Genomic DNA, 56962 nt, shown 5'->3' with positions numbered 1-56962 from the left:
ACGGGGGTGGCCGGCGTCGACGCGCTGGTGCGGGCAGTCGTGCTGTTCCCGGTCATGGCGGTGGGCGCCTGGGCAGGGGGACGGCTATTCCATGGCCTTGCCAGCGAGCGGCTCTACCGCAACGTGGCACTGGCCATCTTGTTCGCGACCGGCCTCTTTGGGCTCCTGCGGCAGTGGCTGGTCGGCTGAAATACCGGAGCAGTCCGTGTATGATGCAGGCCTTCCTTTGGAGACTCCCATGCGCGTGATCGCCTCAGTATCCGGTGTTGCCCTCGCCGCGGGCTTGACGATGAGCCTGTCGACCGTTGCTCGCGCCGACGATCTCATGCGCGAATGCATGGTCACGGCCTCCCAGAAAACCTGTGAGTGCATCATTGCGCGCATCCCGGCAGATCAGCGGGAGAACGCGATCCTGGGCTTGCGCAAGTCGAACCAGTCGGTGAGCGTCAGCGGCAACCTGCTGAACCCCTCGCAACTGTCGCCTCAGGAAATGCAGGGCCTCAACGCCGTCGTCGCGGCCCAGGCCTACTGCATGTAGGCTGGACGATCCGTTCGCCGGCCGGCGTTTTCCGCGGGCTGCATGAACGAAAACGGCGCGCATCGCTGCGCGCCGTTCGTCTCGCCACAACGCCGGTCTCCCGGCGTTTTATTGGTCGGAGTGAGAGGATTCGAACCTCCGGCCCCTAGCTCCCGAAGCTAGTGCTCTACCAGGCTGAGCTACACTCCGTCAGAAACGGAGACACCCCGCGCGGCGAGGGCGGGTTTATAGCCGCCGCCCCCTGCGGTCGCAAGGGCCGTGCCGGGCCGCTATAGTCGCGCAGGCCGACGCCGGCTGGGGGAGAAAGATGGCAAAGAACAAACAGTTGAAGATCGCCCTGATCGGCTATGGCGCCATCGGCCAGATGCTGTTCGACGTGTTTCGCGAAAAGAAGCCGCCCATCGACATCGTCGGCGTGCTGGTCCGGCCGGGCCGGGTCAAGGCGACGCAGAAGGCCGTCGGCAAGAAGGTCGCCGTCGTCGATACGCTGAAGGCGCTCCTGAAACTGAAGCCGGACGTCGTGGTCGAGGCCGCCAGCCAGCAGGCGGTGCGCGACTGGGGCGAGGAGATCCTGAAGAAGGGGATCGATTTCATGGTGATCGCGACCGGCGCCTATGGCGATCCGGTTCTGTGGCGCAAGCACGTGAAGGCCGCGGAAAAGAGCGGTGCCCGGCTGCGTCTGCCGTCGGGGGCCATTGCGGGCCTGGACGGCCTGCTGGCCATGCGGCTCGGCAAGCTGGAGCGTGTGAAGTACACCTCGATCAAGCCGCCGCATGCCTGGAACGGCACGCCCGCGGAAAAGGAGTTCGATCTGCCGGCGATCAAGGAGCCGACGGTGATCTTCCGCGGCAAGCCTGCGGATGCCGGCCGCCTCTACCCGAAGAACGCCAATCTCGCGGTCACGGTGGCGCTCTGCGGCGCCGGGCTCGACCGTACCGAAATCGAGCTGGTGGCCGATCCCACCCTGCCGCCCGGCACCAACGCAAGCCGCCTCGAGGTCGTCTCTGATTCCGGCGAGCTGAAGCTGGAGCGTCTGGGCCGCGCCATGCCGGACAATCCCAAGACCGGCGTGCTCACGGCGCTGACCATGGCCGACGATTTGATGAAGATGGTGCGTTCCAGCGACTGGTAGCGAACGCCGTCACGTCGCCGCCGCTTCGGCCGCGGCCTCGGCGGCGAGAAAGGCGCGGAAGGCCGCAAGCCTGGGATCACTGGCGCGCGCCTGGGGATAGACGAGGTGAAACTCGCGCTTGCTGCGATGGGTGAAGGAGAGTGGCCGCACGAGCCGCCCCAGCGCCAGGTCTTCCGCTACCAGGCAGCCCACGCCCATCGCCACGCCGACGCCTTCAATGGCGGCCTGGAAGGCGAGACTCATCGTCTCGAAGCGGGGGCCGCGCGCGCCGTTCACGCCGGTAGCGCCTGCAGCCTGCAGCCAGCGCGGCCAGTCGTCGGGCCTCGGGTCGGAGTGGATCAGGACGTGATGGCGAAGGTCGGCGGCGTCGCGCAGCCGCGCGGCAAGGGCCGGACTGCAGACAGGAAAGACCTCGACGGCCGCCAGCCAGACCGCGCCATGGCCTGGCCAATTGCCGTCGCCGATGCGGACGGCTGCATCGAAGCCGTCGCGGGCGATATCGACCGGCGCGAGGGAGGTCGTGAGCTGCAGGTCGATGGCCGGGTGCATGTCGTGGAACCGCCGCCAGCGCGGCATCAGCCAGCGCATGGCGAAAGTCGGATAGGCGCAGATGGCCAGCGGTCCGTGCGGGTCGCGGCCGCGCAACTGCTCGGTCGCGAGGCCCAGCCGGTCGAAGGCCTCCTGCACCTGCCTTGCATAGACCTGGCCGCGCGCCGTCAGTTCGACCGCGCGGTTGCCGCGCGTGAACAGGCGGACACCGAGCGACGCTTCCAGCGCCTGGATCTGTCGGCTCACAGCGCCGGGCGTGACCGCGAGATCGGCTGCGGCACGGGCGAAGTTCAGGCGCCGGGCCGCGGCATCGAAGGCGCGCAGGGCGTTGAGGGGCGGGAGGCGGGGGATCATCGGCAGGTTTGAGTTGAGGAATAGTCAACTCCAGATTACCGATAACTCGATTTGTGAACCACTGTTTATGGCGCAAGTTCCTCCGGAATTTTCTCAAGGGGACGTGCATGAACACCCTGACAAAGATGACCTTCGAGCGGCCGATGTCGCGCTCCGACCTCATTGCTCCGGATTGCCGTGGCCTCAACTTCTGGTCGATCGATCGCTCGGTGCAGGATCTGCTGTCGCTGCACCTCGATCCTGCTGCCTTGGCGCACTTCACGCCGCATTTCGAGCGGTTGGGCGAAGTGGCCGGCAATCGGCTCGACGAGCTGGCGCTGCAGGCCGACAAGCGCACCCCAATCCTGCATTTCCGCGACCGCTTCGGGCGCGACGAGGACTGGGTCGAGTATCACCCAGCCTATCGCGAGATGGAGCAGATCGGCTTCGGCGAGTTCGGCCTGCATGCCATGTCGCACAAGCCGGTGCTGGGCTGGCACGAGCCCGTGACACCGCTGGTGAAGTACGCCTTCCAGTACATCTTCGCGCAGGCGGAGTTCGCGCTGCTCTGCCCGCTCTCGGTCACCGACACCTCGACCATGCTGATCCAGAAGTACGGCGACGAGGCGACCAAGAAGCGCTTCGTCGACCGCATGATTACGCAGGACATGAGCCAGCTCCTCAAGGGCGCGCAGTTCATGACCGAGAAGGCCGGCGGCTCGGATGTCTCGGGCAATGCGCTCACCGCACGCCAGGTCGGCGATCACTGGGAGCTGTGGGGCGACAAGTGGTTCTGCTCCTGCGTCGATCACGACGTGATCCTGCTGCTGGCGCGCTGCGAAGGCGCACCCGCCGGCAATGCCGGCCTCTCGATCTTCGCCATGCCGCGCCGCCTCGATGACGGCAGCCGCAACCGCTACCGGGTCGTGCGGCTCAAGGACAAGATGGGCTCACGCTCCATGGCCGCCGGCGAGACCATCATGGAAGGCGCCGTCGCCTACCTGATGGGCGAGCAGGGCCGCGGCCTGAAGCACATGATGGATCAGGTGAACCTGTCGCGGCTCAGCCATGGCTTCCGCGCTGCCGGCATGATGCGCCGCTGCCTCAACGAGGCCCTGCAGGTCGCCCGCCACCGCACCACGTTCGGCCGCACGCTGATCGACCATCCGATGGCACGGCGCCAGCTGCTGAAGCTGATGCTGCCGACCGAGCAGGCGCTGTCTGTAGGCCTCGCCGCGGCCGTGGCGATGACGCAAGGCAACGAAGCCGAGCTGCGCATCCTGACGCCGATGCTGAAATATCGCGCCAGCCGCGACAACGTCGCGGTGGCGACCGGCGCGATGGAAATGCGCGGCGGCAACGGTTTCATCGAGGATTGGGGCAATGCCAAGCTGGTGCGCGACGCCCATCTCGGCCTCCTGTGGGAGGGCACGTCGAGCGTCAACGCGCTCGACATCGTGCGCCGTGCCGTCGGCAAGGACCGTGCCCACGAGGCGTTGGCCGCAGCCCTGCACAAGGATATCGGAACTGCACCGATTCCCGGCCAGTTCCGCGGCCGCGTTGCCCAGCTTGTCGATCGCGCCGTCGACTTCGCGGAGAAGGTGTCGAAGCAGCCGGAAGCCGAGGCCTCGTGCCGCAAGGCCGCGAGCGGCCTCTATCACGCGACCAGCGCTGCGCTGATGGCGGCGGAGGGCGCACGGCTCGGCGAAAAGGGGGGCGACGCCCGCCGCCTGCTGCTGTCCCGCCTGGTCATCGATCATCGGCTGGGCAATGCCGATCCGTTCGGCCTGCCGGACCATCGCGCCGAAGACGCGATGACGGCGGCGCTGCTCGACGATCGCGTCGTGACCATGGACCGCGCCATGGAACTCCTCGGCGGCTGAATTCAGGAAGGATTGGAAGAAATGACTCACACTTTTCGCCGGCGCTGGCTGCTTGGCGCTGCTGCTGCCTCGTTCGCCACGCCGTTCCTCGCTCCGGCTGCTTTTGCGCAGGACAAGTACCCCAAGGGACCCATCAAACTGGTGCTGGGTTTCGCGCCCGGTGGCATCACCGACATCCTGGCGCGGCTCACGGCCGCCCGGCTTGAGGCGGCTCTCAAGACCCAGGTGATCGTGGACAACCGACCCGGCGCGGGCGGCAATATCGGCGCGGCGACCGTCGCCCGGTCGACCCCGGATGGCTACACGCTGTTCTTCGGCGCGCTGGGAACTGCCGTCACCAACCAGTTCATCTATGCCAACATGCCGTTCGACACGGCCAACGACTTCGTGCCCGTCGCGCTGGTCGCCAGCGTCCCCAACGTCTTGCTGGTTCACAAGGACGTGCCGGCCAAGACGATCCAGGAGCTGGTTGCCTTGGTGAAGTCCAAGCCCGGCGAGATGACCTATGGTGCGGCCGGCCTCGGCAGCTCCACGCATCTTGCCATGGAGCTGCTCAAGACCGAGACCGGCATGCAGATCGAGAACGTGCCCTACAAGGGAAGTGCGCTCCTGCAGCAGGACCTGCTGGCGGGCCGTATCCCGGTCGCCATGGACAGCATTTCGATCCATCTGCCGCACATCCGCAGCGGCGCGGTGCGGGCTCTGGGCGTGACTTCGCCGACGCGCGCGCCCGACCTGCCCGACGTGCCGACGATCGCCGAGGCGGCCGTGCCGGGCTACGACGCGGTGGTCTGGCTCTATGTCGCGGCGCCGGCCAAGACGCCGCCGGAGATCGTCAAGCTCCTGAGCAATGAGATCGTCGGCGCCGTGAAATCCGACGAAATGCAGACGAAGATGCGTTCGGTCGGCGCGATCCCGATGCCGGGCTCGTCCGAAGAACTCGCCCGGCACATCAGCGCCGAAACCGTGCGCTGGAAGAAGATCGTCGACGCGGCCGGCCTCAAGCCGGAATAGGCGACGCCTAGTTGCGGTGATGGCCGCGCATGCCGGCCATCATCCCGCGCGGACGGTCGAACACGGCCTTCTGGTCGGCCGTGAGGGTATTGTAGAGCGCCGTGAGCGAAGGCTTCACGGCCTCGATGGTGGCGATGCGGGCCTTCATCGCCTCTTCCTCCATCGTCAGGCGCTGGAGGTAGTCCGGCCGCTCCTTCATCTCGGTCGGCAGGGTGGCGCAGCGCGCCATCGACTTGGAGCTGGCCTCGTCGGCTGCCTTCTCGAAAGCGTTCCAGGCGGCCATCTGCTCGGGCTTCAGGTCGAGCCGGGCCTTGATATAGGCGCGATCGCCGATCCGGCGGGCGACCATGTCCTGGCACATGGCGCGCGGCGAGGCCATGCGTTCGCCGCGCATCATCCGGTCGGCGCCAGGCGCTCCCGGCGTGGCCCCCGGTGCGCCGTGGGCGTGTGGCGCAGGCGGGGCGGCCTGCGCCAGTTGCATCGAACCGTCGGTGTCGAGCGCCAGGGCAGGGCCGGCAAAGGCCAGGCCCGCAGCAAGGACGACGGCAGCCGAAGCACCGAGAAGGAGAGGACGGAAGGTCATCGGAAACCTCATGCGGCAGAAGAGGATGTTCCGATGATACGAGCCGACGGCGCCGGACGTCCCCGGTCGCAGGGTTAATTTATGTAAAGTTCGGCCGCTGCTCGTCCATCCAGCGTGCGAATTCCGTCCGCTGGGCCTCGGTCATGTGCAGGCCTTCCTTGGTCCGGCGCCACAGCACGTCCTCGGCCTCGACCGCCCATTCGTCGCGCACCAGGTGGCGGACTTCGGCCTCGTAGAGGTGGCCGCCGAAGTGGCGGCCGAGGTCGGCGACGCTCTTCACGCCTTCCAGAAGGTCGTCCAGGCCCGAGCCGTGGCGGCGGGCCAGCACATGGACGAGATCCTTCGGCAGGCCGGGATAGGTGGCGCTGGCGCCGGCAACGAACAGCTCGAAAGCCTTCTCGAAGGTCGGGGCATCGGCCATCTCGCCATCGTAGACCGCGCGCGAATCGGTCCACGGCCCGCCCATCCGTGGGAAGTAGGGCTCCAGGTCCTTGAGCGCGTGCTCGGCCAGCCGCCGGTAGGTCGTGATCTTGCCGCCGAACACCGAGAGCAGCGGCGCCGTTCCGACCGCGCCATCGACTTCGAGATGGTAGTCGCGCGTCACCGCCGAGGGATTGTCGTCGCCGTCGTCGAACAGCGGGCGCACGCCGGAATAGGTCCACACCACGTCTTCCGGCCGTACCGGCTTCTGCATGTAGTGGCCGGCGATGTCGCAGAGATAGGTGATCTCCTCGGGGGAGCAGACGGGGGCTTCACCCGAATCGACGGCGATGTCGGTCGTGCCGATCAGCGAGAAGGAACGCTCGTAGGGGATGACGAAGACAATGCGGTTGTCGCTGTTCTGCAGGATGAAGGCGTGATCGCCTTCGTACAGGCGCGGCACGATGATGTGGCTGCCCTTGATGAGGCGAACGCGCTTGTTCGTCTTCACCTCGGTCTGTTCGTCGAGGAAATGCTTCACCCACGGGCCCGCCGCGTTCACCAGGCCGCGCGCCTGCAGGTGGACCGGGACGCCGCCAGGCCCTTCGAGCGTGATGTTCCACAGCTTGCCGTCGGCACTGCGCCGCGCCGAGACGCAGCGGTGGCGGGCAAAGATCCTGGCGCCCATCTCGCGGGCCGATTTCAGGTTGCAGATGACCAGCCGGGCATCGTCCACCCAGGCGTCGGAGTAGACGAAGCCCTTCTGGAAGGAGGGCTTCAGGCCGACGCCGAACTTGGAGGTCGGCAGGTCGACGGCGATCGACTTGGGCAGGGTCATGTGCCAGTCGAGATGGTCGTAGAGGAAGAGGCCGAGCCGCAGCATCCAGCGTGGGCGCAGATGCGGTTCGTGAGGAAGGACGAAGCGCAGCGGCCAGGAGAGGTGCGGCGCCTTGGCCAGCAGGACTTCGCGCTCCTGAAGCGCCTCGCGCACCAGGCGGAATTCGTACTGTTCCAGGTAGCGCAGGCCGCCATGGATGAGCTTGGTCGCCTTGGAAGAGGTGGCGCTTGCGAAATCGTTCATTTCGCAGAGGCCGACCTTGAGCGCCCGTCCCGCCGCGTCGCAGGCGATACCCGCGCCGTTAATGCCGCCGCCGACCACGAACAGGTCGAGCGGGCGGTCCCCCGTTTCATTCATCGGATACATATAGCCCGCTTGACCGAATTTCGCAGGAACCGCAAAAGGCCGCATGGGTCTCCTACTCAAGATCATCCTGTTTGGCGTGGCGCTGTACGGCCTGTGGAAGACGTTCCGGCACTGGAAAGGCCTGTTCGACCGCTTCGTCGGCAAGCCGGAAGTGCCGCCGCAGCGGCCTCCGGCGCCGCCGCCAGCCGCCGCCAACCCTCCGGCTCCTGCAGCCCCGGCGCGGAAAGTGGTGGTGGAGGATACGGTCCAGTGTGCCGGCTGCGGTGCCTATATTTCGACCGCTGCTGAAAAATGCGGCCATTGCGGTCGTCCGCGGCCATAAGGCCGCATCACGGCTCCATCCGGGAGCTATGCTTGACCGGGGTAGGGGTCGCACCTATTTTGCCGCACCGCAAAAACAGCCTTAAGTCGCGGAAAGACAAGGCCTTCTGAGCTTCGGGGAATACTGGTGTCCGACCCCTCACCAGCGCGTGCCAAGCCAACGTGCTTCCAGGAACTGATCCTGACTCTGCAGGAGTATTGGGCCCGCCAAGGTTGCCTGATCCTGCAGCCCTTCGACATGGAAATGGGCGCCGGCACCTTCCATACGGCGACCACCTTGCGCGCCCTGGGGCCGAAGCCCTGGTATGCGGCCTATGTGCAGCCCTCGCGCCGGCCGGGCGACGGTCGCTATGGCGAGAATCCCATGCGGCTGCAGCACTACTATCAGTTCCAGGCGATCCTGAAGCCGTCGCCGCCCGACATTCTGGAGCGCTACCTCGGCTCGCTGGAAGCGATCGGCATCGACACCTCCCTGCACGATATCCGTTTCGTCGAGGATGACTGGGAGAGCCCGACTTTGGGCGCCTGGGGCCTGGGCTGGGAAGTCTGGTGCGACGGCATGGAGATCACCCAGTTCACCTATTTCCAGCAGGTCGGCGGCATCGAGGTCGATCTGGTGGCCGGCGAGATCACCTACGGCCTCGAACGTCTGGCCATGTACCTGTTCGACAAGAAGTCGGTCTACGAGCTGCCCTACAATCGCGCCGACTCCGACGTGCCGCTGACCTATGGCGACGTGTTCCTGCAGAACGAGCGGGAACAATCGGCCTACAATTTCGAGCACGCCGATACAGAGATGCTGTTCCGCCACTTCGCGGATGCCGAGAAGGAATGCGGCAGGCTGATCGAGAAGAAGCTGCCGCTGCCGGCCTACGAGCAGTGCATCAAGGCTTCGCACAGCTTCAACCTGCTCGATGCCCGCGGCGTGATCAGCGTGGCCGAGCGGCAGAGCTATATCCTGCGCGTGCGCGATCTCGCTAAGGCCTGCTGCGAAGCGTGGCTGGCCACGCAGAAGAAGCCCGCTCCGAGCACGGCCGAAGGGGCTGCCTGAAGATGGCCGAGCTTCTTCTCGAACTGCTCTCCGAAGAGATTCCCGCGCGCATGCAGACGCGCGCTGCCGATGACCTCAAGCGTCTGGTCTGTGATGGGCTTAAGGGCGCAGGCATCGGCTTCGAGCAGGCGCGGGCCTTCGCGACGCCGCGGCGCCTGACCCTGGTCATCGACGGCATCCCGGCCTCGCGCGACGATGTCAGCGAGGAAAAGCGCGGACCGCGCGTCGGCGCGCCGGATCAGGCCGTCCAGGGCTTCCTGAAGGGCGCCGGTCTTGCGTCGCTCGACCAGGCCGAAAAGCGCGACACGGGCAAGGGTGAGTTCTGGTTTGCCGTGGTCACCAAGAAGGGTGGCCCGACCGCGGAGGCCTTGCCGGGGGTGATCGATGCGGCGATGAAGGCGCTGCCCTGGCCCAAGTCGATGAAGTGGGGCAGCAGCACCATGCAGTGGGTGCGTCCGCTGCAGTCCATCGTCGCCCTGTTCGACGGCAAGGTGCTGAAGGGCGAAGTCTCGCCCGGCGGCCAGATGGCGCCCATCGTCTTCGGCGCCACGACGCGCGGCCACCGCTTCCTGTCCAAGGGCACGGTCGAGGTCTCGAACTTCGCCGACTACACAGCCAAGCTGCGGGGCGCGCATGTCGTCCTGGATGCCGCCGAGCGCAAGGCGATCATTCTCGAGGGCGCGCGCAAGCTCTGCCTCGAGTCGCAGGTCAAGCTGAACGAGGACGAGAGCCTGCTCGAAGAAGTGGCCGGCCTCACCGAATGGCCGGTGCCGATGCTCGGCGCCATCGATGCGCAGTTCATGGACGTGCCGCCGGAAGTGCTGATCGTCTCGATGAAGGTGCATCTGCGTTTCTTCACGACGGCCAAGGCCGACGGGACGCTGGCCAATCGCTTCGTCGTGGTCGCCAACAACGTGGCGCGCGATGGCGGCAAGACGATCGTCGCCGGCAACGAGCGCGTGCTTAGGGGACGGCTGGCGGATGCCAAGTTCTTCTGGGACCAGGACCGCAAACAGACACTCGACTCTCGTCTCCCTGCGCTGGAGAAGGTCGTGTTCCACGCCAAGCTCGGCACGCAGGCCGAGCGCGTCGAGCGCATCGTCAAGCTGGCCGGCGAAATTGCCAGGTCGGTGCCGGGCACTGACGCCAATGACGTCGCGAAAGCGGCGCGGCTCTGCAAGGCCGATCTGGTGAGCGGCATGGTGGGCGAGTTCCCCGAACTGCAGGGCGTGATGGGTCGCTACTACGCGCTGGGCGAGAAGCTGTCGCCAGCGGTGGCCGATGCCATCGGCGATCACTATGCGCCGGCGGGTCCGAACGACCGCTGCCCCAGCGCGCCGGTGTCGATCGCCGTGGCGCTGGCCGACAAGCTCGATGCGCTGGTGTCCTTCTGGTCGATCGGCGAGAAGCCCACGGGGTCGCGCGATCCGTTTGCGCTCCGTCGCGCGGCGCTGGGTGTCATCCGCATCGTGATCGAGAACAAGCTGCGCCTGCCGTTGCGGCCCTTCGTGAAGGCGGACGATCTGCTCGCCTTCTTCGCCGAGCGCCTGAAAGTGCAGATGCGCGAGAAGGGCGTACGTCACGACATCGTGGACGCCGTGCTGGCGCTGGGCAGCGAAGACGATCTGGTCCGCCTGCTCGCCCGGGTCGAGGCGTTGCAATCCTTCCTGGGCACGGAAGCCGGCAAGAATTTGCTTACCGCTTATGGTCGCGCCGCCAACATCGTTCGCGCCGAAGAAAAGAAGGACAAGGGACTCGCGGCGAAGATCGCCGGTACGCCCGACGCCGCTCTGCTGGAACAAGCGGAGGAGAAAAACGTTGCTTCGGCTTTGGCCGAAGTCGAGCGTATCGTCAGGCCCGCGCTGGCTGCCGAGGACTTCGCTGGCGCCATGAAGGCGTTCGCGGGCCTGCGCGCGCCGATCGACGCTTTGTTCGACAAGGTCACAGTCAACGTCACGGATAAGCCTGAATTGCGATTGAACAGGCTGAAACTGCTCAACCAGATTCGCGCCACCATGGACACGGTGGCCGACTTCTCGAAGATCGAGGGCTAAGCATGGCCAAGTGGGTCTACAGTTTCGGAGATGGCAAGGCCGAGGGCCGCGCCGAGATGCGTAATTTGCTGGGCGGCAAGGGTGCCAACCTGGCCGAGATGTCGAGCTTGGGGCTGCCCGTGCCACCGGGCTTCACCATCACCACCGAGGTCTGCACCCACTTCTACGACAACAAGAACACCTATCCGAAAGAGCTGAAGGACGAGGTCGAGAAGGCGCTGGCTGGGGTCGAGAAGATCGTCGGCGCCAAGTTCGGCGAAGCCAACAATCCGCTACTGGTCTCGGTGCGTTCCGGCGCGCGCGCCTCGATGCCGGGCATGATGGATACGGTCCTGAACCTCGGCCTCAACGACAAGACCGTGCTGGGGCTGGCCAAGTCGTCGGGCGACGAGCGGTTCGCCTGGGACAGCTACCGTCGCTTCATCCAGATGTATTCCAACGTCGTGCTCGACGTCGGCCATCATTACTTCGAAGAAGCGCTGGAATTGCGCAAGGAAGACCTCGGCGTCCAGATGGATACCGACCTCAAGGCCGAGGACTGGCGCGCCGTCGTCGCGGAGTACAAGAAGCTCGTCGAGAAGCGCACCGGCAAGCCGTTCCCGCAGGAGCCGCGGGAGCAGCTCTGGGGTGCCGTCGGCGCCGTGTTCGAATCCTGGATGAACCAGCGCGCCATCACCTATCGCCGCCTGCACTCGATCCCCGAGAGCTGGGGCACGGCCGTCAACGTGCAGGCGATGGTGTTCGGCAACATGGGTGAGGACTGTGCCACCGGCGTCGCCTTCACGCGCGATCCCTCGACCGGCACCAACCTGTTCTACGGCGAATACCTCGTGAACGCCCAGGGCGAGGATGTGGTGGCGGGCATCCGCACGCCGCAGCACCTCACCGTGCAGGGCAAGGAGGCGCAGAAGTCCGACGCGCCGGCAATGGAAGAGGTGATGCCCGAGGTCTTCCAGCAGCTCGACAGCGTGCGCAAGAAGCTCGAGACGCACTACTGCGACATGCAGGACATCGAGTTTACCGTGCAGCGCGGCAAGCTCTACATGTTGCAGACGCGCAACGGAAAGCGCACCGCCAAGGCCGCGCTCAAGATCGCCGTCGACATGGTGCGCGAGGGACTGATCGACAAGAAGCAGGCCGTCGAGCGCATCGTGCCGGCCTCGCTCGACCAGCTCCTGCATCCCACGCTCGATCCCAAGGCCGAGCGCAAGGTGATCGCCAAGGGGTTGCCCGCATCGCCGGGCGCGGCGTCGGGCAAGATCGTCTTCACTGCCGACGAGGCGGAGAAGCAGGCGCGCGGCGGCGAGAAGGTCATCCTGGTCCGCCGTGAGACCAGCCCGGAGGACATCCATGGCATGCATGCCGCCGAGGGCATCCTGACCTCGACCGGCGGCATGACCAGCCACGCCGCCGTGGTCGCCCGCGGCATGGGCAAGCCTTGCGTGGCCGGCGCGGGCGAAGTGCGGATCGACGGCAAGGCCGGCACGCTCTCGGTGCGCGGCACGGTGGTGAAGGCCGGCGAGCACATCACGCTCGACGGCGGCACCGGCGAGATCATGCTGGGCGTCGTGCCGACGGTGCAGCCCGAACTCAGCGGCGATTTCGCCGAGCTGATGACCTGGGCCGACGAGTTCCGCAAGCTCGGCATCCGCACCAACGCCGAGACGCCGACCGACGCCGCCCAGGCGCGCAAGTTCGGCGCCGAAGGCATCGGCCTCTGCCGCACCGAACACATGTTCTTCGAGGGCGACCGCATCGTTGCCGTGCGCCAGATGATCCTGGCCGACGACGAGAAGAGCCGCCGGGCGGCGCTGGCCAAGATCCAGCCCATGCAGCGTCAGGACTTCGTCGAGCTGTTCGAGATCATGGCTGGCCTGCCGGTCACGATCCGCTTTCTCGATCCGCCGCTGCACGAGTTCCTGCCCAAGACCCAGGCCGACATGGATGTGGTCGCCAAGGATCTCGGCGTCGAGCCGGTTGAGATCGAAGCGCGGGCGAACAAGCTGCACGAGTTCAATCCGATGCTCGGCCATCGCGGTGTCCGTCTCGGTATCTCCTATCCGGAGATCTACGAGATGCAGGCGCGCGCCGTCTTCGAGGCCGTGGCCGAGGTGCAGAAGAAGCACGGCAAGACCGTGGTGCCGGAGATCATGATCCCGCTGGTCGCCACGAAGAAGGAACTCGACCTGATGAAGGCGGTGGTCGATCAGGTGGCCGCGGAAGTGAGCCAGGTCTCGGGCGAGAAGCTCGAATATCTGGTCGGCACGATGATCGAGCTGCCGCGCGCCGCTCTTCGCGCCGGCGACATCGCCGAGTCCGCCGACTTCTTCTCCTTCGGCACCAACGACCTCACGCAGACGACCTTCGGCCTCAGCCGCGACGACTCCGCGTCGTTCCTGGAGAAGTACCAGCAGCTCGGCATCCTGGAGCACGATCCCTTCGCCTCGCTCGATATCGAAGGTGTCGGCGAACTGATCGAGATCGCCCGCGAGCGCGGCCGCAAGGTACGCAACAGCTTGAAGCTCGGCATCTGCGGCGAGCATGGCGGCGATCCGGCCTCGGTGTTCTTCTGCCACAAGGCCGGCCTCGACTATGTGTCGTGCTCGCCCTACCGCGTGCCGATCGCGCGGCTGGCGGCGGCGCAGGCGGCTCTCGGCGGCCCGCTCAAGACCGAATGACGCTCGACGCGCTCCGCAGCGCGTCCGGCACGACGGACGGCAAGCGGGCGCTGGCCGCCGCGCTGGCCGGCCTGGAGCGCGATCCCGACGGCGCGGCGACCCAGGCACTGCTCGATGCGGCGTGGCGCGAGCCGCGTGCCCACGTCGTGGGTGTCACAGGGCCGCCAGGTGTCGGCAAATCCTCCTTGTGCGCGGCGCTGGTCGCCGCTTGGCGGCGTGACGGCAAGACCGTCGGTGTGATCGCCGTCGATCCGTCCTCGCGCACCAGCGGCGGCGCCCTGCTGGGCGATCGCGTGCGGATCGTCCACGACAGTGCCGATGCCGGCAGCTTCGTGCGTTCGATGGCGGCGCGCGACCGGCTGGGGGGGCTTGCCGACCAGACCTTGGCAGCCATGGTCGTGATGCGTGCCCTGTTCGACCGTGTGCTGATCGAGACGGTGGGGGTGGGCCAGTCGGAAACCGATGTGGCGGGCGTCGCCGACACGGTGGTGTTTTGCGTCCAGCCCGGCTCGGGGGATTCGCTTCAGTTCATGAAGGCGGGCATCGTCGAAATCCCGCACCTGATCGTCGTGACCAAGGCCGATCTTGGTGCCGCGGCGGAGCGGGCGCGGGCCGATGTCGCGGGCGCCCTGTCGCTCGCGGCGGCCGGCGAGGGAGCTGACTGGCCGGTGAAGGCACTTGCCGTCTCTTCGCGCAGCAACGTGGGCATGGCTGCGCTCCTGGATGCGCTCGATTCGCACCGTGCCTACATGGCGGAGGACGGCAGGCTCGTCGTGGCGCGCCATCGCCAGAGCGAAGGCTGGGTCGTCGAATCGCTGCGCGATCGCTTCGGCCGCGACGGCATTGCCAGACTGGGCCGGCTGGGCTTCGATCTCGCCCTCGCGCCGGGGGTGCAGCCGTTCCAGCGGCTGCGCGAGCTGGGCGCCGCACTGGAGGCTTCACGATGACTCATCCGACCGATGGAAGCTGCATCTTCTGCAAGATTGTCGCGGGACAGATCCCGTGCTTCAAGCTGCTGGAAGATGAGACAACCATCGCCTTCATGGACATCAACCCGGTCAATCCCGGCCACGCGCTGAGCGTCGCCAAAGGGCATTGGCCGACCGTCGATGTCATTCCGCCCGACGTGCTGGCCGCGGTCGCGAAGACGGCGCAGCGCGTGGCGAAGGCGGTGGTGAGCGAATTGAAGCCGGTCGGCGTGAACCTGCTGCAGGCCAATGGGGCGGGCGCCGGCCAGAGCGTGCCGCACCTGCATATCCATATCATGCCGCGCCGCCCCAACGACGGGGCGACGCTCAACTGGGATTACAAGCCCGGCGACAAGGCTGAGATCGAGGCCGTCTACAAGCGCCTGAAAGCCGCTCTCTAACGCCTCGGGAGCTAGGCGGCCGCCATGGAGCTGCTGCTGCGCGGCGTGGTCGAGAACCACTCGCGCTCGTCCTGGCGGAACTGGTCGCGCACATAGTCGATCACGGTGCGGATGCGCGCGCCCTTGTTGGTCTCCTCGTGGCTGACCAGCCAGATGTCGCGCACGATCTTGAGGTCGATGGGTGCCGCGATGAGATTCGACGACTTGGCGATGTAGTCGGGGAAGACCGAGATGCCGTAGCCGGTCGTCACCGCTTCCATGGCCGCGTAGGAGGAGTTGGTGCGCAGCACCACAGACGGCGTGCGCTCGACCACCTCGCTCCACGGCTTCATGGCCGGCAGGGCGTGCAGGGTGGTGTGATCGACGATGTGATGCTCGCGCAGGTCCTCGAACTTCTGCGGCAGGCCGTACAGCTCGACGTAGGAGGGTGCCGCGAAGATCGACATGTTCACCTGGCCGACCCGGGCCGCGACGAGCTGGTTGGAGGTCGGGCGGAAGAAGCGGATGGCGAGGTCGGCCTGGCGGGTGGCGAGGTCGAGTACCTGATCGCCCGCGATGACCTGAACGATGATGTCCGGATGGGTGCGGCGAAGCAGGCCGAGGCGCGGCACCAGCCAGTGGGCTGCAATACCCTCGGTTGCGGCGATGCGGACGATGCCGGCCATTTCCCGGTCGAGGCCGGCGAGATGCCGCTCGATCGCCGTGGCGTTCGACATCATCGACTCGGCCTGGACCAGCACACCGCGGGCGGCGGGCGTTACTTCCATGCCATGGCGATGCCGGTCGAACAGCTTGGCGCCAAGCCGCCGCTCGAGTGCCTGGATGCGTCGGCCGACCGTCGTTTGCTTCGTATTCAGTTGCGTCGCGGCAGCGCTGAAGCTGCCCGTCTTTGCAACCGCCAGGAAGAAGCGGACGTCGTCCCAGTCGCCGAGAATATTCGGCACCTTGGTCTTGCGGGTAGGAGCAGTATTCATTGCAACAATCGATACAATAAGGTTGTTGGCCCAAAGTTTACTTGACGTGGACCTCGTGATTAATCGTACACCATTATTGGTGAAATGTCGTTTTCTGTCTCGTTTTTAGAGGGCTAGACGGTTTCTTTCACGAACCGCATAGGACCTGCATACCCGATCTAGTCGTGCTATTGGTTAGACAATCTACCGGTTGTGCGTTTCGCGATTGACGCTTCATAACGAGGCAAAGGGCTGCAGCCGTGTCCGGCTCGGATGGAAAGACGACACCGGCATTTGCCGGCAAAATTCGCCGCTACGTGCGCAGTCCGTCGACGCGCATGGCGGCGTTTGGCGGCCTGTTGACATATCTCAGCTATGCGTATGCGCACGGCAGTTGGGCTAACCCGACGCTGATCTGCGTGTCAGTCTTTGTCGGGGTGTTTCTGCCCAGCTACGCCAAGCTCAGCAACAAAGCCGAACTTTGGGCCAATAACAGGTTCGGCTTCGTGACGGCCGGCCGGCTCGGGCGGTTTCTCCCGCAATTGGCTTTTAACCTGGTGATGTTCTGGTTGATGCTATGGGGCGGCGCGCTCAATCAACTGGGGATTTCTTCGGTCGGCGGCTTCGCCGGCGCGGCGCTGGTCACGACGCTGGCCTCGCAGGGAACGCAGTTCCTGGGCGGCTACTTCGTTGCGCGCGGGGTGGGCGACGCCAACCGCAATACGCTGGTCGGCCTCCTCGTCAATGTCACACTGGCTGCACTGGGGACGGCCGGCGTGCCCTATGCCCGCGAAACCTTCCTGATCCTGGGTTTTGCGCTCGGCGGGCTCTTCTTCGGTATCGGCCTGCTGTCGGATCTCCGCTCCATGATGGCGCCCAAGGGCGGCATCGGAATGTTCTTTGGCACCTTCAACCCGTTTCACAACACGCACCTCACGATGCTGGAGCGTGCCATCCGGGAGCGCGGCCTCGAAAAGGTGATCATCCATCCCGTCTTGGTGCCCAAACTGCATGTCGATGCCTTCCGCGACGGCCATCTCCGGGTCGGCAGGTTGGAAGGCGGGTTCCAGATCTACGAGAAGACGGACACTGCCGATTCCAACGTCGACTACTTCCCGACCGGCAACAAGTTCCTGCCCCCGCCGACGCGCAAGGCGCTGATCGAGCTGGCGGTCGCCGAGGCCGGGCTCGGCGACAAGATCGAGGTGGCCTACTACCCCGAAATCTACAATTCGAAGGGCTTCCAGGGCGTCATCGCCGAGATCAAACGAAGGTATCCCAATGCGCGCTTGCATGCGCTGCACGGTACCGACTTTGGTGGGATGACGGTGCGCCAGATCGTAGACGAGTGTGGCTGGATTTATCCGTGGCGTATCCTGCGCCGCGACAACGTTTCCGCGACTGCCATCCGCAAGGGTGCCAAGGGCATGACGTCAGGTGTGGTGACCGACGTGCTCGAGCAGCTTTCGCAGAACCTGCCGGTGGTGACGGTTGGGGACCGTCGCTTCCGGAACGACAACGGAGTTTTGACCGAGGGGGACTAACATGACTGTGCAAGCGACGACGGGCTCGAGTAACCGGCCCGCCATTACGATCAAGCTCGCGTCGACGTCCGACGAGCTAATGCAGTGCTATATGCTGCGTGCTGCTGTCTTCATGGGCGAGCAGGCCTGCCCATACTGGGAAGAGTACGACGGCAACGACTATTCGGCCAGCCACCTCATGCTCTACGTCGACGGTGAACCGGCCGCGTCGATGCGTGTCCGTTGGTTCGCCGGCTTCGCTAAGCTGGAACGCGCTGTCATCCTGAAGCGCTATCGCTCCTATGGCCTGTTCATTCCGTTCGTGCAATGGGCCAAGGAGTTCTGCCGCAAGAAGGGCTATCCCAAGGCCTATCTGCATGGCCAGAAGCGGCTGTGGGAGATCTTCGAGCGCGACGGCTTCCGTCGGGTCGGCGAAGTCTTCCACTTCTCGGACCATGAGTACGGCGCCTTCGTCTGCGACCTGGAGGTCGACGAGAAGACCCAGCCCACGGTTCTCACGGATCCCATGGTGCTGAACCGGCCAGAGGACCGGCTCGACATGAAGGGCATTCTTGAAGAGTCGATGGATCGTGGAGCGTCCTGTCCGCATGCGGAATGGACCGAGCGTCGCGCGAGCTAAGGGAGTGAGAATCATGAGCACAGTTTCACAATCGATCGGCGGCCTGGCCGTCACCACCAAGCTCGCGATGAAGATGGAGGACTCCCTGCAGGCCTTCGCTGTCCGGGCTGCCTGCTTCATCGGCGAACTGGACGTGCCGTACTCCGAGGAGTTCGACGGCCACGATTTCGGCGCCACGCACATCATCGCCTATGTCGGGGACGAGCCGGTCGGCGCGGTGCGGGTGCGCTGGTTCAAGTCCTTCGCCATGCCGGAACGTCTGGCCGTCATCCAGCGGTTCCGCGGCAACGGCGTCGCCCAGCTCCTGCTGGAGCGCTGCCGCAAGCTCGCCGAGACCCGGGGCGCCGACAAGCTCTACGTCCAGGTCCTGCCGCAGGATGCCAAGTACTGGGAAAAGCAGGGCTGGCGTCGCCTCGAGGCCGAGGACGCGGGCGCGAGCCCGAAGCAGGTCGTCGCGATGATCCGCGCGGTCGATCCCAGCAAGCCGCTGCCCGAGGCCGACGAGGCTCCGGACTCGGTCGTGCTGCGTCGCGACCAGCAGGCCGAAGGCTCGGTCGTGCCGATGAGGTCGGCGGGCCGCTGACGCCGTCGATCTGGTGGCGATACCTACTTGTGGCGGGGGTCCAGCGCGTCGCGCAGGCCGTCGCCCAGTAGGTTGAATGAAAGGACGGCCAGGAAGATCGCGACTCCTGGCCAAAAGGCCATCCATGGCGCCTGTGCGATGAAGCGCTGCGCCGAGTTGAGCATGCTGCCCCAGGACGGGGCAGGCGGCTGCTGACCGAGGCCCAGGAACGAAAGTGCGGCCTCGGCAATGATGGCGCCGGCGATGGCCAGCGACGCCTGCACCAGGAGCGGCGGCACGATGTTGGGCAATACGTGGCGGAGCGCGATTCGCCAATGCGGGTTGCCGACCGCGCGCGCCGCCTCGACATAATCCTCGACCTTGGCGGCGATGGTCTGCCCGCGCGTCAGTCGAATGAAGACCGGCGTGGCGGTGACGCCGATGGCGATCATCGCATTGCTGAGGCTGGGACCGAGGAAGGCCGCCAGCGCGATCGCCAGGATCAGGAACGGGATGGCGAGCATGGCGTCGACAATGCGCGACAGCAGCGCATCGACCCAGCCACCGGCATAGCCCGCGAGAAGACCCAGGGGGACGCCGAACGCCAGCGCGATGCCGACGGACACGAGGCCGGCGCTGAGCGACGCCCGTGCGCCCCAGATGATTCGGGAAAGCACATCGCGGCCGACCTCGTCGGTGCCCAGCCAGTGCGCCCACGACGGCGGCTTGCGCACCGCACTCCAGCTCGTGGCGATCGGGTCGTAGGGCGCGACCAGTGGCGCGGCCAAGGCCAGCACCACGAAGAGGAGCACGATGATCAGCCCGACCATGGCGCCCTTGCGCCGGCGCAGACGCCGCCAGGCGCGCGCCCAGGGATTCTCTTCGCGGGCGTCGGTCGCGGCGGTCGCTGGGGAGAGCGTGGCAGCCGTCATCCGCGCAGCCTCGGGTTGACCAGCACATAGGCGATGTCGGCCAGCAGGTTGAGCGCGATGTAGGCGGTGGAGGTCACCAGCACGACGCCCTGTACGACGGCATAGTCGCGGTTGAACACGGCATCGACGATCAGCTTGCCGAACCCCGGAATGGTGAAGATCTGCTCGGTAAGGACGGCGCCGGAGAGGAGGGTGCCGAACTCCAGGGCGCCCAGGGTGATCACCGGGGTCATGGCATTGCGCAGCGCATGCTTCAGCACCACGCGGCGTTCGTAGAGCCCCTTGGCGCGGGCGGTCCGCACATAATCGGCGCCCATCGCCTGCAGCATGGCGCTGCGGGTGTGGCGCATCAGGATGGCGGCGATGGCGTTGCCCAGCACGAAGGCCGGCATGACCGTCGTGGCAAGGCTCGCCTGCCAGTTCTCGGCCAGGCTCACATAGCCCGAGGCCGGCAGCCAGCCGAGCGTCACCGAAAACAGGAAGATCATCAGGATGCCCAGCCAGAAGTTGGGCGTGCTGATCCCCCACAGGGCGAAGATGTTGGCGCCGTAGTCGAGCGCAGTGTCCTTCTTCACGGCCGAGATGATGCCCGCCGGAATGCCGATGCCCAGCGCCACGACGATCGCCATGGAGGCGAGTTGCAGGGTGACCGGCAGCTTCTCCTGCACGAGCGAGAGGACCGAGGTCTTGAGCCGCATCGACTCGCCCAGGTTTCCGGAGAGCACGCCCTGGATCCAGTAGAAATACTGGACCCAGATCGGCTCGTTCAGCCGGTACTGCTGGCGGATTTGTTCCAGTACTTCGGGGTCGCGCTCCTCGCCCGCCATGATCAGCGCCGGATCACCCGGCAGGAGCTGCTGCAGACCGAAGATCAGCACCGACACGAAGAACAGCGTCGGGATGAGCTGCAGCAGCCGCTGGGTCAGGAAGGCGAGCATGTCGGCCGGATGGCTACTTGAGCTTGACGCCGACGACGCGGATCAGGCCGTCGGGGAGCTGCTTGTAGCCCTCGACCTTGTCGGTCAGCGCGACCAACACGCGACGGTGATAGAGATACTTGATCGAGCCTTCGGCCAGGTACTTCTTGGCGATGTTCTCGTAGATTTTCTTGCGTTCGGCCGGATCGCTCTTGATGCGCGCCTCCTTGTGCCAGGCATCGACATCCTTGTCGCAATAGCCGGAGTTGTTCTGCGGCGCGCCGCAGGTCTGGAAGATGTAGGAGTTGCCGTCGGGATCGCTGCGGCCCGACCAGCCGATCAGGTAGAGCTGGTAGTCGCCGTCCTCGGCCTGTTTCAGCGAAGTCGCGAACTCGGTGACGCGCAGCTTCAGGTCGAAGCCGGTCTCGGCCACCATCGACTGCAATACCTCGGCGACCTGGCGGGTCTCCGGATTGTTGGGCACCATCAGGTCGAGCGACATGCGGCCGGCGACGCCGGCTTCCTTGAGCAGCGCCTTGGCCTTGGCGACGTCGCGCTTCGGCACCGGCAGGGACTGCTGGTAGTAGAAGTTGGTCGGGTTGATCCACTGATTGCCGACCACGAACTCGCCGTTGAACACGACCTGGTTCAACGCCTCGCGATCCATGCTGAGTTCGAAGGCCTCGCGTACCCTTGCGTCCTTGGCCAGCGGCGTGTTGGCCTTGGGGCCGTTCGATAGGTTGATGGTGAGGCCTTGGTAGCCCAGCTCGACGGCCGTGATCAGCTTGAGCTTGGGATTGTCGCGCACCGTCTTGATGTCGGTCGCCAGCACGCGCTCGATCATGTCGAGGCCGCCCGAGCGCAGGTTCGCCAGCCGTACTGTTGAATCGACGATGGGCAGGTAGGTGATCTTGTCGATGAAGATCTGGTCCTTGTTCCAGTAGTCGGCGAACTTCTCGACGACGATGCGGTCCTGCTGGACCCTTTCGACGAACTTGTAGGGGCCGGCGCAGACGGGCTTGAGGCCAAACTTGTCGCCGGCTGCTTCGGCCGCCTTGGGCGAGACCATCATGCCGGCGCGATCGGTGAGCTGCGCGAGCAGCGGCGAGAAGGGCGCCTTCAGCTTCAGTTTGATGGTCGTGGGATCGGCGATCTCGATCGCCTCGATAGACGCCAGCTCGGGCTTGCGGAAGGAGCCCTTCATGGTGAGGTGGCGTTCGAGGCTGTACTTCGCGGCGGCAGCGTCGAAGGCCTCGCCATCGTGGAACTTCACGCCGGGCCGGAGCTTGATGGTGACGGTAAGGCCGTCGGCCGAGGTCTCGTGGCTGGTGGCGAGCTGCGGCACGACGTTCAGCTTCTCGTCGATGTCGAACAGCTTGTCGCAGATCGACGAAAAGACGATGCGGCCGACGTAGGTGCGCGCCAGGGTCGGATCGAGCACGTCGGGGTCTTCGGCCAACCCGATACGCAGATTGGACTGTGCGGCCGCACCCGAAAGGGCGAGGCCCGAAAAGGCTGCCGCCAACATCAGGCGGCGGAATGTCTTGATCATGTTGCCTCCGTTTGAGCAGTGACGAAGGCCGCCTGCAGGCGGGCCAGTCGGATGCGGTCTTGGTCTTGGCTCGCGGCCTCGACGATCGAGGACGCAGGCGGGAACTCCGGCCACCAGGGGCAGGCCGTCGAATGTCCACTGCCGTCGTCGGTCAATTCCGGCACGTCGCGACGGCAGGACTCTTTTGCGAATCGGCAACGCGTGTGGAAGCGGCAGCCGGTGGGTGGATTCATGGCGCTGGGAATATCGCCTTCCAGCAAGGTTCGCTCGCGTGTCGCGGCAGGATCGGGCAGCGGCACGGCCGCCAGCAGGGCGCGCGTATAGGGGTGTCGCGGGCTGCGGAACAATTCGTCGGTCGTCGCCGTCTCCACGATCTTGCCGAGATACATGACGGCGATCCGGTCGGCGATGTGCTTCACGACCGCGAGATCGTGGCTGATGAAGACATAGGCGAGACCAAACCGATCCTGCAGCGACCGCATCAGGTTGATCACCTGCGCCTGGATCGAGACATCCAGCGCCGAAACCGGCTCGTCGGCCACGATCAGTTTGGGTTCGACGGCAAGAGCGCGGGCAATCGCCAGACGCTGGCGCTGGCCGCCGGAGAATTCGTGCGGATAGCGCCGCGCATGGTCGGGGCGAAGGCCCACCAGATCGAGCAGCTCGCCCACCCGTGCGCGCCGCGCCGCCTCGGACTTGGCAAGCCCGTGCAGCATCAGCGGCTCGCCCAACATGGCGCCCACCGTCATGCGCGGATTGAGCGAGGCGTAGGGGTCCTGAAAGATCACCTGCATGCGCTGGCGACGTGCCCGCATCTGCGATTCGGAAAGCGCCAACAGGTTCTCACCCTCGAAGCGCACGCTGCCGGCTGTCGGTTCGAGCAGTCGCAGGACCAGGCGTCCGACCGTCGATTTGCCACAGCCCGACTCTCCCACGATGGCCAAGGTCTCGCCGGCGTTCAGGTGGAAGTCGACACCGTCGACGGCCTGGACGTGGCCCGAGACGAAGCCGAAGGCGCCGCGCTTCACCGGGAAGTGCTTGGCGAGGCCCGCGACTTCGAGCAGGGCGCTCACGCAGCCATCCGCGAGAGGGGGGCACGTCGACAACGCGACAGGTGTCCCGGTGCAACTTCGACCAGCATAGGTGCCGTCGCACGGCACTCGGGCTCGACAAAGGGGCAACGGGCCGCGAAACGACAGCCTGGTGGCGGCCGGCTCATGTCGGGCACGCGCCCCTCGATCGACGGCAGGCGTTCGCGCTTCTCGTCGAGACGCGGGATCGAACCCAGCAGGCCCACCGTGTAGGGATGCTCGGGCCGGGCGAAGAGATCGCGCACGGCGGCGCGCTCGACGATCTGGCCGGCGTACATGACCGCCACGTCGTCGGCCATTTCCGCCACCACCCCAAGATCGTGCGTGATCAGGACAATCGCCGTGCCGGTGTCGCGACGCAGGCCGCGCATCAGGTCGAGGATCTGCGCCTGGATGGTGACATCGAGCGCCGTCGTCGGTTCGTCGGCGATCAGGAGCTGCGGCCCGCAGGCCAGGGCCATGGCGATCATGGCGCGCTGGCGCATGCCGCCCGACAGTTTGTGCGGGTAGTCGTCGACGCGTTTCTCGGGTGAGGGAATGCGCACCAGTTTCAGCATGTCGATGGCGCGCGCGCGGGCGGCCGCCGCGTCAAGGCCCTGATGGCGCTGGATCGCCTCCACGATCTGGTCGCCGATCGTGTAGGCGGGGTTGAGCGAGGTCATCGGCTCCTGGAAAATCATCGCCAGCCGCGCCCCGCGCAGATCGCGCATGAGGTGCGGCTCGAGGGTCAGCAGATTGCGGCCTTCGAAGACGATCTCGCCGCGGACTCTGGAATTCTCCGGCGGCAGCAGCCCCATGATGGCGAGCGACGTCACGCTCTTGCCGCACCCCGATTCACCGACCAGACCCAGGGTTCGACCTCGGCCCAGAGCCAGGTCGAGACCGTCGACGGCGTGGACGGTGCCGTCGTCCGTGGCGAAGTCGACGGCCAGGCCGCGCAGTTCGAGGAGCGGCTCGTTCATCAGCGTTCGGCCGCCAGGCTCCTTTCGATGCCGGCATCGATTTCGGCGCGGTCGAAGATGCCGGCTGGGTTCTCGCGCGTCGGCACGAAGGCGCGGAAGTGTGTCCAGCGTTCGCGGCTCACCTCTTCCAGACGCTCCAGCTCCTGCAGCGGTTCGGTATGGTCGTCGACGCGGAGATCGAGCTCCGAATAGTCCTGGTTGCCGTAGATGAGGAGCGCCGCCGACTGCTTGCCGCGCTTGTCGCCGCCGGCGGCTTCGCCGGCCTTCATGGCGGCAATCAGGCGACGCGGCAGCGGCAGGTCATGCCGCTCGCGCATCGTGCGCACCGTCTCGGCGACCACCTGCGGACCGGCCAGCATGTTGCCGGCGACCGACATGTTCTCGCCGATCCAGTGTCCACACCACGGCACGCACTCGGCGCCGGTGTGGGCGGCGAACTTGCCGTCGGCGCCCATGACGTGGAGCTGGCGATGGTCGCGGCCGGCGTCGGGAGTCGTGAGGATACGCACGATGTCGGCAGCGCCGACATTCTCGCGGATCAGCCTAAGGCCATGCGGCCCATAGAGGGGATTGGTCAGCGCCTGGGTACAGACCGCGCCTTTCAGGGGCGCGATGTGCGGCACCCGGGCACCGACGGCAAAGAACTTGGTGGCCACGGCAATCGCGATGCGGCCAGTGTCCTTCTCGTGGAAAATGATCGACCAGGTCATGTCTGATCAGCGTCCAGCCGCGTAGCCCTGCATGCCGCGCGGGTTGGCCGCCGCCTTGCGCCACGGATCCTCGCGGGTCGCGGCCGTGAGCCGGCCTTCGGACCATTCGTCGTTCACCTCGACCTCGTGGCCGCGCTTCTTCAGCTCGGCCACGGTGTCCTTGGGGATACGGCCTTCCAGCACCAGCACGCCGGGGCGCGCCGTCCGCGGCCAGAAGGAGGAGGGGAAGTGCTCGCTGTGCCAGGCCGGCGCATCGATCGCCTCCTGCAGGTTCATGTCGCAATGGACATGGCGCAGGAACATCTGCGTGATCCACTGGTCCTGCTGGTCGCCGCCCGGCGAGCCCCAGGCCATGTACGGCTTGCCGTCGCGATGGGCGAGGGTGGGGGTGAGCGTGCTGCGCGGCCGCTTGCCCGGCGCCAGCGAGCCCGGCAGGCCTTCTTCGAGCCAGAACATCTGGCCGCGCGTGCCCAATGGGAAACCGAGTTCGGGAATGACCGGCGAGCTTTGCAGCCAGCCGCCCGATGGCGTGGCCGAGATCATGTTGCCGTCTCTGTCGATGATGTCGAAATGCACCGTGTCGCCGGTCGTCTGGCCGACGCGGCCGACGGTGGGCTCGCCGGCGCCGCTGGCTGCCACACCTGCGCGGGCGCCGTCGGCGCGGCGCAGCTTCACCACGCCGCCATAGCCATCGACCTTGCCGGGCCGCTGCTCCAGCGAGGCATGCGCGGGATCGACCAGCTTGCGGCGATCCTCATTGTAGGCATCCGACAGCAGCGTCTGCATCGGCACGTCGACGAATGCGGGATCGCCGTAGAATGCCTCGCGGTCGGCATAGGCGAGCTTCAGGCATTCGACTTGCAGATGAATGAAGTCCGGGCTGGTCGGATCCATGCCGTCGAGGTCGAAGCCCTTGAGCAGGGCGAGCTGCTGCAGGACCACCGGGCCCTGCGTCCAGGACGCCGCCTTGCAAACCGTGTACCGACCGTAGTCGTAGGTGAGCGGCGCTTCGACCGTGGCCTGCCACTTGGCCATGTCCTGGCCGGTGAGCACGCCCTTGTTCGCCTGGCCGGAGACATCCATCACTTCCTGGGTGCGGCAGAATTTGTCGATCGCTTCGGCGACGAAACCCTGGCTCCACGCCTTGCGCGCGCGTTCGATCTCGGCTTCGCGACCGCCGCCGCCTGCCTCGGCCTCCTTCAGGATGCGGGCATAGCTGTTGCCCAGCGTGACGTTGCGGAAGAGCGAGGCCGGCGCCGGTACCTTGTCGTTCGGCAGGAAGACGGCCGCCGACGTCTTCCAGTGGTTACGGAACTGGTCGGCCACCGTGGCGATGGTGGCGCAGGCGCGCTCTACGATGGGGTGGCCGTTCAGCCAGTAGCCGATCGCGGGCGAAAGCACGTCTCCGAGGCGCATCGTGCCGTAGTCGCGCAGGATCAGCATGTAGGCGTCGAAGGTGCCCGGAATGCAGGCGGGCAGCAGGCCCGTGCCAGGGATGAGATCGAGTCCCAGGCCCTTGTAGTGGGCGATGGTGGCGCCGGCCGGCATCGGACCCTGGCCGCAGACGACCTCGGTCTTGCCGCGGCGCACATCGTGCAGGATCAACGGGGCGTCGCCACCGGGTCCGCAGAGATGCGGCTCGACGACCTGAAGGGTGAAAGCCGTCGCGACGGCTGCATCGAAAGCGTTGCCGCCCTTTTCGAGAATGCCCATCCCGACCGCGGTCGCGATCCAGTGCGTCGAGGTGACGACGCCGAAGGTGCCGACGATCTCCGGCCGCGTGGTGAACGGATTGGGATTGATGAGTTTCACGGGGCGATCTCCTGACGCAAACGCGGAGGAGACCTTAGGCCCCGTGAGGCTGAGCCGCTAGGGGTTGGTCGCTTCCGGCAAGCGCATCCAGGCGGGGACCTCGGGCGTCACGCGAGCATCGCCGGCCGTCAAAGCACTGCCGCCGCGCGCGGCCTCGACCTTGAGCAGCGCCAGGGCGCGATCGCCGCTGCCGGACCGCAGCTCACCCACTTCTTCACCATCAAGGAGAACAGGCGCGCCGGGCTCGGGCAGCGTGCCCTCGACCTTCACCGGAAACAGACGTTTCCGGATCAGGGCGCGATACTTGGTGCGGGCCGTCAGCTCCTGGCCCATGTAGCAACCCTTCTTCCAGTCGACGCCGTTCAACTCGTCGAAGCCGCTTTCCAGGAGAAGAGCCTTCTCCACGATGAGATCGCGGCTGCCGTCCGGCACGCCGAGGGCAAGGCGCAGCGAATCGTAGGCGGCGAGCGGCGCTTCGGCGAAGCCGCGCCCGCCGAGCAGCGCGGCCGTCTGGCCGGCCGGCGCAATCACGCGCACGCCCAGCGCCTCGAGCCGTGGATCGTTGAAAGAGACGGCGCCGTCCAGGCCGAGTGCCTTCGACGGCTCCCTGCCAAAGGCCGCGGCCACTTCCAACGAGGCGCTGCGGTCCTCGACGGTCACCTTGGAGCGTAAGGTGTACATCTTGAGTTTCTTCGCCAGCGCCGGCGCGCGCTCGCGCTCGGTCTCCAGCAACAGGGTCTCGCCGCCCGCGTCGGCCACGAACATGTCGTTCAGGAAGCGGCCCTGCGGCGTGAGGAGGGCGGCCCAGATTGCCTGCCCGGGCGCCACTTTGGTCGTGTCGTTGGAGATCAACCCCTGCAGGAATTCGACCCGGTCTGCGCCGGAGACGGCGATGACGCTGCGGTGCGGCAGGAGGCAAAAGCTTGAACCGGTCATGGGCCCAAGATGTGGGGCTCCATGACCAGCTTGGCAAGCTGGATCAGACCCCCTCCCCTTATATATGGGGAGAGGGATCTATTACGCCGCCGCCGAGGGGCGATAGAACGGCTTGTCCCCACATACCGTGACGCGATGGCCGTACCGGCGGTGGGGGAAGTAGTCGAACATGGCGTGATGCTGGGTGCAGCGATTGTCCCAGAACGCCACCGAGTTCGGCTGCCACTTGAAGCGGCAATGGAACTCCGGCGTCTCGACGTGGCGGTAGAGCATTTCGAGCAGCGCGTCGCTCTCGTGCTTCCTGAGCTGCGGAATGCGCAGGGTGAAGCCGCGGCTGACATAGAGGCCCTGGCGCCCTGTCACCGGATGGGTGCGGACGATCGGGTGCTCGGCGTTGGGGAAGGCCATCTGCTCGCGGTCCGTCGCCTTGGCGCGATAGTAGTGCGCCTTAGTGCTGTCGTGCAGCGCCGTCAGGCCCTGCAGCATCTTCTTCATCGGTTCGGAGAGCGTTTCGTAGGCGCGGTACATGTTGGCGAAGATCGTGTCGCCGGCGCCGTCGGGCGGCACTTCGGTGAGATAGAGGATCGAGCCCATCGGCGGCTCGGGATCGCACGAGACGTCGGAATGCCATTCCTCGCCGGCCACGTGCCTGGAATTTTCGTCGGCCTTGATGACCAGGATCTCGGGATGCTCCTTGAAGGTGATCGGCGCGTTGGGATGAACGTGCAGCGGCCCGAAGCGGCGGCCGAAGTCCTTGTGCTGATCGATGCTGAGCTTCTGGTCGCGGAAGAAGATCACCAGATTGTCCATCAGGGCATCGTGCACCTCCTGGAACTGCTGGTTGCCGAGCGGCTGGGAGAGGTCGACGCCATGAATCTCGGCGCCGATGGTCGGCGTGATCTTGCGTACCTCGATCGTCTGATAGGCCATGCGCGTTTCCTCCTGGCGGTAACGGTACGCTTCTTCGCGGGCGGGGCGCGGGCAAAGTCGACGAAGTCCGCATTACGGACTAGGGTATCGTTATGGCGTCTCCATCTGTCATCGAGCCCGTCAGGCGCAGCTTCGCATTGCTGGAGGCGCTCAGCCGTCGCCGGACCTCGACGGTCTCGGTGCTGATCGAAGAGACCGGCCTGCCGCGGCCGACGGTGCTCCGCCTGCTACACACGCTGATGGCGGTGGGCTATGCCGCCCGCGTGTCGCGCGAGCAGGGCTACCGTCTGACCGACAGGGTGCTCGGCCTATCGGGCGCGATCCGCTTCATCGACCATCTCGTCGATGCCGCCATTCCGCATATGAGCCGTTTCACCGCCGACTACGGCTGGCCGCTCTATCTCGCGACGATGAGCTACGGCGCCATCACCATCCGCCATTCGACGGCGCCCGAAAGCCCGATGTCGTTCGAAACGGCAGGCGTAAACCAGCGGCGATCGGTGCTTCAGAGCGCCCTCGGTCGCGTTTGGCTCGCCTTCTGTAGCGACGAGGAACGACAGACAATTCTGCGTGACATCGGCGGACTTGGCGCTCGCCAGCAGGCGCCGCTCGACCAGGCCCTGCAGCGTATCCGCCAGGCGGGTCATGCCTTCACGCCACCCAACCGTTCCTCCTTGAACGGCATGGCCGTACCAGTCCGGCATCGTCAGCGCATGCTGGGCGGCGTGTCGATGCGCTTCCCGCGGTCGGTTATGGACGAAGCCCAGGTGGCGGCCCGCTATGCTCGGCCGTTGACCCAGATGGCCCGCGCCATCGCGGGCGATGTCGCTGGACGGATCAGTCGATGATGCCGCGCTGGCGCAAGGTCTCGAGGATCAGGTCGGTCGCCTGTTCGACCGAATGGTTGGCCGTGCGGAGATGCAGCTCGGGACGGGGCGGGGGCTCGTAGGCTGAATCGATGCCGGTGAAGTTCGGGAGCTGGCCAGTGCGCGCCTTGCGATAGAGGCCCTTGGGATCGCGCCGTTCGCATTCGGCCAGCGTGGTGTCGACGAATATCTCGATGAATTCTTCGGCACCCACCCGGTCGCGGGCTAGTTGCCGTTCGGCGCGGAATGGCGAAATGAAGGACACCAGGACGATCAGGCCCGCATCGGCGAACAGCCGGGCGGTCTCGACGACCCGGCGGATGTTCTCGACCCGGTCGGCGTCGGTGAAGCCGAGATCGCGGTTCAGTCCGTGGCGGACATTGTCACCGTCGAGCGTGTAGGTGTGGCGCCCTAGCGCATGCAGTCGCCTCTCGACGCTGTCGGCAATGGTCGACTTGCCGGCCCCGGAAAGACCGGTGAACCACAGGACCGCCGGCTGCTGGCCTTTGATCGCCGCGCGCGCCCGTTTGTCGACGGTGAAATCCTGCCAGGTGAGATTGGTGGCTCGGCGCAGCGGAAAGCGGATCATGCCGGCGCCGACGGTCGCGTTGCTGACGCGGTCTATCAGGATGAAGCTGCCGGTCTCCCTGTTTTCGGCATAGGCATCGAAGGGCACGGCACGGTCGAGCGACAGATTGGCAAAGCCGATATCGTTCATCGCGAGCTGCTTGGCGGCCTTGTGCTGGCCGCTGTCGATATCGAGGACATGCTTCAGCTCGCTTACCATCGCGGTCAGCTTGGCCGTGCCGAGATGCATCAGGTAGTGGCGGCCCGGCAGCATTGGCGCCTCGTCCATCCACACGAGATGGGCTGCGAACTGGTCGGTCATCTGTGGAGGCTGGTCGGCGGCCGCAATCATGTCGCCGCGTGCGATGTCGATCGGCTCGGCCAGGGTCACGGTTACCGCCTGGCCGGCGACTGCCTGGGCAAGATCGCCCTCCCAGGTCACGATGCGCTCGACATGGCCGCGCATGCCTGAAGGCAGAACCACGACCTCATCGCCGGGGCCGATGCCGCCGCCCAGAACTGTGCCCGCATAGCCGCGGAACCCCGAGGCGTCGCGATTGATGCACTGCACGGCTAGTCGGAACGGCTGCGTCTTCGGTAATTCGACACTTACGGTTTCCAAATGGTGCAGCAGCGTCGGCCCACGATACCACGGCATGGCAATGCTGGGCTGGATGACGTTGTCGCCCAGCAGGGCCGACAGAGGGAGGGCGGCGACGGATTGCACGCTCAACTGTTCTGCGATCGGCTTGTACGTCGCGACGATTTCTTCGAAGCGAGCCTCACCGTAATCTATTAGATCCATCTTGTTGACGGCGAGCACGACGTGGCGGATGCCCATCAGCGCCACAATGGCACTGTGCCGCCGGGTCTGGCGCAGGACACCCTTGCGGGCGTCGACCAGGATCACCGCCACATCGGCAGTCGAAGCCCCCGTTGCCATGTTGCGCGTGTACTGCTCGTGGCCCGGCGTGTCGGCGATGATGAAGCGTCGTCGGGCGGTCGCGAAGAAGCGATAGCCCACGTCAATCGTGATGCCCTGTTCGCGTTCGACCTGCAGACCGTCGACCAACAGGGCGAGGTCGGGTATGCCGCCGGGGGCACGGTAGGCATGATCATTGCGAGTTGCGGCGGTGAGGTGATCATCGGGGATGACCTTGGCATCGAACAGCAGGCGGCCGATCAGTGTGCTCTTGCCATCATCGACGCTGCCGCAGGTGATGAAGCGCAGCATGTCGGCGCTAGCCGGTCCGCCGGTGGGCGCGGGCGCCATCAGAAGTAGCCCTCGTGCTTCTTGCGTTCCATCGAACTGCCATGACCATGGTCGATGGCGCGGCCCTGGCGTTCAGAGGTCCTGCTCGCCGAGAGTTCGGCAATGATCGCCGATACCGTGTCGGCCCTGGAGTCGATGGCGCCGGTCAAGGGATAGCAGCCCAGTGTCCTGAAGCGTACGAAGCGTTGCTGTACGACCTCGCCCGCGCGCAGGTTCAGACGTTCGTCGTCGACCATTATCAGCATGCCGTCGCGCTCGACGACGGGTCGCTTCGCCGCGAAGTAGAGGGGGACGATGGGAATGTCTTCCTGCGCGATGTAGGTCCAGACATCTAACTCGGTCCAATTCGACAACGGGAAAACCCGAATGGATTCGCCCGGGCCGAGATGGCCGTTGTAGTGATGCCAGAGTTCGGGGCGCTGCCGACGTGGATCCCAGCGATGGCTGGCGCTGCGCAGTGAGAAGATGCGTTCCTTGGCACGTGAAGCCTCTTCGTCGCGCCGCGCACCACCGATCGCCGCAGTGAAGCCATGAAGGTCGAGCGCCTGCTTCAACGCCTCGGTCTTCATGACGTCTGTATGGACGGTGGCGCCATGGGTGATTGGGCTGATGCCGCGCGCGAGGCCATCTCGATTGATGTGGACGCGGAGGTCGAGGCCGAGCTGGGCCAGCCGCCGATCTCGGAAGGCGATCATCTCGCGGAACTTCCAAGTGGTGTCTACATGCAGTACCGCAAAAGGCGGCTTGGCTGGATAGAAGGCCTTCATCGCGAGATGAAGCAGGACGGAAGAATCCTTGCCAATCGAATAGAGGATGACCGGATTGCGGAAGACCGCCGCCGCCTCGCGGAGCGCGTGGATCGCTTCGGCCTCCAGCATCTGAAGGTAGGAGTGTCGCGAGGTTGGCAAGAGCGTTGTCGTCCCTATTCTACCGCTGGCTTTCTATGCGGAAGCCCTTACATCGCACAGCGAGGGCCATTCGAACAGGTCCGTGTAGACACCCGGAAGTTGCAGGAGCGCTGGCGTCTACCAGCATCTCCGGTTCCTGTGCTGCGCCCGCGACATGGTCCGGGATTGCAGCCAAGTCTTGCGAGGCGAAACCATCTGGGGTCGCGGTGCTTGCTGCAGCTTGCTAGAAGCCCTGCGTATCCAATGCAGGAGTTCCCATGACATTCCGCGCGCTCGTGCTGAGCCAGGGTGCCGACCGCAAGGTGAGCGGCACCGTCGAGACCCTTCCCGAGGAAAAGTTGCCCGCGGGCGACGTCACGGTGGCAATCGACTACTCGACCTTGAACTACAAGGACGGGCTGGTGCTGACGACGGGCGGCGGATTGGTGAAGACCTGGCCGCATGTCGGCGGTATCGACTTCGCGGGAACGGTCGAGAAGTCGGACAATGCCGGCTTCAAGGCTGGTGATAAGGTCGTCCTCAACGGCTGGCGGGTCGGCGAGCTGCACTGGGGCGGCTACGCGACCAAGGCGCGGGTGAAAGGCGACTGGCTGGTCAAGTTGCCAGCCGCGATCTCATCCAAGCGGGCCATGGCAATCGGTACGGCAGGCTATACCTCCATGCTCTGCGTGATGGCGCTCGAGAAGCACGGCATCAAGCCGGCGTCGGGCGAGATCCTGGTGACGGGCGCCGCCGGCGGCGTCGGCTCGGTCGCCGTCGCGATCCTGGGCAAGCTTGGCTACAATGTGGTCGCCGCGACCGGCCGGCCGCAGGAAGGCGACTATCTGAAGTCGCTCGGCGCGACGACGATCCTGGACCGCAAGGAACTGACCGAGGCGCCGGACCGGCCGCTGCTGTCGGAGCGCTTCGCCGGCGTCGTTGACACGGTGTCGGGCGTGATGTTTGCCAAGGCGCTGGCCCAGGTGAAGTACGGCGGCGCAGCGGCGGTGTGTGGCCTGGCCGCCGGACCGTCGTTTCCCGGTTCGATCCTGCCGTTCATCCTGCGCGGCGTCTCCGTCTATGGCATCGACTCGGTGATGCTGCCCAAGGGCCCGCGCGAGGAAGCCTGGAAGCGGCTGGGCACCGACCTGCCGCTCGACAAGCTCGACAGCACAGTCAGCGAGGCGGGACTTTCCGACCTGATGACCCTGGCGCCCAAAATCCTCAAGGGCGAGGTCCGCGGCCGCGTGGTGGTCGACGTCAGCAAGTAGCTGGCGTCGCCGCGGCGCACTCGTCGCGGCCCCAAAAATCCTCAAAGGAGGATTAGCCGGCTGCGTAGTTGCGAGCCGGAACAAGTGATAGGGTCGTCTCCGTTCACTTTTGCCGTCCAATCTACGCCGAAGGTATGCCATGACGCCGCCGAACACCGCGCCCGCCAACAATCTCGACGCCTTCTTCATGCCGTTCACGGCGAACCGGCAGTTCAAGAAGAACCCGCGCATGTTGGCCAAGGCGAAGGGTGTTCACTACTGGACCCCGGAAGGCCGCAAGATTATCGACGGCACCGCGGGCCTCTGGTGCGTCAACGCCGGTCACGGCCGCGAGGAGATCAAGGCCGCGATCGCCAAGCAGCTCGACGAGATGGACTACGCGCCGTCCTTCCAGATGGGCCATCCCAAGGCCTTCGAGCTGGCGGCGCGGCACGCCGCACTGCTGCCGGGTGACCTGAACCACGCCTTCTATTGCAACTCCGGCTCCGAGGCCGTGGACTCCGCGCTCAAGATCGCGCTGGCCTTCCAGCGCGCCCGTGGCCAGGGCACCCGGACGCGCTTCGTTGGCCGCGAGCGCGGCTATCATGGCGTCGGCTTCGGCGGCATCTCGGTCGGCGGCATGGTCAACAACCGCAAATGGTTCGGCGCCATGCTGCCGGGCGTCGATCACCTGCCGCATACCCATCTGCCGCAGAACGCCTTCGCCAAGGGCCAGCCCGAGCACGGCGCCGAGCTTGCCGACGAACTCGAGAAGATCGTCGGTCTGCACGATGCCTCGAACATCGCCGCCGTCATCGTGGAGCCCTGCGCCGGTTCCACCGGCTACCTGCCGCCGCCCAAGGGCTACCTGCAGCGTCTGCGCCAGATCTGCGACAAGCACGGCATTCTGCTGATTTTCGACGAAGTCATCACGGGCTTCGGCCGTCTCGGCACCGGCTTCGCCGCCGAGAAGTTCGGTGTCATTCCCGATCTGATGACGGTGGCCAAGGGCATCTCCAACGCCACCGTGCCGATGGGCGGCGTGTTCGTGCGCAAGCACGTGTTCGACGAGTTGATGAACGGTCCCGAGAACGCCATCGACCTGTTCCATGGCTATACCTATTCGGCCCATCCGCTGGCCTGCGCCGCGGCCTCGGCCGTCCTCGACATCTATCGCGACGAGAACCTGTTCGAGCGGTCGGCTGAGCTGTCGCCGTACTGGGAGCAGGGCGTGCACTCGCTGAAGGGACTGCCGAACGTCACGGACATCCGCAACCTCGGCCTCGCCGCCGGTATCGATCTGGCTCCGAGCTCGGCGCCCGGCGCTCGTGGCTACGATGCCTTCGTCAAGGCCTTCGAGCTCGGCCTGATGGTGCGCCAGTCGGGCGACGCCATCGCCATGTCGCCGCCGCTGGTGATCGAGAAGGCGCAGATCGACGAGATCATCGACATCACAGCCAAGACGATCAAGGCGGTCGCTTAGGACCGCCTCCTACCGGAGGGGACAATGGTTTCGCTGACGGCCCTAGCGGCCTTCGGTGCCGTGGCGCTCGGCATGGTGCTGACACCCGGCCCGAACATGGCTTATCTCGTGTCGCGTTCGATCTGCCAGGGCCGAACCGCCGGCCTGATTTCACTGGCCGGTGTGGCGCTGGGCTTCGTCACGTACATGCTGCTGGCGGCCTTCGGCATCACGGCGCTCGTCTTTGCAGTCCCCTATGCCTATGACGCACTTCGGCTGGCGGGCGCCGCCTACCTCGGCTGGCTGGCCTGGAACGCCCTGAAGCCGGGGGGCCGCTCGCCCTTCGAGGTGCGCGACCTGCCGCCCGACTCGCCCCGCCGGCTGTTCGCCATGGGGCTGCTGACAAATCTTCTGAACCCGAAGATCGCCGCACTCTACCTGTCGCTGCTGCCGCAATTCGTCGATGCGAGCCAGGGCGACATACTCGGTCAAACCCTGCTGCTGGGCACGGCGCAGATCGTCATCAGCATGACGGTTAACGCCTTGATCGTCGTGGCGGCAGGAGCAGTGGCTGCTTTCCTGACGGGTCGGCCATTGTGGATGGCGGTGCAGCGCTGGCTGATGGGCACGGTGCTGGCCGTGCTCGCCGTGCGCATGGCTTTCGACACGGGGCGTCGCTAAAACCCTTCCCATGGGCCGCCGCCTGGGATGCGTGCCCGAAGGGCAGGGCGTGTGATTCTCGACGAGGGGTTAGCGGCGTTTGTCGGTGCAGCGGCGGCAGTTGCGCATGTCGCCATCGCGGGTTCCGTCACGGTGCATGCGCTGCTGTACAAGCGCAATGTCGGCGCGGCCGTCTCCTGGATCGGCATCGCCTGGCTGTCTCCGTTCCTGGGAGGCCTGCTTTACGCAATCATGGGCGTGAACCGGGTCAAGCGACGTGCCCAGCGCCTGCGACGCGATCGGCTGCCGCCTGTGAGCAGCAGTTCCGCGGCGGCCATCGCGGTCGATCCCCTGTCGCCGCTCGAGTACGCCGTCGGCCGCCTGACCGGGCTTCCCTCTGTCCCCGGCAATACGATCGAGATGCTGCGCAGCGGCGATCAAGCCTATCCCCGCATGCTGGCGGAGATTGATCTGGCGCAGAGGAGCATCGGGCTCTGCAGCTACATCTTCCGCGCGGATGAGGCAGGGGAGCCGTTTCACCAGGCGCTGATCCGCGCCCAGCAGCGCGGAGTCGAAGTCCGCGTGCTGATCGACGGCGTCGGCGGCGGTTATTTCTGGTCGGGCACCTACCAGCATCTCAAGAAAGCCGGCGTGCCGGTCGCACGCTTCCTCCACTCCTATTTCCCGTGGCGGATGCCGTTCGTGAACCTCCGCAATCACCGCAAGGTACTGGTGATCGACGGAAAGGTGGCTTTCACCGGCGGCCTCAACATCGGCGCCGAGAATATCGAGGCGGCCAAGCCGGCACATCCCGTGCGCGACACGCACTTTCGCATCGAAGGTCCCGTCGTCGAACAGCTCACCGATACTTTTGCCGACGACTGGCTGTTCACGACAGGCGAGCAGCTCGTCTCCCAGGCGTGGTTCCCCAAGCCGGCGGCCGTGGGCGACGTCACGGCCCGCGTGGTCAACTCCGGACCCGACGAGGACATGGAGCAGATCGAGTTCGTGGCGCTGCATGCGATCTCGTGCGCGCGCCGGTCGATCCGCGTCGTGACGCCTTATTTCCTGCCGGCGGAGCCGCTCACCATGGCCCTCGGGCTGGCCGCCATGCGCGGTATCGAGGTCGATATCCTGCTGCCGGAGCACTCCAATCACGCGATCCTCGACTGGGCGCGGCGGGTGCCGCTCAGGCCGCTGGTCGAGGCGGGCTGTCGCGTCTGGTTGCTGCCCGCACCGTTCGACCATTCCAAGCTCATGACCATCGACGAATCCTGGTCGATGATCGGTAGCGCCAACTGGGATACGCGCAGCTTTCGCCTGAATTTCGAGCTGAACGTCGAGCTGCACGATGCCGACTTCGCGCGTCGCATCATCGAGGCGACGACGCCGAAGCGGCAGTTGACGGTGGCCGAGATCGACGCCGATCCCCTGCCCATTCGTCTGCGCAACAGCGCCGCGCGCCTGCTGCAGCCCTATCTGTAGAAGCGCCGCAGCCGATCCTTGCGCGGCTTGCGTGCCGCTGCCGCCATCGCGGCCGTGTTGCTTTCCGCGAGATCGAGTTCGAGCCGGATCGGACGGTGGTCGGACGGGCCGAAATCCAAGGCATAGGCCGAGCGGCAGACCAGGCTGTGCGCCAGGCAGCGGTCGAGGCGGAACGGCACGACGTTGCTGGCGAGGTGCGTGGGCTCGCGAGGACCGACGTCGGTGAAGCCCGGAATGAGTACCGGACCGACGGCATTGTAGTCGCCAATGATCGCCGAGGGTCGGCCCTGCAGGAAGGTCGCAAGGCGCGCAAGCTGACGCCGGTTCAGGAGCTGACCGTGCGACAGGTGGACATTGGCGAAGGTTATTTCTCCCACTTGAACGATCTGCGCGCGCCGGCGCGGCAGGCGGCCGGGCAGTCGCGATGCCGGCAGCGAGAAAGCCGTGGGCGGCGGGAAATGATGCGGGCTCCAGACGGCCAGCCCATGGATGCGGCCCAGCCAGGAAAGCCGGTGGAAGTGGCCGCCGACCAGATTGGGCAGCTCCTCGATGTGCTTGGTCGCCTCCTGCATCAGGAACAGGTCGGGCTTCTCGCGGCGCGCCAGTTCGGCGACGTCCTCGACCGCCGCGCCGGTCAGGCGCAGCAGGTTCCAGCTGATCACTCTCATGGGCAGCTCACGGCTTGGCGGTCCTGTCGCGCCGGGCGCGCCGGATCTGTTCGGTCATCGAGGCGGTGCCGCCGGCCGCCGCCTGCAACTCATGCCTCACCAGCTCGCGGCGCTCGTGGATGGAAGCGATGACCAGGCCCATCGGCACGCCGAGACCGACCAGGGCCGATTCCGCCAGCTGCAGGCTGGCTTCGATGGTCTCGGGCACCGTGTCGGTGACGGCCAGCGTGTAGAGATGCCGGGCGTGCTGGGCGTCGTGGGCGCGCGCTACGATCATCACGTCGGGGCGACGCGTGCGGACGGCACGGACCACGTCGTCGACGGCGGCGGTATCGATGGTGACGATCACGCCCGTCGCCTCGTCGATGCCGCAGCGCTGCAGGAAGAGCGGATTGGAGGCGTCACCGAAATAGACGGGGCGGCCGAGCTTGCGCCAACGCTCGACCCGCGGCGCGTCGCGGTCGGCGGCGACATAGGCGATCTCGTGCTTGTCGAGCATGTCGCAGACGAGCTGTCCGACCCGGCCATGGCCCACGACGATCACACGCTTGGCATGATCGTCCGGCGGTAGCGCGGTCGCGGGCGCTTCGCTGGCGATTCCGTCGGCGACACGCTGGGCGGCGCGGCGCGCGAACAGGGAAACGAAAGGCAGGGTGCCCATGGTCAGCGACACGACGGCCAGGACGCCGGCCGACACGCCGCTGTCGATCAGTCCGTAGGTCGTGGCGAGCCCGATGCCAATGAAGGCGAACTCGCCGCCGGGAGCCAGCAGCAGGCTGGTTTCCACGCTCGCCGCCCAAGGGACGCCGAACAAACGGCAGAGCGGCGCCAGCAGGACCGACTTGGCCACCATCATGGCTACGAAGCCACCAACCACGAGAAGCGGCTCGCGCCAGATGAAGCTCAGGTCGATGTGCATGCCGACCGAGAAGAAGAAGACGCCAAGCAGCAGGCCGCGAAAGGGGTCGATCATCGCCTCGACGGCGCGGCGATACTCCGTCTCGGCCAGGAGAAGCCCGGCGATGAAGGCACCGAGCGCCATCGACAGGCCGGCATAGGCCGCGATCACGCCCGAGCCGACGGCGATCAGCAGGGTCGCCGCCATGAAGAATTCCGGATTGTCCGTCGAGGCAGCAAGCCGAAACAGGGGTTTCAGAATTACCCGTCCGACCAGAGTGATGATCCCGATGGCCACGACCGCCTCGAACAGCGCAATGACGATGCCCTGGACGACGTTGCCCTCTGAATGGCCTCCCAATGCACTGATCAGGAACAGGAGCGGCACGACCGCGAGGTCCTGAGCCAGCAGGATGGCGAAGCTCGTTCGGCCGGTGGTCGACATCATGCGTCGTTGCCCGGACAACAGCTCCATTACGATCGCCGTCGAGGAGAGCGCGAGGCAGGCGCCGATGATCAGGGCGGCGTCCGGCGGTTGGCCGAGCCACAGGGCGACCAGGCTGATGGCCAGGGTCGAGATGAAGCACTGCAGACCACCCAGGCCGAACACCAGTCGGCGCATGGTGGTCAGACGGCGCATCGAAAGCTCGAGGCCGATGAAGAAGAGCAGGAAGACGATGCCGAGGTCGGCGATGAAGGCGATTTGCCGTTCGCCGGTCACCGTTAGCCAGGCAATTGCGCGGGAATGTTCGGCCAGCCGGCCGAGCCCGAAAGGGCCGAGCGCCGCGCCGACAACCAGAAATCCGAGAACGGGGCTGATTTTGAGACGTTGAACGACCGGCGCCACGACGGCTGCGGTGCCCAGGATGATGAGCGCATCCTTGAACGCGAAGATTTCACTGGGCCCTGCCATTGCCCGCAAACATAGACTGCGCGTCGCGATCTGTGCACACTTTCCTCGACTGAGATCGACATCGGGATGAAACGACATGAAGGTGGTAATCACCGGCGGCGCAGGCTTCCTCGGTAAGAAGCTGGCCCGGCGAATCCTGCAGCAGGGCGAGATGGCAGGCCCTTCGGGTCGACCCGAGAAGGTGAGCGAGCTGCTGCTGTTCGACGTTGCGAAGGCGAGCGGACCCGATCTCGACGACCCCCGCGTCAAGGCGCTGGACGGCGACATCTCGAATTTCGCCACGGTGCAGTCGATCATGCAGGGTGCAGCAACCGTGTTCCATTTTGCCGCAGTCGTCAGCGCCGGCGCCGAAGCCGATTTCGACCTCGGCTACCGGGTCAATCTCGACGGCACGCGCAACGTGCTCGAGGCCTGCCGTGCGCTCGGAACCAACCCGCGCGTCGTCTTCACGAGTTCACTGGCGGCCTTTGGCGGTGACCTGCCCCCCGCGGTCACCGACGACACGCCGCTGACGCCGCAGACTTCGTACGGGGCACAGAAGTCGATCGGCGAGTTTTTGGTGCGCGACTATACCCGCAAGGGATTCCTGCGCGGCACTTCGGTGCGGCTGCCGACCATTTGTGTGCGTACCGGCCTGCCCAACAAGGCGGCTTCGACCTGGGCAAGCTCGGTCGTGCGCGAGCCCCTGACGGGCGTCGATGTGGTCTGCCCGGTGACGCCCGAGACGGTCATGGTGGTTCTGAGTCCGCGCAAGACGGTGGATGCCTTCATGCGCCTGCACGATCTCCCGCCCGACGCCTTTGGTCCCGGTCGCACCCTGCTGCTGAACGGTATCAACGTCACGGCCAAGGAGCTCGAACAGGCGGTCGGCCGCCATGCCGGCAACCGCAAGGTCGGCAAGGTGACGTGGCAGCACGATCCGGCGATTCAGAAGATCTGCGACGGCTGGCCCCAGGGCATCGACTCGGCGCGCTCGCGCAAGCTCGGCTTCGAGACCGACAAGGATCTCGACGAGGTCGTGCGCAACTTCATCGCCGACGACCTCGAGGAGCAGATGAAGATCGCGAAGCCGGCCTAGTTCCTGGCGCGCAGCATCCGCCAGCCATTCTGCAGGTGACGCAGGGGCCCCCAGACGTGGCGGGTCCGCATCATGTGCCAGCGTTGCGGCTCGTTGTCCGGGCCGGCGATGGCGCCGGCATCGTCGACGAAGTCGGTGATGCCGACCGCGTCGGTATCCCATGGTCCGGTCGTTTTGAAGATCGTGGTCTTGGCGCCGTAGCCCGAGAGGGCGCGCGACATGCCCGAGGCCATGAAGTCCATATAGCGCGGCAGGCTCTCGGGGCGGCAGAGATAGCCCTTGTTGAAGCCGACGGCGAGCAGGCGGAAGTGAAAGGGGTTCTTCTCGAGGTAGCGGATCACTTCCGTGGTGTTGGCCGGATAGCGCGGCGAGAAGAAGTCGTCGATTACGACGATGCCGTCGGTGTTGACGATGCGGTTGGCGAATTCGAGTTCGCGGTAGACCGCCGTGCCGGTGTGCTCGCCGTCGATATGGAACCAGCGCACCGTCTGGTGCATCGCCTGCAGATCGAGCTTCGCCGGCAGGTCGGCCGAGGGACCGGAGAGCGGCACGATGTTCGCGGGCTTTGCTCCGACCGACTCGATCGAGCGGTGCACCGCCGGCTCGTCGAGCCTGAGGTCGCAGAGATAGAGCTTCTCGTTGCCCTTTCGGTAAGCGGCCAGGACCGACGCCGAACGGCCGCGCCACACGCCGATTTCGAACAGGTCGCCGGTCGTGCCGGCCTGCTGATCGAGCAGGGCGCGCCAGACGCAATAGGACTGGAACATGAACCAGCCCGGAATCGCGTCGATTTTCTCCCAATTGAGCATCGTCGGTCCTCGTGTGCGGCGCCTTGCTAACAGCGCCCTCACGATGCCGCAAGCCGTCAGCGCTTGCACCTGCGGCAACCGTCCGGTAGAGCCGCCAACACCGGAAAATGCCAACAACTACAATCGCGTACAGGACCACTGTCGGTCTGCTCTGGATCCTGGTGCTCTGGCATAGCTGGGAGAGCCGGGGCCTGTTCGTCGACGGATCGGCATTCCTCGTGCAGATTGCCCGCCGCGAATGGTTCTTCGATTTCTACGGACCGCGGCTTTACGCCATGGTGCTGGGGCAGTTTCCCGCCATCATCGCGCTCTTTCTGGGGGTCACGGACCTCCATTTGTTAGCCAAGCTCCTGTCGCTCGGCCTGCTGGCGCTGCCGACGGCCTTCTATCACGTCGCCCTGACGCGGGTGCGGCACGACCCAGTCCTGCTGGCCGCCGTCCTGGCCGTGATCGGCATCGTGTTCATGACGACGTCGTTCTTCATCGTCGGCGAATACAACACTGCGTTTGCAGTCGTCGTTGCCGTCACGGCGAGACTGATGACGGCAGAACGGCTGACCGTCACCGACGGCGCGTTTCTCGTTGCAGCCGGTGTCCTGAGCTTTCGGACCTACGAGGTGATGATCTATTGCGGCCCGCTGGTCGCCCTGATGATCGCCTGGTGCGTGTACCGCGCCCAGGAACGGCCGTGGTTCGCGACCACGCTGCATGTCCTTGCCGTCTTGCTGTTCCTGGGCGGCATGGTGGTGGCTGCCGACTCGCTGATCCATCCGTTCTCTCAGGAGCATCTCAGCAAGACGGCGGCGACCGTCCTCAATGCCTGGCAGAACGTGCAGTTCGATCTGACCTTGCTGGCGGCGCTCGTGATCGTCGTCTGGGCGATCGTCCGTCCAGCCGATCTGGCCACGCCGAGGCCTTATCTGTTCGCCGGCTTCTTCCTGGCTGTGCTGGTCGTCTCGCCGCTGCTGTCGCTGACCGACACGCTGGTGCGGCCACACGCCAAGTCGCAGTACGTGGCGCGCAGCATTGCCGGCCTCGTGGTCGCGACCGTCGCTGTGCTCATCTGGATCTACAAGTCGCCACTGGCCGACAGGATCGCGGTGTTCCGGCAGCTGCGGCAGCCGATGGCGGCGCGGCGGTTGATGACCTTCGGCTGGCTGATGGTGCTGGCCATGGTGCCGTCCGACATGTTCCTCACTTTGGAATGGCGCAACTATCTCCAGACCGTCCAGACGATCGTGCGCCAGCAGAATGGGGTCATCGCCTACGAGAACACGCCGCTTGCCAAACGGCCGCTGGAGATGCTGGTCGAGCCATGGATCCTGCCCAGCCAGAGCCTCGTGCTGCGCTCCAAGCGCGGCGACGGCATCATCGCGCCGCCGAAGGATTTCGAGGGCTGGCAGCCGTTCCCGCCGGCCGAGCCCTATCCGCTCGGCCCCTTCGTCTGGCGCGACTGAGGCGTCGCGCTAAGGCCGCATCCACATGGAGGAGCGGCCCGACCCGCGTACCGGCGCGGCCAGTTCGACGAACTCGCACAGCACCTGGCGGGTGTCGCGCGGGTCGATGATCTCCTCGATCCAGAAAGTCTCGGCGCTGCGGAACGGAGACCGCAGCTTGTTCAGCCGGTCCTCGATTTCCTCCATCTTGGCCTTGCGGTCGGGGGCCGCGTCGAGATCGGCGCGATAGGCGGCCTCGATGCCGCCTTCGAGCGGCAGCGAGCCCCAGCGACCCGACGGCCAAGCATAGCGCCAGTTGAGCCGCGAGCCGTTCTGATGGGCCGCGCCCGCCACGCCGAAAGCGTTGCGGATGATGAAGGTGCACCACGGCACGGTCGACTGGAACATCGCCGACATGGTGCGCACGCCCTGTCGGATGACGCCGCTCTTCTCGGCTTCGAGGCCGATCAGGAAGCCCGGACAATCGCAGAAATAGACGACCGGCAGATGGAAGGTCTCGGCGAGATCGACGAAGCGCGCGACCTTCTGGCAGGCATCGGCCGTCCAGCCGCCGCCGTAGAACATCGGATCGCTCGCCATCACCGCGACCGGCCAACCGTCGATGCGCGCCAGCGCGGTGACGACGGAGCGGCCGTAGAGCTTGCCCATCTCGAAGAAGCTGCCCTGGTCAACGATCTTCTCGACGATCGGGCGGATGCGATAGACCTTGCGGACGTCGCGCGGGATGGCCTCGAACAGCGATTCCTCGCGACGCTTGGGATCGTCGGTCTGCGGCCCGCGGGCCGCCGTCTCGTAGACCGAGGAGGGCATGTAGGACAGGAAGCGGCGGGCGAAGGCGAAGGCCTCGTCCTCGCTGTCGGCGGCCTCATCGATGGCGCCGGCGCGCAGCTGGATCTCCCAGCCGCCCAGATCCTGCTTGTCAAACTGCTTGGGGCTCAGTCTATTTACTACCGGCGGCCCGGCGACAAACATCGCCGAGATTTCCTTCACCATCACCGAGTAGTGCGTGGCGGCCAGCCGCGCGGCGCCGAGGCCGGCAACGGAACCCAGGCCGAGCCCGACCGTCGGCACCGTGCCCATATTCTGCACAACCCATTCCCAGCCGCGGACGCCCGGCACGTTGGCGCGGCCCGTGGTCTCGATGGTCTTCACCGACCCTCCGCCGCCCGACCCTTCGATCATGCGCACCAGCGGCACACGATACTGGTTGGCGAAGCGCTCGATGAAGATGTCCTTTTCCTTGATCGTGGCGTCGGCCGAGCCGCCGCGCACGGTGAAGTCGTCGCCGGTGACGGCGACCGGGCGGCCGTCGATGCGGGCGCGGCCCATGACGGCATTGGCGGGCATCAGGTCGACGAGGTCGTTGCGTCCGTCATATTCGGCCTTGCCGGCGATGCTGCCGATCTCGCGGAAGGAGCCATCGTCGACCAGCCGGTCGATGCGCTCGCGCACGGTGAGGCGGCCGCCATCGTGCTGGCGCTTCACCTTGTCGGCTCCGCCCATGCGCTTCGTCATTTCCTGACGCCGCCGCAGCTCGTCCATTTCGGGTTGCCAGCTCATGTCCTGCATTCCCTTCGTGTGTCGTTCCAATGTTCGTAGCAAACGGTGCCGGTCGGTCGCTATGGTGAAAGCAGCTTTTGCAGGCTCGCCGGGCCGATGGACGAAACGCGCCGCGGCAAGATCGCCACCGGCAGGTCGACGCTTGCGGCCGGCTTGCCGACAGGATGGCACACGATGTCGGTGTGCGAGGGCCGTTGACTGTTCCGTCGGGAAGGCGAGGAGTTTGAAGACCGTCGCGGGTTGTGCCGGCTATGGGCGTCAGGACGTCGAGGGGACGCGCGGCAGGCCGGCGCCGGCTGCATGGTCGATGACGTAGAGCCAGCGCCCGTCCCGCTGTCGGCGCACGAGTTCGGCAGAGCTGCCGGAGACGATGATCGTTCCAGTGGCATCGACAATCTCCCAATCGGCACGCAGTAGGGCGAGGTCGCCCTGCACGACGCAGAAATTGTTCTTCGATGTCATCGTGCCGGGCATCTGCAGCAGTTGCCGCAATTCGCCGGCAATCGCGTCCAGCCCGATCAGGTCCCTGTCGCTGCTGTCGATGCGGAGGACGGCGGCGGGCTCGTAGAAGGCGAGCAGCGTGCCTACGCTGCGGCTGTTGAAGGCGTGGGCGAAGGCTTCGTTCATCTGGCGCGGGTCGGTGACGGTCATGACGGCTCCTTGCTGGTCGAGCCATGAGTAACCACGTCCGATCGAAGCTAACCAAACGGGAAGGACTGCGCGCATGGCAGCCGGAGCGGCGATGACGAGAGTGCCCCTCGACCGGCCGGCGCGGCGTCGGCCCGTCGAATGTCCGGTGGAGGCGTGGCTCGCCTTTCTCGGTCACCGATGGAATGCGCTGGTTCTCTGGCACCTGCAGGGAGGCGCGAAGCGGCACGGTGAGCTGGCAGCGCTCCTGCCGGGCATTGCGCCAAAGGTGCTGTCGGAGCGGCTGAGCGGCCTGGAGGAGCGCCGCCTGATTCGACGTTCGCCAGTCGCTACCTTCCCGCGCGGCGTGACCTATGCGCTGTCACCTGCAGGCAAGGAACTGGTCTCTATTCTCGACCGGCTTGAAATGTGGTCGCGCCGGAACGATCAGTCCGAGAGCCGGTCGTAGACGACGCCGCCGATCAGGTTCTCTTCATAGAGCTTCACGAGGTCGATGCCGCCGGCCGGGCGAGCGACGACGAGGCCGGCGACGGCGCGCTGCAAGCGCGCTTCCTGGTCGCGCCGCAGCTTCTCGGCCTCCTCGACGGTGACGGCGGCGAAGTGGACGGCCTGGCCCGGCAGCAGACGGCCGAGCCGCGGCAGGTCGACCGAGGCCACGGTGGCGATCTTGGGATAGCCGCCGACGGTCTGACGGTCGGCCAGCAACACGATCGGCAGGCCGGCGCCCGGCACCTGGATCGCCCCGGGGCCGATGCCGTCGGAGATGATGTCGGCGCCGCCCTTGTCGACGGCGACGGCATGCTCGATCACCGGACCTTCGAAGCGGATGCCCATGCGGTCCGCTTCCTTGGAAACGCGATACTCGGCTTCGACGAAGATCCGCCGGCCGGCCTCGGAGAAATAATCTTCCTGCGGACCCCACACCACACGGATCGGGCCGCTGCCGTAGTCGAAGGCCTGTCCAAGCTTGCGCTCGTCGCCGCCCGGTGCAGTCTCGCGGGCGAGCGGCAAGGCGTCGCCGGCCGCGAGCTTGCGACCCTCGAAACCGCCGATGCCGGCGCGCGAATAGGTCGAGAGGCTGCCCATGAAAGGCGGCAATGCGAAGCCGCCGGCCACCGTGAGATAGGCCGTGCTCGACCCCTCGACCATGCCGACACGCAGGATCTGGCCACGCTTCAGGAGATGGCTGCGATCGCTTTCCAGCGGCTTCGGCGGCGCATCGTGGCCTTCGATCAGAGAGGGCGATAGAGGCCCGAACAGCGCCACGCGCACGCTGTCGGCTTCGACCAGCAGGTCGGGGCCCATGACGCCGATCTCCAGTCCTGCGCTGGAGGCGGGATTGCCGGCCAGGGCATTGGCAAGCGAGAGCCCGATCCGGTCCATGGCACCGGCGGTTGGCATGCCCAGCGCCATGAAGCCTATGCGGCCCAGGTCCTGCAGGGTGTCGAACAGGCCGGCACGCACCACTTTCAGAGCGGCGGTCATTTGCTTTTCACCAAGGTCGACCAGTCGAAGGAGCCGACCTCGACCTCCCGGGCGATCCGATCGTAGGTCTTGCGGTCGATGCGCTGGAAGGAAAGCGAATCGCCCGGCGCCAGGAAGACCGGCTGATCGCGGCGCTTGTCGAACATCCAGAGCGGCGTGCGGCCGATCAGGTGCCAGCCGCCGGGGCTTTCAAAGGGGTAGATCGTGGTCATGTCCATGGCGATGGCCACGGAGGAGCGTGGCACGCGCACGCGCGGCTGCGACCGGCGCGGCAGGAAGAGGGAGGGGTCGAGCCCCGCGACATAGGCCAGCCCGGGCATGAACCCCAGCACATAGACCTTGAAGGGCGAGGCAAGGTGATCGGCAATCACCTGGTCAGGCGTCTTCCTGGTGCGCGCCGCCACCTCCGCGAGGTCGGGCGCAAACTCGGGATCGTCGTAACAGCAGGGGACCGTAACCTGACGGCTCTTCATGCCGGCGGGCAAGCCGCGGGCAACCAGCGCGTCGACCTGTGGCTGCAGCTCGGCGCGCGACGTCGCCAGCGGATCGTAGGTCACCATGAGGGACCGCATGGTCGGCACCGTCTCGACGACCCCGGTGATCTCGCCGGCGTCTCGCGCCTGCACGATGGCGGTATGCAACGCCATCACACGTCCGTTGATCTCCGGAGAGATCTCGTTGCCGAATTCGACAGTGAAGGCGGTGTCACCGCAGGATAAATACCGTACGCTCACATCTGCTAGGATAACGGCTTCGATCTGAGGAGTCTCCCATGGCCGCCACCAACGCCGGACACGTGAACATCAACTCCGACCTCGGCGAGAGCTTCGGTCCCTGGGTGATGGGCAACGACGTCGAAGTCCTGAAAATCGTGAAGTCGGCCAATGTCGCCTGCGGCTTCCACGCCAGCGACCCCACCGTGATGATGGACACGGTGAAGCTCTGCGCCGCCAACGGCGTCTCGGTCGGGGCCCATCCCGGCTTCGCCGACCTGCAAGGGTTCGGGCGGCGGGTGATCAACCTCACGGTCAAGGAGCTGGAGGCGAACATCGCCTACCAGCTGGGCGCGCTGCAGGCGATTTCGGCGCTGCACGGCATGAAGGTCACGCACATCAAGCCGCACGGCATGATGGGCAACATGTCGGCGGAGAGCGCCGAGATGTCGGAGGCCATCGCCCGTGCCACCAAGGCGGTCGACCGCGATCTTATCTTCCTGGCCCAGGCGAATACCGAGCAGGGCAAGGCGGCGCGCAAGCTGGGGCTGCGGGTCGCCGAAGAGGTCTTCGCCGACCGGACCTACACCGACGCCGGCTTCCTGACGCCGCGCAAGGAAGCCAATGCCATGATCAAGGACCCTGCCCAGGCGGTGGCCCATGTCCGCCGCATGGTCGACGAGCAGGCGATCTACTCGACCTCGGGCAAGCGCATCCCCTGCCAGGTCGATTCGATCTGCGTCCATGGCGACGGCCCGACCGCTGTGACGGTCTCGAAAGCCGTCCGCGAGGGTCTGGAGACGGCCGGCATCCGCATCGTGACCCTGCCGGAAATGCCCAGCCTGAGGCATTGAGGACGCGCTTGTCGGGCGCAACCTCGCCGCTATAGTCCGCCCCGACCCAGGGGCGGAGAGCGACAGGAGCGGCGTATGGCGGTGTTCGGCAAGGCTCAGTACATCAAGCGTGTAGAAGACGACCGGTTGCTGACCGGAACCGGTGGTTTCACCGACAATCTCGTCCGTGCGAATCAGGCCCATGTGGTGCTGGTCCGTTCTCCGCATGCCCATGCAAAAATCACCCGGATCGACACCGCCGAGGCCAAGAAGGCGCCGGGCGTGATCGCGGTCTACACTTGGGATGACATGGCCAAGGAAGGCGTGGGTGATTTTTCCTTCCCCGCGATGTTTCCCAATGCCGACGGCAGCAAGCCCGAGATGACGCCGCGCCGGTCACTGGCGCACGAGGTCGTGCGCTATGTCGGCGAAGCGGTGGTGGCGATCGTGGCTGAGACCCATGGCCAGGCGCAGGATGCCGTCGAGCTGGTCGAAATCGACTACGATCCTCTGCCCTCGGTCTCGACCATCGAGGACGCGCTGAAGCCCGGCGCGCCGCAGGTGTGGCAGGGCGCGCCCGGCAACCTGGTCGGCTTCAACCGCTTCGGCGACGCCGCCAAGGCCGACAAAGCCTTCAAGGCGGCGGCGCACGTCATCTCGCTCGATATCATGCACCAGCGGCTGATCGTGAACGCGATGGAGCCGCGCGCCGTCATGGCGGAATGGGAGGGCGATCGCCTGATCGTCCATATTGGCAGCCAGAATCCCTCGGTGACGCGCGACACGCTGGCCGACGTCATCCTCAAAATGCCGAAGGACAAGATCCGCGTGCTGGTGCGCGACATCGGCGGCGGCTTCGGCATGAAGGTCGGCATCCAGCCCGACGAGTCCGTGGCCGTGTGGGCGGCCAAGGTGCTGAAGCGCCCGGTGAAATGGCGGGCCGAGCGCAGCGAGGAGTTCGCGGCGACGACGGCCGGCCGTGACCAGCTCCACAAGGCCTCGCTGGCCCTGGACAAGGATGGCCGCATCCTGGCGCTGCGCATGGAAGCCTTCGCCAATATCGGCGCCTACCCGGCACGCGCCGGCGTGGTGATCCCGCTGTTCGTCGGCCCCAAGGTGACGACCGGCACCTACGACATCCCCGTCGTCGACCTGAAGCTCAACGCCGTGATCACCAACTCGGCGACCATCGGTGCCTATCGCGGCGCCGGCCGGCCCGAGTGCATCCTGAACCTCGAGCGCCTAATGGACACGGCCGCACGCCAGATCGGCATGGATCCGGCCGAGCTGCGGCGGCGCAACTTCGTGAAGCCCTCGCAGATGCCCTACACGACGGCGATGGGCGAGAAGTACGACTCCGGCGATTTCGATCTGTTCCTGACCAAGACGCTGGAAGCCTCCGACTGGAAGGGCTTCGAGGCCCGCAAGGCCGAGGCCGAGAAGCGCGGCAAGCTCTACGGCCGTGGCCTAGCCTCCTACGTCGAATGGACCTCGGCCAACGTCATGAACGAGATGGCGCATTACGAGGTCAAGGAAGACGGCAAGGTCACGATCTGGATGGGCACCCAGGGCATGGGGCAGGGCCTTCAGACCAGCTTCACCCAGCTCGCCTCGGAACTGCTGGGCATCGACCCGTCCCAGATCGAGATCGCCATGGGCGATTCCGACCGCGTCGGCGGCGTCGGCTCGATGGGCTCGCGCTCGGCCTATATCGGCGGCTCGGCCGTGCTGACGGGCAGCGAGAAGCTGGTCGACAAGGGCAAGGAACTGGCGGCCGATGCGCTGGAGGCCGCCACGGCCGACATCGTCTATGCCGCGGGCCGCTTCACCATCGCCGGCACCGACCGCGCCATTGGCCTCGGCGAGCTGGCAGCCCGCCAGCCCGACAAGCGCATCTTCATCGAGAATGTGAACACGGTCGACGGCATCGCCTGGCCGAACGGCGCGCATGTCGGCGAGGTCGAGATCGATCCCGATACCGGCCGGGTCGAGCTGAAGCGCTACACAACGGTCGACGACGTGGGCAAGCCGCTGCACCGTCCGATCGTCTTCGGCCAGATCCACGGCGGCTGCGCCCAGGGCATCGGCCAGGCGCTGCTCGAAGAAAACGTCTACGACCGCGAGACTGGTCAGCTCATCACGGGCTCGTTCATGGACTACGCCATGCCGCGCGCCGACACCTTCCCGACCTTCAGCAACACGCTGGACGACAGTGTGCCGGCCAAGACCAATCCGGTCGGTGCCAAGGGTGTCGGCGAGTCGGGAACTGTGGGTTCGACGCCCACGGTGATGAACGCGATCATGGATGCCCTGTGGCCGCTCGGCGTGCGCAACATCGAGATGCCGGCCAGCCCGCATCGTGTCTGGCAGGCAATTCAGAACGCCAAGAAGTGACTGACGAGAAGCGACTGGCAAGAAGTGACGGGGCGGTAATCTAGAAACCGACGGCAAAAGGATGAAGCAGCGTATCTTTGGTTGGATAACCACCCTCATCGGCATCGTCTTCGCGCTTGCCGTCCTCGAAGTTACGGCAATTGCGTGGCTCTATGTCGAGGACGGCCGTTACACCCCGGCGGCGGAGCTGTTCGAGCGCACGCAGAACACCTACGTGCGCGACGCCACCAAGGGTACGTCCTGTCGCTACGTCGATACGCTGTTTCCCCATCCCTATGTCGGGTTCGTCCACCACGCGAACCCGCCTTGCGGCCAGCCGTGGGTCAACAATGTCGGCCTCTTTGGCCCGGACTATCCTACGGTCAAGCCTACCGACCGCTACGTCGTACTTCTGACCGGCGGCTCGGTGGCCTCGCAGCTCGGGCAGAACGGAAAGCCGCCGGCACCGCGCTATCTCGAAGAAGAGCTGAACAAGAAGTACGTCAGCCCCAACGGCAAGCCGTTCCTGGTGCTGAATGGCGGTGACGGTGCCTGGAAGGAACCGCAGCCCTTCATCTTGTTCTCGCTCTATGCGTCTTCGGTCGATGCCGTGGCCGTGCTGGGCGGCTTCAACGAGCATTACTTCTTCTGGCCTGGTGCCGAGGAGCGTCTGGAGCGCCCGCTCAGCAACTTCATCGACGTCAATCCGTTCGTGGCCGACGAGAATTTCGGCGATGCTGCGATCGGCTGGGTGATGGGCCGCATCGCCGGCTCCCTTGCCCTCAATCCAATCCTCGGTCGTTCGCACGCCGCCTACATGGTCGTGCGCGGCATCGAGCAGGCGGCCAAGGGCAAGGACATCTTCAAGTCGAGCAAGAAGACGACGCTGAACAGCATCTTCCATATGCCCAACGATATTCGGACCAACATTCCGAAGGCTTTCGAGGTTCAGCTCGGCCTGTTCCAGAAGTACTGGCGGGCGACCGAGGCCGTGGCGCGCGACAACAACGTGAAGTCGGCCTTCTTCCTGCAGCCGGCGCCGGCCATCGGCAAGGTGTTGACCGAGGAAGAGAAGCGGGTCGTCGGCGATCTGGGCTATCGTGACATCTATGCCCGGATGACGGCAGGCATGATGACGCTGCGTGAGCGCGGCCTGCCGATCTACAACCTGGCGGATGTGTTCGCCGACCAGAAAGGCACGATCTACGCCGACCATATCCACGTTGTGCGGTCCGAAGATGGCGAAAGCCTCGGCAACCGGATACTCGCAGCGCGGATAGGCGAGTTGCTTGCGGAGACCTGGGGGCTTCAGAAGAAGCCTTGAGCGGCAAGAAAGCCGTGGGAATTATTGTGCAGGTGCGAAGCCGAAGGGGTTACCCATCGGCTCTCCGGAATTTGACGATTGTGAACGTATTTCCATTGATTCTCTAGCACTGCAGCGTTTCACTATCCGATACGGCGCGTAGATAAAAGGCACCCAGTGCCAATAAGCGCCGATTAGGGATGGAGCTGCTCATGGCCGTCACACGTCGGCAATTCATGAAGGTGAGCGCCGCCGGCCTCGCCGCCTCCTCGGTTGGCGCACTTGGTTTCACGGGAGCAGGCGAGGCATTGGCCGCCGGCGTCCGGCCCTTCAAGCTGGAGCGGGCGACCGAAACCCGCAACGCTTGTCCCTACTGCGCCGTGGCCTGCGGTGTCCTGATCTACACGATGGGCGATCGCTCGAAGAACGCACGCTCTGAAATCATTCACATCGAAGGCGACCCGGATCATCCGGTGAATCGCGGCACGCTCTGCCCGCGCGGCGCGGCGGCGCTCGACTTCGTGCGCAGCCCGAACCGTCTCAAATATCCCATGGTGCGCAAGCCGGGCTCGGACAAGTTCGAGCGCATCTCCTGGGATGCCGCGATGGATCGCGTCGCCAAGCTCATGAAGGAAGACCGCGACAAGAACTTCGTCGCCAAGAACCGCGACGGCGTCACGGTCAACCGCTGGCTGACGACCGGCTTCTTCGGCACCTCGTCGCAAAGCAACGAGGCGGGCTACCTCACCTACAAGCTCGTGCGTGCGACGGGGATACTGGGGTTAGAAGACCAGGCCCGAATATGACACGGCCCGACGGTGGCCAGTCTTGGCCCCACATTCGGACGTGGCGCGATGACGAACTCGTGGAACGATATCAAGAACACTGATCTCGTTCTGGTCATGGGCGGCAACGCCGCTGAAGCTCACCCCTGCGGTTTCAAATGGGTGGTCGAGGCCAAGGCCAACAACGGCGCCAAGCTGATCGTGGTCGATCCGCGGTTCACGCGCACGGCGGCAGTGGCCGATGTCTATGCGCCGATCCGCCCCGGGACCGATATCGCTTTCCTGTCGGGTGTGATGCGTTACCTGCTGGGTAACAACAAGATCCAGCAGGAATACACCAAGGCCTATACCAACGCCTCCTATCTCGTGAAGCCGGGCTTCAAGTTCGAGGACGGGCTGTTCTCGGGCTTCGACGCGGACCGCAAGGCCTATGTCGATCGCTCGGGCTGGGACTACGAGTTCGACGAGCAGGGTATGGCCAAGGTCGACGAGACCCTGCAGGACCCGCGTTGCGTCATCAATCTGCTGAAGGCCCATGTCGAGCGCTACACGCCCGAGATGGTCGAGCGCATCTGCGGCACGCCGAAGGACAAGTTCCTGAAGATCTGCGAGATGATCGGTACGACCTCGACGTCCGATCGCACGATGACGTCGATGTATGCGCTGGGCTGGACGCAGCACACGACCGGCGCCCAGAACATCCGGTCGATGGCCATGATCCAGCTCTTGCTGGGCAATATGGGCATGCCGGGCGGCGGCGTGAACGCGTTGCGCGGGCACTCCAACGTGCAGGGCATCACCGACCTGGCACTGCTCTCGACCTCGACGCCGGGCTATCTCGTGCTGCCGACGGAGAAGGAAACGACCTACGCCGACTATATGAAGTCGCGCGTCTTCAAGCCGATCCGGCCGGGGCAGACGAGCTTCTGGCAGAACTACGGGAAGTTCTTCGTCAGCCAGCAGAAGAGCTTCTTCGGCGCGGCGGCAACCAAGGACAACGACTGGGCTTACGACTATCTGCCCAAGTTCGACGTCGGTTACGACACGCTCAAGATCGTCGACATGATGGCGGCGGGCCAGATGACCGGCCTGTTCTGCCAGGGCCTGAACCTGATGATGGCCGCACCGGACAAGACCAAGGTGCAGGCGGGTCTCTCCAAGCTCAAATGGCTGGTCGTCATCGACCCGCTCGAAACCGAGACGGCGCGCTTCTGGGAGAACCACGGCGAGTTCAACAACGTCGACCCCAAGGCGATCCAAACCGAGGTCATCGTCCTGCCGACGACGACCTTCGCCGAAGACGAGGGCAGCGCCACCAATTCCAGCCGCGTGATCATGTGGCACTGGAAGGCGGCGGAAGGACCGGGCGAGGTCCGCAACGACATCGAGATCATGTCCGATCTCTTCCATCGCCTGAAATCGGCATACGCCAAGGACGGCGGAGCGTTTCCCGACCCGATCCTGAATCTCACCTGGAACTATTCCAATCCGCGCAACCCCGATCCGGCGGAGGTGCTGAAGGAGATCAACGGTTACGCCGTCGAGGACGTGCCTGATCCGGCCGATCCCTCGAAGCTCCTGCTGCGCGCCGGCCAGCTCCTGCCGAACTTCGGCGTCATGCGCGACGACGGCAAGACTTCGGGCGGCTGCTGGATCTACACCGGCGTCTATACCGAGGCCGGCAACATGTCGATGCGCCGCGACGCGAGCGATCCGACCGGCAAGGGGGTGTTTTCCAACTGGGGCTTCGCCTGGCCGGCCAATCGCCGCGTTCTCTACAACCGCGCCTCGGCCGACCCCAGCGGCAAGCCGTGGAGCGAGCGCAAGAAATATGTCTGGTGGAACGGCTCGCGCTGGACGGGCCCCGACGTGCCCGACTACGCGCCGACCGTGGCGCCGGACAAGGCGGTCGGCCCGTTCATCATGAACCCAGAAGGCACGGCACGCCTGTTTGCACGCACCGCCATGCCCGACGGACCGTTCCCCGAACACTATGAGCCGATGGATGCCTACATCGCCAATCCGCTGCACCCCAAGGTGACGACCAACCCGGTCGTCCGGGTGTTTGCGGCCGATGCGAAGGCGTTCGGCAAGCCCGACAAGTTCCCGATCGTGGCGACCAGCTACCGCCTCACGGAGCACTTCCACTACTGGACCAAGAACGCCCACGCCAACGCGGTCCTGCAGCCCGAACTGTTCGTCGAGATGGGCGAGCGGCTGGCTGCAGCAAAGGGCGTCAAGGATGGCGACTGGGTCGAGGTCACGAGCCAGCGCGGCTCGATCAAGGCCAAGGCCTGCGTCACCAAGCGGCTGCGGCCGATCATGGTCGACGGCAAACCCTGCGACGTGCTGGGCATCCCGATCCACTACGGGTTCATCGGTCTCACCCGCAAGGCGCATCCCATGAACGTGCTGACGCCGCCGGTCGGTGACGCCAGCGTCCAGACGCCGGAATACAAGGCGTTCCTGGTCGACGTGAAGAAAACCACGCCACCGGCGCAGTCGCCAGCGGTCGCCTAGGCGGAGGAGGGCAGAAAATGGCTACCATGCAATCCCTCGACATCCGCCGCCGCTCTGCGTCGACCGAGGTGCCGCCCCAGGTTCGCCAGTCGGCGATCCATGTCGCCAAGCTGATCGATGTCAGCAAGTGCATCGGCTGCAAGGCCTGTCAGGCTGCCTGCCTGGAGTGGAACGACCTCAAGGCGCCGATCGGCTATACCGACGGCACCTACAACAACCCGACCGATCTGACGCCGACCTCGTGGACCGTGATGCGCTTCGCGGAATACGAGAACGGCGACGATCTCGAATGGCTGATCCGCAAGGACGGCTGCATGCACTGCGACGACCCGGGCTGCCTCAAGGCCTGCCCGGCGCCGGGCGCGATCGTGCAGTACACCAATGGCATCGTCGACTTCGTGTCGGAGAACTGCATCGGCTGCGGCTATTGCGTGAAGGGCTGCCCCTTCAATGTGCCGCGCATCTCGAAGGTCGATCGCAAGGCCTACAAGTGCACGCTCTGCGTCGATCGCGTCTCGGTCGGCCAGGCGCCGGCCTGCGCCAAGGCCTGCCCGACCCAGGCGATCTACTTCGGCTCGAAAGAGGACATGATCGTCCACGCCGAACATCGCATCGTCGACCTGAAGTCGCGCGGCTTCCAGAAGGCCGGCCTCTACAACCCGCCAGGCGTCGGCGGCACGCACGTCATGTATGTGTTGAACCATGCCGACAAGCCGTCTCTCTACTCCGGTCTGCCGGACGATCCCCGGATCAGCCCCATGGTCGGGCTGTGGAAGGGAGTCATGAAGCCGATATCGCTCGCCGCCATCGCTTTCGCGGGTGTCTTCGGCTTCCTGCACTACATCACCAAGGGCCCGAACGAGGTCTCCGACACCGACGAACGCAAGGCCGACGAGATGGCCAAGGGCAAGGGCGCATGAGCGAGGACAAGAACGTTGTCGCCCGCTACACGACGGGCGCCCGCATCAACCACTGGATCACCGCGATCTCGTTGATCCTGCTGGCATTGAGCGGGATGGCGCTGTTCCACCCGTCGCTGTTCTTCCTCACCAACCTGTTCGGCGGTGGGCAGGCAACCCGCGCCATTCATCCCTGGATCGGCGTGGTACTGGCGATCAGTTTCCTCGGCCTGTTCTTCCGCTTCTTCACGCTCAACTTCTGGAAGCGTGAGGATACGGTCTGGATGAAGAACCTCGGCAAGGTGATCAACAACGAGGAAGAGGGGCTTCCCGAACTCGGCAAGTACAATGCTGGCCAGAAGCTCGTCTTCTGGGGCCAGAGCCTCCTGATCCTGCTGCTGTTCGGCAGCGGCATCGTTCTGTGGGACGTCTATTTCGAGGACTACACGACGATCGACCAGAAGCGGCTGGCGGCGGTGGTCCATGCGTTGTGCGCCATCGGCGCCATTCTGATCTGGATCGTCCATGTCTATGCGGCGATCTGGGTGAAGGGTACACTGCGCGCCATGACAAGAGGTTCGGTGACGCGCGGCTGGAGCTGGAAGCATCACCGCAAGTGGTTCCGCCAGGAGGTCAAGAAGTCCTGAGTAAACCTCCGCGTACCCCTACGACAGCCTTCGGTGAAAGCACGCTAGGCGACATTGCCCGAAGCGATCCTGTTCGCCTTCCCGATCTCACGACGGTCTTTGGCCGACGCGCCGAGCGCCTGCGTGCCTTGGCCGAAGGACACGAGCTTGCGGGTTTCCTGCACATGATTGCGGCGCTTGTCGCCGCCCAGGAGGCGGCGCTGCACGACCTGCCGCCCGGCTCCTTGCCGGGCGCGGCCGAGATCGCCAAAGCCAGGCTGGTAGGACGTGCGCCG

Annotated in this window: 51 protein-coding genes and 1 tRNA gene (2 of these 52 cut by a window edge); 29 read left to right on the top strand and 23 right to left on the bottom strand. The window is 65.6% G+C overall.

Annotated elements, in window-relative coordinates:
• Both BN60_RS16990 and BN60_RS16985 read left to right on the top strand, forming a co-directional pair.
• On the top strand, positions 1-189 hold the final stretch of the coding sequence (locus BN60_RS16990; RefSeq protein ID WP_020697305.1) for a sulfite exporter TauE/SafE family protein. Its footprint begins 576 nt before the window's first position; the window shows 189 of its 765 coding nt (coding positions 577-765); its start codon lies off the left edge, out of view; its stop codon occupies positions 187-189.
• Positions 190-238: 49 nt separating this feature from the next.
• Positions 239-538: a hypothetical protein gene (locus BN60_RS16985; RefSeq protein WP_020697304.1), complete on the top strand. Its 300-nt coding sequence runs from the start codon at positions 239-241 to the stop codon at positions 536-538.
• Between the two features lie 112 nt (positions 539-650).
• Here BN60_RS16985 and BN60_RS16980 read toward each other — a convergent pair.
• Positions 651-727 (bottom strand) — tRNA-Pro (locus tag BN60_RS16980).
• Between the two features lie 118 nt (positions 728-845).
• Between BN60_RS16980 and BN60_RS16975 the strand changes: the two genes are divergently transcribed.
• Positions 846-1670, top strand: coding sequence for an aspartate dehydrogenase (locus tag BN60_RS16975; RefSeq protein WP_020697303.1), 825 nt, complete (start codon positions 846-848; stop codon positions 1668-1670).
• A 9-nt stretch (positions 1671-1679) separates the two neighbouring features.
• Here the strand turns inward: BN60_RS16975 and gcvA are convergent, their stop codons facing one another.
• Entirely contained in the window at positions 1680-2573 is an 894-nt protein-coding gene (gcvA, locus tag BN60_RS16970) for a transcriptional regulator GcvA (RefSeq protein ID WP_020697302.1), read from the bottom strand.
• A gap of 107 nt (positions 2574-2680) precedes the next feature.
• Between gcvA and BN60_RS16965 the strand changes: the two genes are divergently transcribed.
• Both BN60_RS16965 and BN60_RS16960 read left to right on the top strand, forming a co-directional pair.
• The gene (locus BN60_RS16965; protein ID WP_020697301.1) at positions 2681-4435 is read left to right on the top strand and encodes an acyl-CoA dehydrogenase family protein; all 1755 of its coding nucleotides are present in this window, start codon (positions 2681-2683) and stop codon (positions 4433-4435) included.
• A gap of 21 nt (positions 4436-4456) precedes the next feature.
• On the top strand, positions 4457-5449 hold the full coding sequence (locus tag BN60_RS16960; RefSeq protein ID WP_020697300.1) for a Bug family tripartite tricarboxylate transporter substrate binding protein: 993 nt from the start codon (positions 4457-4459) through the stop codon (positions 5447-5449).
• 7 nt (positions 5450-5456) lie between these two features.
• On the opposite strand, the gene BN60_RS16955 is transcribed toward BN60_RS16960, so the two are convergent.
• Positions 5457-6032, bottom strand: coding sequence for a Spy/CpxP family protein refolding chaperone (locus BN60_RS16955; RefSeq protein ID WP_020697299.1), 576 nt, complete (start codon positions 6030-6032; stop codon positions 5457-5459).
• A 79-nt stretch (positions 6033-6111) separates the two neighbouring features.
• Positions 6112-7647, bottom strand: a complete 1536-nt coding sequence (gene glpD / locus BN60_RS16950) for a glycerol-3-phosphate dehydrogenase (RefSeq protein WP_043285953.1) — start codon at positions 7645-7647, stop codon at positions 6112-6114.
• Positions 7648-7699: 52 nt separating this feature from the next.
• On the opposite strand from glpD, the gene BN60_RS16945 reads away from it, so the two are divergent.
• From BN60_RS16945 to BN60_RS16920, 6 genes are all read left to right on the top strand, one after another.
• Positions 7700-7978 (top strand): hypothetical protein, encoded by a 279-nt coding sequence (locus BN60_RS16945; RefSeq protein ID WP_020697297.1) that lies wholly within the window; start codon positions 7700-7702, stop codon positions 7976-7978.
• Positions 7979-8101: 123 nt separating this feature from the next.
• Positions 8102-9028, top strand: coding sequence for a glycine--tRNA ligase subunit alpha (locus tag BN60_RS16940; RefSeq protein WP_051150146.1), 927 nt, complete (start codon positions 8102-8104; stop codon positions 9026-9028).
• 2 nt (positions 9029-9030) lie between these two features.
• On the top strand, positions 9031-11082 hold the full coding sequence (glyS, locus tag BN60_RS16935) for a glycine--tRNA ligase subunit beta (protein ID WP_020697295.1): 2052 nt from the start codon (positions 9031-9033) through the stop codon (positions 11080-11082).
• A 2-nt stretch (positions 11083-11084) separates the two neighbouring features.
• Positions 11085-13760 carry a pyruvate, phosphate dikinase gene (gene ppdK / locus BN60_RS16930; RefSeq protein ID WP_020697294.1) on the top strand — a complete coding sequence of 892 codons (2676 nt, stop codon included), beginning with the start codon at positions 11085-11087 and terminating at the stop codon, positions 13758-13760.
• Complete coding sequence (locus BN60_RS16925) at positions 13757-14707, top strand: ArgK/MeaB family GTPase (RefSeq protein ID WP_020697293.1); 951 nt, start codon at positions 13757-13759, stop codon at positions 14705-14707. Before ppdK ends, BN60_RS16925 begins: the two co-directional genes overlap by 4 nt.
• The gene (locus BN60_RS16920; RefSeq protein WP_020697292.1) at positions 14704-15129 is read left to right on the top strand and encodes an HIT family protein; all 426 of its coding nucleotides are present in this window, start codon (positions 14704-14706) and stop codon (positions 15127-15129) included. The genes BN60_RS16925 and BN60_RS16920 overlap by 4 nt, the downstream gene beginning before the upstream one ends.
• Before the next feature lie 11 nt (positions 15130-15140).
• Here BN60_RS16920 and BN60_RS16915 read toward each other — a convergent pair whose 3' ends face one another.
• The gene (locus BN60_RS16915; RefSeq protein WP_020697291.1) at positions 15141-16103 is read right to left on the bottom strand and encodes a LysR family transcriptional regulator; all 963 of its coding nucleotides are present in this window, start codon (positions 16101-16103) and stop codon (positions 15141-15143) included.
• Between the two features lie 239 nt (positions 16104-16342).
• On the opposite strand from BN60_RS16915, the gene BN60_RS31190 reads away from it, so the two are divergent.
• From BN60_RS31190 to BN60_RS29045, 3 genes are read left to right on the top strand one after another with little or no spacing between them, the layout of a single operon-like run.
• Positions 16343-17626 carry a nucleotidyl transferase family protein gene (locus tag BN60_RS31190; protein WP_020697290.1) on the top strand — a complete coding sequence of 428 codons (1284 nt, stop codon included), beginning with the start codon at positions 16343-16345 and terminating at the stop codon, positions 17624-17626.
• Between the two features lies 1 nt (position 17627).
• Entirely contained in the window at positions 17628-18245 is a 618-nt protein-coding gene (locus BN60_RS16905; RefSeq protein ID WP_020697289.1) for a GNAT family N-acetyltransferase, read from the top strand.
• Positions 18246-18258: 13 nt separating this feature from the next.
• Positions 18259-18828 carry a GNAT family N-acetyltransferase gene (locus BN60_RS29045; RefSeq protein WP_020697288.1) on the top strand — a complete coding sequence of 190 codons (570 nt, stop codon included), beginning with the start codon at positions 18259-18261 and terminating at the stop codon, positions 18826-18828.
• Positions 18829-18851: 23 nt separating this feature from the next.
• Here the strand turns inward: BN60_RS29045 and BN60_RS16895 are convergent, their stop codons facing one another.
• From BN60_RS16895 to BN60_RS16855, 9 genes are all read right to left on the bottom strand, one after another.
• A complete protein-coding gene (locus BN60_RS16895) occupies positions 18852-19739 on the bottom strand; it encodes an ABC transporter permease (protein ID WP_020697287.1) in 888 nt (295 codons plus the stop codon).
• On the bottom strand, positions 19736-20677 hold the full coding sequence (locus BN60_RS16890; protein ID WP_020697286.1) for an ABC transporter permease: 942 nt from the start codon (positions 20675-20677) through the stop codon (positions 19736-19738). Before BN60_RS16890 ends, BN60_RS16895 begins: the two co-directional genes overlap by 4 nt.
• A gap of 13 nt (positions 20678-20690) precedes the next feature.
• Positions 20691-22208 carry an ABC transporter substrate-binding protein gene (locus BN60_RS16885; RefSeq protein WP_020697285.1) on the bottom strand — a complete coding sequence of 506 codons (1518 nt, stop codon included), beginning with the start codon at positions 22206-22208 and terminating at the stop codon, positions 20691-20693.
• Positions 22205-23281 carry an ABC transporter ATP-binding protein gene (locus BN60_RS16880; protein WP_020697284.1) on the bottom strand — a complete coding sequence of 359 codons (1077 nt, stop codon included), beginning with the start codon at positions 23279-23281 and terminating at the stop codon, positions 22205-22207. The genes BN60_RS16885 and BN60_RS16880 overlap by 4 nt, the downstream gene beginning before the upstream one ends.
• Positions 23278-24261, bottom strand: coding sequence for an ABC transporter ATP-binding protein (locus BN60_RS16875; RefSeq protein WP_020697283.1), 984 nt, complete (start codon positions 24259-24261; stop codon positions 23278-23280). The genes BN60_RS16880 and BN60_RS16875 overlap by 4 nt, the downstream gene beginning before the upstream one ends.
• Positions 24261-24971, bottom strand: coding sequence for a DUF1028 domain-containing protein (locus BN60_RS16870; protein WP_020697282.1), 711 nt, complete (start codon positions 24969-24971; stop codon positions 24261-24263). The genes BN60_RS16875 and BN60_RS16870 overlap by 1 nt, the downstream gene beginning before the upstream one ends.
• A gap of 6 nt (positions 24972-24977) precedes the next feature.
• Positions 24978-26783 (bottom strand): gamma-glutamyltransferase family protein, encoded by a 1806-nt coding sequence (locus tag BN60_RS16865; protein ID WP_020697281.1) that lies wholly within the window; start codon positions 26781-26783, stop codon positions 24978-24980.
• A gap of 57 nt (positions 26784-26840) precedes the next feature.
• Positions 26841-27719 carry a CAF17-like 4Fe-4S cluster assembly/insertion protein YgfZ gene (gene ygfZ, locus BN60_RS16860; RefSeq protein WP_020697280.1) on the bottom strand — a complete coding sequence of 293 codons (879 nt, stop codon included), beginning with the start codon at positions 27717-27719 and terminating at the stop codon, positions 26841-26843.
• Positions 27720-27800: 81 nt separating this feature from the next.
• On the bottom strand, positions 27801-28649 hold the full coding sequence (locus BN60_RS16855) for a TauD/TfdA dioxygenase family protein (protein ID WP_020697279.1): 849 nt from the start codon (positions 28647-28649) through the stop codon (positions 27801-27803).
• Positions 28650-28741: 92 nt separating this feature from the next.
• On the opposite strand from BN60_RS16855, the gene BN60_RS29040 reads away from it, so the two are divergent.
• The gene (locus tag BN60_RS29040; protein ID WP_020697278.1) at positions 28742-29497 is read left to right on the top strand and encodes a helix-turn-helix domain-containing protein; all 756 of its coding nucleotides are present in this window, start codon (positions 28742-28744) and stop codon (positions 29495-29497) included.
• Here the strand turns inward: BN60_RS29040 and cysN are convergent.
• The gene (cysN, locus tag BN60_RS16845) at positions 29487-31355 is read right to left on the bottom strand and encodes a sulfate adenylyltransferase subunit CysN (RefSeq protein ID WP_020697277.1); all 1869 of its coding nucleotides are present in this window, start codon (positions 31353-31355) and stop codon (positions 29487-29489) included. The two genes, BN60_RS29040 and cysN, sit on opposite strands and share 11 nt — an antisense overlap.
• The gene (gene cysD / locus BN60_RS16840) at positions 31355-32233 is read right to left on the bottom strand and encodes a sulfate adenylyltransferase subunit CysD (protein WP_020697276.1); all 879 of its coding nucleotides are present in this window, start codon (positions 32231-32233) and stop codon (positions 31355-31357) included. The genes cysN and cysD overlap by 1 nt, the downstream gene beginning before the upstream one ends.
• Positions 32234-32520: 287 nt before the next feature.
• Between cysD and acuI the strand changes: the two genes are divergently transcribed.
• From acuI to BN60_RS16820, 4 genes are all read left to right on the top strand, one after another.
• Positions 32521-33513 (top strand): acrylyl-CoA reductase (NADPH), encoded by a 993-nt coding sequence (acuI, locus tag BN60_RS16835; protein ID WP_020697275.1) that lies wholly within the window; start codon positions 32521-32523, stop codon positions 33511-33513.
• Positions 33514-33652: 139 nt separating this feature from the next.
• Positions 33653-34975 (top strand): omega-aminotransferase AptA, encoded by a 1323-nt coding sequence (gene aptA / locus BN60_RS16830; RefSeq protein ID WP_020697274.1) that lies wholly within the window; start codon positions 33653-33655, stop codon positions 34973-34975.
• Between the two features lie 24 nt (positions 34976-34999).
• A complete protein-coding gene (locus BN60_RS16825) occupies positions 35000-35635 on the top strand; it encodes a LysE family translocator (RefSeq protein WP_020697273.1) in 636 nt (211 codons plus the stop codon).
• Between the two features lie 51 nt (positions 35636-35686).
• Positions 35687-37099, top strand: a complete 1413-nt coding sequence (locus BN60_RS16820; RefSeq protein WP_020697272.1) for a phospholipase D-like domain-containing protein — start codon at positions 35687-35689, stop codon at positions 37097-37099.
• Here the strand turns inward: BN60_RS16820 and BN60_RS16815 are convergent.
• Both BN60_RS16815 and BN60_RS16810 read right to left on the bottom strand, forming a co-directional pair.
• Complete coding sequence (locus BN60_RS16815) at positions 37090-37767, bottom strand: endonuclease/exonuclease/phosphatase family protein (protein WP_051150144.1); 678 nt, start codon at positions 37765-37767, stop codon at positions 37090-37092. The two genes, BN60_RS16820 and BN60_RS16815, sit on opposite strands and share 10 nt — an antisense overlap.
• A gap of 7 nt (positions 37768-37774) precedes the next feature.
• Entirely contained in the window at positions 37775-39577 is a 1803-nt protein-coding gene (locus BN60_RS16810) for a cation:proton antiporter domain-containing protein (protein WP_020697270.1), read from the bottom strand.
• A 76-nt stretch (positions 39578-39653) separates the two neighbouring features.
• On the opposite strand from BN60_RS16810, the gene denD reads away from it, so the two are divergent.
• Positions 39654-40655 (top strand): D-erythronate dehydrogenase, encoded by a 1002-nt coding sequence (gene denD, locus BN60_RS16805; protein ID WP_020697269.1) that lies wholly within the window; start codon positions 39654-39656, stop codon positions 40653-40655.
• Here the strand turns inward: denD and BN60_RS16800 are convergent.
• A complete protein-coding gene (locus BN60_RS16800; protein ID WP_020697268.1) occupies positions 40652-41464 on the bottom strand; it encodes a class I SAM-dependent methyltransferase in 813 nt (270 codons plus the stop codon). The genes denD and BN60_RS16800 overlap by 4 nt on opposite strands.
• A gap of 107 nt (positions 41465-41571) precedes the next feature.
• On the opposite strand from BN60_RS16800, the gene BN60_RS16795 reads away from it, so the two are divergent.
• Positions 41572-42921 carry a hypothetical protein gene (locus BN60_RS16795; RefSeq protein ID WP_020697267.1) on the top strand — a complete coding sequence of 450 codons (1350 nt, stop codon included), beginning with the start codon at positions 41572-41574 and terminating at the stop codon, positions 42919-42921.
• 9 nt (positions 42922-42930) lie between these two features.
• Here the strand turns inward: BN60_RS16795 and BN60_RS16790 are convergent, their stop codons facing one another.
• Complete coding sequence (locus tag BN60_RS16790) at positions 42931-44481, bottom strand: acyl-CoA carboxylase subunit beta (protein WP_043285933.1); 1551 nt, start codon at positions 44479-44481, stop codon at positions 42931-42933.
• Between the two features lie 258 nt (positions 44482-44739).
• Positions 44740-45132 carry a YybH family protein gene (locus BN60_RS16785; protein ID WP_020697264.1) on the bottom strand — a complete coding sequence of 131 codons (393 nt, stop codon included), beginning with the start codon at positions 45130-45132 and terminating at the stop codon, positions 44740-44742.
• Positions 45133-45223: 91 nt separating this feature from the next.
• On the opposite strand from BN60_RS16785, the gene BN60_RS16780 reads away from it, so the two are divergent.
• Positions 45224-45577: a winged helix-turn-helix transcriptional regulator gene (locus BN60_RS16780; RefSeq protein WP_043285932.1), complete on the top strand. Its 354-nt coding sequence runs from the start codon at positions 45224-45226 to the stop codon at positions 45575-45577.
• Here BN60_RS16780 and BN60_RS16775 read toward each other — a convergent pair.
• On the bottom strand, positions 45556-46614 hold the full coding sequence (locus BN60_RS16775) for a 5-oxoprolinase subunit C family protein (protein ID WP_020697262.1): 1059 nt from the start codon (positions 46612-46614) through the stop codon (positions 45556-45558). The genes BN60_RS16780 and BN60_RS16775 overlap by 22 nt on opposite strands.
• A complete protein-coding gene (gene pxpB / locus BN60_RS16770; RefSeq protein WP_020697261.1) occupies positions 46611-47348 on the bottom strand; it encodes a 5-oxoprolinase subunit PxpB in 738 nt (245 codons plus the stop codon). Before pxpB ends, BN60_RS16775 begins: the two co-directional genes overlap by 4 nt.
• A gap of 38 nt (positions 47349-47386) precedes the next feature.
• Between pxpB and BN60_RS16765 the strand changes: the two genes are divergently transcribed.
• The 7 genes from BN60_RS16765 to fdhE form a co-directional block, all read left to right on the top strand.
• A complete protein-coding gene (locus tag BN60_RS16765; protein ID WP_020697260.1) occupies positions 47387-48181 on the top strand; it encodes a LamB/YcsF family protein in 795 nt (264 codons plus the stop codon).
• 75 nt (positions 48182-48256) lie between these two features.
• Complete coding sequence (locus BN60_RS16760; protein WP_020697259.1) at positions 48257-50554, top strand: xanthine dehydrogenase family protein molybdopterin-binding subunit; 2298 nt, start codon at positions 48257-48259, stop codon at positions 50552-50554.
• A 61-nt stretch (positions 50555-50615) separates the two neighbouring features.
• A complete protein-coding gene (locus BN60_RS16755) occupies positions 50616-51857 on the top strand; it encodes a hypothetical protein (protein ID WP_020697258.1) in 1242 nt (413 codons plus the stop codon).
• 185 nt (positions 51858-52042) lie between these two features.
• Positions 52043-55141 carry a formate dehydrogenase-N subunit alpha gene (fdnG, locus tag BN60_RS16745; protein ID WP_215905977.1) on the top strand — a complete coding sequence of 1033 codons (3099 nt, stop codon included), beginning with the start codon at positions 52043-52045 and terminating at the stop codon, positions 55139-55141.
• A 17-nt stretch (positions 55142-55158) separates the two neighbouring features.
• On the top strand, positions 55159-56061 hold the full coding sequence (gene fdxH, locus BN60_RS16740) for a formate dehydrogenase subunit beta (RefSeq protein WP_020697255.1): 903 nt from the start codon (positions 55159-55161) through the stop codon (positions 56059-56061).
• Entirely contained in the window at positions 56058-56687 is a 630-nt protein-coding gene (locus BN60_RS16735; RefSeq protein WP_020697254.1) for a formate dehydrogenase subunit gamma, read from the top strand. Before fdxH ends, BN60_RS16735 begins: the two co-directional genes overlap by 4 nt.
• Positions 56657-56962, top strand: partial view of a formate dehydrogenase accessory protein FdhE gene (gene fdhE, locus BN60_RS16730; RefSeq protein WP_177324835.1) — the 5' portion only. The gene runs 672 nt beyond the window's last position; only the first 306 of its 978 coding nucleotides appear in the window; its start codon is at positions 56657-56659; its stop codon lies off the right edge, out of view. The genes BN60_RS16735 and fdhE overlap by 31 nt, the downstream gene beginning before the upstream one ends.

It is taken from the genome of Reyranella massiliensis 521 (genome assembly GCF_000312425.1).
In the GTDB taxonomy this organism is placed as follows: Bacteria; Pseudomonadota; Alphaproteobacteria; order Reyranellales; family Reyranellaceae; genus Reyranella; species Reyranella massiliensis.
Note: the sequence above shows the minus strand (reverse complement) of the source record. Positions and strands in the feature narration are given on the sequence as shown.

Bases quoted from the DNA above. Each gene is read 5' to 3' on its own strand.
- BN60_RS16985 (WP_020697304.1), top strand. From the start codon at position 239: ATGCGCGTGATCGCCTCAGTATCCGGTGTTGCCCTCGCCGCGGGCTTG.
- BN60_RS16975 (WP_020697303.1), top strand. From the start codon at position 846: ATGGCAAAGAACAAACAGTTGAAGATCGCCCTGATCGGCTATGGCGCC.
- gcvA (WP_020697302.1), bottom strand. From the start codon at position 2,573: ATGATCCCCCGCCTCCCGCCCCTCAACGCCCTGCGCGCCTTCGATGCC.
- BN60_RS16965 (WP_020697301.1), top strand. From the start codon at position 2,681: ATGAACACCCTGACAAAGATGACCTTCGAGCGGCCGATGTCGCGCTCC.
- BN60_RS16960 (WP_020697300.1), top strand. From the start codon at position 4,457: ATGACTCACACTTTTCGCCGGCGCTGGCTGCTTGGCGCTGCTGCTGCC.
- BN60_RS16955 (WP_020697299.1), bottom strand. From the start codon at position 6,032: ATGACCTTCCGTCCTCTCCTTCTCGGTGCTTCGGCTGCCGTCGTCCTT.
- glpD (WP_043285953.1), bottom strand. From the start codon at position 7,647: ATGAATGAAACGGGGGACCGCCCGCTCGACCTGTTCGTGGTCGGCGGC.
- BN60_RS16945 (WP_020697297.1), top strand. From the start codon at position 7,700: ATGGGTCTCCTACTCAAGATCATCCTGTTTGGCGTGGCGCTGTACGGC.
- glyS (WP_020697295.1), top strand. From the start codon at position 9,031: ATGGCCGAGCTTCTTCTCGAACTGCTCTCCGAAGAGATTCCCGCGCGC.
- ppdK (WP_020697294.1), top strand. From the start codon at position 11,085: ATGGCCAAGTGGGTCTACAGTTTCGGAGATGGCAAGGCCGAGGGCCGC.
- BN60_RS16925 (WP_020697293.1), top strand. From the start codon at position 13,757: ATGACGCTCGACGCGCTCCGCAGCGCGTCCGGCACGACGGACGGCAAG.
- BN60_RS16920 (WP_020697292.1), top strand. From the start codon at position 14,704: ATGACTCATCCGACCGATGGAAGCTGCATCTTCTGCAAGATTGTCGCG.
- BN60_RS16915 (WP_020697291.1), bottom strand. From the start codon at position 16,103: ATGAATACTGCTCCTACCCGCAAGACCAAGGTGCCGAATATTCTCGGC.
- BN60_RS16905 (WP_020697289.1), top strand. From the start codon at position 17,628: ATGACTGTGCAAGCGACGACGGGCTCGAGTAACCGGCCCGCCATTACG.
- BN60_RS29045 (WP_020697288.1), top strand. From the start codon at position 18,259: ATGAGCACAGTTTCACAATCGATCGGCGGCCTGGCCGTCACCACCAAG.
- BN60_RS16895 (WP_020697287.1), bottom strand. From the start codon at position 19,739: ATGACGGCTGCCACGCTCTCCCCAGCGACCGCCGCGACCGACGCCCGC.
- BN60_RS16890 (WP_020697286.1), bottom strand. From the start codon at position 20,677: ATGCTCGCCTTCCTGACCCAGCGGCTGCTGCAGCTCATCCCGACGCTG.
- BN60_RS16885 (WP_020697285.1), bottom strand. From the start codon at position 22,208: ATGATCAAGACATTCCGCCGCCTGATGTTGGCGGCAGCCTTTTCGGGC.
- BN60_RS16875 (WP_020697283.1), bottom strand. From the start codon at position 24,261: ATGAACGAGCCGCTCCTCGAACTGCGCGGCCTGGCCGTCGACTTCGCC.
- BN60_RS16870 (WP_020697282.1), bottom strand. From the start codon at position 24,971: ATGACCTGGTCGATCATTTTCCACGAGAAGGACACTGGCCGCATCGCG.
- ygfZ (WP_020697280.1), bottom strand. From the start codon at position 27,719: ATGACCGGTTCAAGCTTTTGCCTCCTGCCGCACCGCAGCGTCATCGCC.
- BN60_RS16855 (WP_020697279.1), bottom strand. From the start codon at position 28,649: ATGGCCTATCAGACGATCGAGGTACGCAAGATCACGCCGACCATCGGC.
- BN60_RS29040 (WP_020697278.1), top strand. From the start codon at position 28,742: ATGGCGTCTCCATCTGTCATCGAGCCCGTCAGGCGCAGCTTCGCATTG.
- cysN (WP_020697277.1), bottom strand. From the start codon at position 31,355: ATGGCGCCCGCGCCCACCGGCGGACCGGCTAGCGCCGACATGCTGCGC.
- cysD (WP_020697276.1), bottom strand. From the start codon at position 32,233: ATGCTGGAGGCCGAAGCGATCCACGCGCTCCGCGAGGCGGCGGCGGTC.
- acuI (WP_020697275.1), top strand. From the start codon at position 32,521: ATGACATTCCGCGCGCTCGTGCTGAGCCAGGGTGCCGACCGCAAGGTG.
- aptA (WP_020697274.1), top strand. From the start codon at position 33,653: ATGACGCCGCCGAACACCGCGCCCGCCAACAATCTCGACGCCTTCTTC.
- BN60_RS16825 (WP_020697273.1), top strand. From the start codon at position 35,000: ATGGTTTCGCTGACGGCCCTAGCGGCCTTCGGTGCCGTGGCGCTCGGC.
- BN60_RS16815 (WP_051150144.1), bottom strand. From the start codon at position 37,767: ATGAGAGTGATCAGCTGGAACCTGCTGCGCCTGACCGGCGCGGCGGTC.
- BN60_RS16810 (WP_020697270.1), bottom strand. From the start codon at position 39,577: ATGGCAGGGCCCAGTGAAATCTTCGCGTTCAAGGATGCGCTCATCATC.
- denD (WP_020697269.1), top strand. From the start codon at position 39,654: ATGAAGGTGGTAATCACCGGCGGCGCAGGCTTCCTCGGTAAGAAGCTG.
- BN60_RS16800 (WP_020697268.1), bottom strand. From the start codon at position 41,464: ATGCTCAATTGGGAGAAAATCGACGCGATTCCGGGCTGGTTCATGTTC.
- BN60_RS16795 (WP_020697267.1), top strand. From the start codon at position 41,572: ATGCCAACAACTACAATCGCGTACAGGACCACTGTCGGTCTGCTCTGG.
- BN60_RS16790 (WP_043285933.1), bottom strand. From the start codon at position 44,481: ATGAGCTGGCAACCCGAAATGGACGAGCTGCGGCGGCGTCAGGAAATG.
- BN60_RS16785 (WP_020697264.1), bottom strand. From the start codon at position 45,132: ATGACCGTCACCGACCCGCGCCAGATGAACGAAGCCTTCGCCCACGCC.
- BN60_RS16780 (WP_043285932.1), top strand. From the start codon at position 45,224: ATGACGAGAGTGCCCCTCGACCGGCCGGCGCGGCGTCGGCCCGTCGAA.
- BN60_RS16775 (WP_020697262.1), bottom strand. From the start codon at position 46,614: ATGACCGCCGCTCTGAAAGTGGTGCGTGCCGGCCTGTTCGACACCCTG.
- BN60_RS16765 (WP_020697260.1), top strand. From the start codon at position 47,387: ATGGCCGCCACCAACGCCGGACACGTGAACATCAACTCCGACCTCGGC.
- BN60_RS16760 (WP_020697259.1), top strand. From the start codon at position 48,257: ATGGCGGTGTTCGGCAAGGCTCAGTACATCAAGCGTGTAGAAGACGAC.
- BN60_RS16755 (WP_020697258.1), top strand. From the start codon at position 50,616: ATGAAGCAGCGTATCTTTGGTTGGATAACCACCCTCATCGGCATCGTC.
- fdxH (WP_020697255.1), top strand. From the start codon at position 55,159: ATGGCTACCATGCAATCCCTCGACATCCGCCGCCGCTCTGCGTCGACC.
- BN60_RS16735 (WP_020697254.1), top strand. From the start codon at position 56,058: ATGAGCGAGGACAAGAACGTTGTCGCCCGCTACACGACGGGCGCCCGC.